General features: G+C 71.0%; 52 protein-coding genes (2 of these 52 cut by a window edge). 28 read left to right on the top strand and 24 right to left on the bottom strand.

The window, feature by feature from the left end; all coding sequences use genetic code 11:
• On the bottom strand, positions 1-244 hold the start of the coding sequence (locus tag ACFU8V_RS03085; protein ID WP_374754523.1) for an AAA family ATPase. 764 nt of this gene lie to the left of the window's left edge; 244 of the gene's 1,008 nt are visible here — the first part of the coding sequence; it begins with the start codon at positions 242-244; the stop codon falls past the left edge of the window.
• Positions 245-423: 179 nt separating this feature from the next.
• The gene (locus ACFU8V_RS03090; protein ID WP_378868889.1) at positions 424-1,356 is read right to left on the bottom strand and encodes a DMT family transporter; all 933 of its coding nucleotides are present in this window, start codon (positions 1,354-1,356) and stop codon (positions 424-426) included.
• Positions 1,357-1,570: 214 nt separating this feature from the next.
• On the opposite strand from ACFU8V_RS03090, the gene ACFU8V_RS03095 reads away from it, so the two are divergent.
• On the top strand, positions 1,571-2,932 hold the full coding sequence (locus tag ACFU8V_RS03095; RefSeq protein WP_378868891.1) for an NAD(P)-binding domain-containing protein: 1,362 nt from the start codon (positions 1,571-1,573) through the stop codon (positions 2,930-2,932).
• Between the two features lie 79 nt (positions 2,933-3,011).
• Here ACFU8V_RS03095 and ACFU8V_RS03100 read toward each other — a convergent pair whose 3' ends face one another.
• Positions 3,012-3,695, bottom strand: a complete 684-nt coding sequence (locus ACFU8V_RS03100) for a Pr6Pr family membrane protein (RefSeq protein WP_029989539.1) — start codon at positions 3,693-3,695, stop codon at positions 3,012-3,014.
• A gap of 240 nt (positions 3,696-3,935) precedes the next feature.
• Between ACFU8V_RS03100 and ACFU8V_RS03105 the strand changes: the two genes are divergently transcribed.
• From ACFU8V_RS03105 to ACFU8V_RS03150, 10 genes are all read left to right on the top strand, one after another.
• Positions 3,936-5,222 (top strand): adenylosuccinate synthase, encoded by a 1,287-nt coding sequence (locus ACFU8V_RS03105; protein WP_025104217.1) that lies wholly within the window; start codon positions 3,936-3,938, stop codon positions 5,220-5,222.
• A gap of 5 nt (positions 5,223-5,227) precedes the next feature.
• The gene (locus ACFU8V_RS03110) at positions 5,228-6,331 is read left to right on the top strand and encodes a lactonase family protein (protein WP_378868895.1); all 1,104 of its coding nucleotides are present in this window, start codon (positions 5,228-5,230) and stop codon (positions 6,329-6,331) included.
• A gap of 68 nt (positions 6,332-6,399) precedes the next feature.
• The gene (locus ACFU8V_RS03115) at positions 6,400-7,788 is read left to right on the top strand and encodes an MFS transporter (RefSeq protein WP_378868898.1); all 1,389 of its coding nucleotides are present in this window, start codon (positions 6,400-6,402) and stop codon (positions 7,786-7,788) included.
• Between the two features lie 75 nt (positions 7,789-7,863).
• The gene (locus ACFU8V_RS03120) at positions 7,864-8,445 is read left to right on the top strand and encodes a biotin transporter BioY (RefSeq protein ID WP_085604295.1); all 582 of its coding nucleotides are present in this window, start codon (positions 7,864-7,866) and stop codon (positions 8,443-8,445) included.
• A gap of 579 nt (positions 8,446-9,024) precedes the next feature.
• Positions 9,025-10,461: a dihydrolipoyl dehydrogenase family protein gene (locus ACFU8V_RS03125; RefSeq protein WP_378868902.1), complete on the top strand. Its 1,437-nt coding sequence runs from the start codon at positions 9,025-9,027 to the stop codon at positions 10,459-10,461.
• A gap of 135 nt (positions 10,462-10,596) precedes the next feature.
• Positions 10,597-10,899: a DUF427 domain-containing protein gene (locus ACFU8V_RS03130; protein WP_085604301.1), complete on the top strand. Its 303-nt coding sequence runs from the start codon at positions 10,597-10,599 to the stop codon at positions 10,897-10,899.
• 52 nt (positions 10,900-10,951) lie between these two features.
• Positions 10,952-11,812 (top strand): ABC transporter ATP-binding protein, encoded by an 861-nt coding sequence (locus ACFU8V_RS03135; RefSeq protein ID WP_303709593.1) that lies wholly within the window; start codon positions 10,952-10,954, stop codon positions 11,810-11,812.
• The gene (locus ACFU8V_RS03140; RefSeq protein WP_303709595.1) at positions 11,809-12,492 is read left to right on the top strand and encodes an ABC transporter permease; all 684 of its coding nucleotides are present in this window, start codon (positions 11,809-11,811) and stop codon (positions 12,490-12,492) included. Before ACFU8V_RS03135 ends, ACFU8V_RS03140 begins: the two co-directional genes overlap by 4 nt.
• Entirely contained in the window at positions 12,489-13,208 is a 720-nt protein-coding gene (locus ACFU8V_RS03145) for an ABC transporter permease (protein WP_025104209.1), read from the top strand. Before ACFU8V_RS03140 ends, ACFU8V_RS03145 begins: the two co-directional genes overlap by 4 nt.
• Before the next feature lie 34 nt (positions 13,209-13,242).
• A complete protein-coding gene (locus ACFU8V_RS03150; RefSeq protein WP_025104208.1) occupies positions 13,243-14,163 on the top strand; it encodes an ABC transporter substrate-binding protein in 921 nt (306 codons plus the stop codon).
• A gap of 156 nt (positions 14,164-14,319) precedes the next feature.
• Here ACFU8V_RS03150 and ACFU8V_RS03155 read toward each other — a convergent pair whose 3' ends face one another.
• Positions 14,320-15,546 (bottom strand): AI-2E family transporter, encoded by a 1,227-nt coding sequence (locus tag ACFU8V_RS03155; protein WP_025104207.1) that lies wholly within the window; start codon positions 15,544-15,546, stop codon positions 14,320-14,322.
• A 62-nt stretch (positions 15,547-15,608) separates the two neighbouring features.
• Between ACFU8V_RS03155 and ACFU8V_RS03160 the strand changes: the two genes are divergently transcribed.
• On the top strand, positions 15,609-15,908 hold the full coding sequence (locus ACFU8V_RS03160; protein WP_025104206.1) for a chorismate mutase: 300 nt from the start codon (positions 15,609-15,611) through the stop codon (positions 15,906-15,908).
• A 9-nt stretch (positions 15,909-15,917) separates the two neighbouring features.
• On the opposite strand, the gene ACFU8V_RS03165 is transcribed toward ACFU8V_RS03160, so the two are convergent.
• From ACFU8V_RS03165 to ACFU8V_RS03180, 4 genes are all read right to left on the bottom strand, one after another.
• Positions 15,918-17,624, bottom strand: coding sequence for a long-chain-fatty-acid--CoA ligase (locus tag ACFU8V_RS03165; RefSeq protein WP_378868910.1), 1,707 nt, complete (start codon positions 17,622-17,624; stop codon positions 15,918-15,920).
• Positions 17,625-17,691: 67 nt separating this feature from the next.
• Positions 17,692-18,234, bottom strand: a complete 543-nt coding sequence (locus tag ACFU8V_RS03170; protein WP_025104204.1) for a GNAT family N-acetyltransferase — start codon at positions 18,232-18,234, stop codon at positions 17,692-17,694.
• Positions 18,234-18,827, bottom strand: a complete 594-nt coding sequence (locus ACFU8V_RS03175) for a short chain dehydrogenase (protein ID WP_025104203.1) — start codon at positions 18,825-18,827, stop codon at positions 18,234-18,236. The genes ACFU8V_RS03170 and ACFU8V_RS03175 overlap by 1 nt, the downstream gene beginning before the upstream one ends.
• A 103-nt stretch (positions 18,828-18,930) precedes the next feature.
• On the bottom strand, positions 18,931-20,028 hold the full coding sequence (locus ACFU8V_RS03180; RefSeq protein WP_378868915.1) for an ROK family protein: 1,098 nt from the start codon (positions 20,026-20,028) through the stop codon (positions 18,931-18,933).
• Positions 20,029-20,150: 122 nt separating this feature from the next.
• Between ACFU8V_RS03180 and ACFU8V_RS03185 the strand changes: the two genes are divergently transcribed.
• Positions 20,151-21,314, top strand: a complete 1,164-nt coding sequence (locus ACFU8V_RS03185; protein WP_378868918.1) for an ROK family protein — start codon at positions 20,151-20,153, stop codon at positions 21,312-21,314.
• A gap of 179 nt (positions 21,315-21,493) precedes the next feature.
• Here the strand turns inward: ACFU8V_RS03185 and ACFU8V_RS03190 are convergent, their stop codons facing one another.
• From ACFU8V_RS03190 to ACFU8V_RS03200, 3 genes are read right to left on the bottom strand one after another with little or no spacing between them, the layout of a single operon-like run.
• Entirely contained in the window at positions 21,494-22,420 is a 927-nt protein-coding gene (locus ACFU8V_RS03190) for a carbohydrate ABC transporter permease (protein ID WP_205807853.1), read from the bottom strand.
• 2 nt (positions 22,421-22,422) lie between these two features.
• Positions 22,423-23,394: a carbohydrate ABC transporter permease gene (locus ACFU8V_RS03195; RefSeq protein ID WP_025104199.1), complete on the bottom strand. Its 972-nt coding sequence runs from the start codon at positions 23,392-23,394 to the stop codon at positions 22,423-22,425.
• A 31-nt stretch (positions 23,395-23,425) separates the two neighbouring features.
• A complete protein-coding gene (locus ACFU8V_RS03200) occupies positions 23,426-24,670 on the bottom strand; it encodes an extracellular solute-binding protein (RefSeq protein WP_025104198.1) in 1,245 nt (414 codons plus the stop codon).
• 282 nt (positions 24,671-24,952) lie between these two features.
• Between ACFU8V_RS03200 and ACFU8V_RS03205 the strand changes: the two genes are divergently transcribed.
• From ACFU8V_RS03205 to ACFU8V_RS03225, 5 genes are read left to right on the top strand one after another with little or no spacing between them, the layout of a single operon-like run.
• Positions 24,953-25,852, top strand: a complete 900-nt coding sequence (locus ACFU8V_RS03205) for an SIS domain-containing protein (RefSeq protein WP_085604321.1) — start codon at positions 24,953-24,955, stop codon at positions 25,850-25,852.
• Positions 25,853-25,877: 25 nt separating this feature from the next.
• Positions 25,878-26,870, top strand: a complete 993-nt coding sequence (locus ACFU8V_RS03210) for an ROK family protein (protein WP_303709599.1) — start codon at positions 25,878-25,880, stop codon at positions 26,868-26,870.
• Entirely contained in the window at positions 26,867-27,811 is a 945-nt protein-coding gene (locus ACFU8V_RS03215; protein WP_378868925.1) for a 1-phosphofructokinase family hexose kinase, read from the top strand. The genes ACFU8V_RS03210 and ACFU8V_RS03215 overlap by 4 nt, the downstream gene beginning before the upstream one ends.
• Positions 27,808-28,740 carry a class II fructose-bisphosphate aldolase gene (locus tag ACFU8V_RS03220; RefSeq protein ID WP_025104194.1) on the top strand — a complete coding sequence of 311 codons (933 nt, stop codon included), beginning with the start codon at positions 27,808-27,810 and terminating at the stop codon, positions 28,738-28,740. Before ACFU8V_RS03215 ends, ACFU8V_RS03220 begins: the two co-directional genes overlap by 4 nt.
• Positions 28,737-29,513: a DeoR/GlpR family DNA-binding transcription regulator gene (locus tag ACFU8V_RS03225; protein WP_378868928.1), complete on the top strand. Its 777-nt coding sequence runs from the start codon at positions 28,737-28,739 to the stop codon at positions 29,511-29,513. Before ACFU8V_RS03220 ends, ACFU8V_RS03225 begins: the two co-directional genes overlap by 4 nt.
• A 256-nt stretch (positions 29,514-29,769) precedes the next feature.
• On the opposite strand, the gene ACFU8V_RS03230 is transcribed toward ACFU8V_RS03225, so the two are convergent.
• The 4 genes from ACFU8V_RS03230 to ACFU8V_RS03245 are packed head-to-tail and all read right to left on the bottom strand — an operon-like array spanning position 29,770 to position 34,960.
• Positions 29,770-32,214, bottom strand: a complete 2,445-nt coding sequence (locus ACFU8V_RS03230; protein WP_378868931.1) for a CHAT domain-containing protein — start codon at positions 32,212-32,214, stop codon at positions 29,770-29,772.
• A 48-nt stretch (positions 32,215-32,262) separates the two neighbouring features.
• The gene (locus ACFU8V_RS03235; RefSeq protein WP_025104191.1) at positions 32,263-33,834 is read right to left on the bottom strand and encodes a S8/S53 family peptidase; all 1,572 of its coding nucleotides are present in this window, start codon (positions 33,832-33,834) and stop codon (positions 32,263-32,265) included.
• 50 nt (positions 33,835-33,884) lie between these two features.
• Complete coding sequence (locus ACFU8V_RS03240; protein ID WP_025104190.1) at positions 33,885-34,340, bottom strand: hypothetical protein; 456 nt, start codon at positions 34,338-34,340, stop codon at positions 33,885-33,887.
• Positions 34,337-34,960, bottom strand: coding sequence for an RNA polymerase sigma factor (locus ACFU8V_RS03245; RefSeq protein ID WP_238695663.1), 624 nt, complete (start codon positions 34,958-34,960; stop codon positions 34,337-34,339). Before ACFU8V_RS03245 ends, ACFU8V_RS03240 begins: the two co-directional genes overlap by 4 nt.
• A 119-nt stretch (positions 34,961-35,079) precedes the next feature.
• Here ACFU8V_RS03245 and ACFU8V_RS03250 point away from each other — a divergent pair, with 119 nt between their 5' ends.
• Both ACFU8V_RS03250 and ACFU8V_RS03255 read left to right on the top strand, forming a co-directional pair.
• Positions 35,080-35,298 (top strand): SCO4848 family membrane protein, encoded by a 219-nt coding sequence (locus tag ACFU8V_RS03250; protein ID WP_025104188.1) that lies wholly within the window; start codon positions 35,080-35,082, stop codon positions 35,296-35,298.
• Between the two features lie 201 nt (positions 35,299-35,499).
• Entirely contained in the window at positions 35,500-36,033 is a 534-nt protein-coding gene (locus tag ACFU8V_RS03255) for a hypothetical protein (RefSeq protein WP_025104187.1), read from the top strand.
• Positions 36,034-36,048: 15 nt separating this feature from the next.
• Here the strand turns inward: ACFU8V_RS03255 and ACFU8V_RS03260 are convergent, their stop codons facing one another.
• Complete coding sequence (locus tag ACFU8V_RS03260) at positions 36,049-37,347, bottom strand: MFS transporter (protein WP_025104186.1); 1,299 nt, start codon at positions 37,345-37,347, stop codon at positions 36,049-36,051.
• Between the two features lie 70 nt (positions 37,348-37,417).
• Here ACFU8V_RS03260 and ACFU8V_RS03265 point away from each other — a divergent pair, with 70 nt between their 5' ends.
• Positions 37,418-38,008, top strand: coding sequence for a helix-turn-helix domain-containing protein (locus ACFU8V_RS03265; RefSeq protein WP_025104185.1), 591 nt, complete (start codon positions 37,418-37,420; stop codon positions 38,006-38,008).
• A 1-nt stretch (position 38,009) separates the two neighbouring features.
• On the opposite strand, the gene ACFU8V_RS03270 is transcribed toward ACFU8V_RS03265, so the two are convergent.
• The 4 genes from ACFU8V_RS03270 to ACFU8V_RS03285 form a co-directional block, all read right to left on the bottom strand.
• Positions 38,010-39,128: an aromatic acid exporter family protein gene (locus ACFU8V_RS03270; protein WP_378868936.1), complete on the bottom strand. Its 1,119-nt coding sequence runs from the start codon at positions 39,126-39,128 to the stop codon at positions 38,010-38,012.
• A gap of 174 nt (positions 39,129-39,302) precedes the next feature.
• Positions 39,303-39,989: a hypothetical protein gene (locus tag ACFU8V_RS03275; RefSeq protein WP_025104183.1), complete on the bottom strand. Its 687-nt coding sequence runs from the start codon at positions 39,987-39,989 to the stop codon at positions 39,303-39,305.
• Complete coding sequence (locus tag ACFU8V_RS03280; protein ID WP_303709613.1) at positions 39,989-40,906, bottom strand: ABC transporter ATP-binding protein; 918 nt, start codon at positions 40,904-40,906, stop codon at positions 39,989-39,991. The genes ACFU8V_RS03275 and ACFU8V_RS03280 overlap by 1 nt, the downstream gene beginning before the upstream one ends.
• The gene (locus ACFU8V_RS03285) at positions 40,903-41,292 is read right to left on the bottom strand and encodes a GntR family transcriptional regulator (protein ID WP_025104181.1); all 390 of its coding nucleotides are present in this window, start codon (positions 41,290-41,292) and stop codon (positions 40,903-40,905) included. The genes ACFU8V_RS03280 and ACFU8V_RS03285 overlap by 4 nt, the downstream gene beginning before the upstream one ends.
• 204 nt (positions 41,293-41,496) lie before the next feature.
• On the opposite strand from ACFU8V_RS03285, the gene ACFU8V_RS03290 reads away from it, so the two are divergent.
• The 6 genes from ACFU8V_RS03290 to ACFU8V_RS03315 all read left to right on the top strand — a co-directional run bounded on the left by ACFU8V_RS03290 (position 41,497) and on the right by ACFU8V_RS03315 (position 49,018).
• A complete protein-coding gene (locus ACFU8V_RS03290) occupies positions 41,497-42,612 on the top strand; it encodes a class I SAM-dependent methyltransferase (protein ID WP_378868941.1) in 1,116 nt (371 codons plus the stop codon).
• Between the two features lie 331 nt (positions 42,613-42,943).
• A complete protein-coding gene (locus ACFU8V_RS03295; protein WP_253247372.1) occupies positions 42,944-44,305 on the top strand; it encodes a glycine betaine/L-proline ABC transporter ATP-binding protein in 1,362 nt (453 codons plus the stop codon).
• Complete coding sequence (locus tag ACFU8V_RS03300) at positions 44,305-45,264, top strand: proline/glycine betaine ABC transporter permease (RefSeq protein ID WP_303709615.1); 960 nt, start codon at positions 44,305-44,307, stop codon at positions 45,262-45,264. Before ACFU8V_RS03295 ends, ACFU8V_RS03300 begins: the two co-directional genes overlap by 1 nt.
• A 162-nt stretch (positions 45,265-45,426) precedes the next feature.
• A complete protein-coding gene (locus ACFU8V_RS03305; RefSeq protein ID WP_025104177.1) occupies positions 45,427-46,335 on the top strand; it encodes a glycine betaine ABC transporter substrate-binding protein in 909 nt (302 codons plus the stop codon).
• Positions 46,336-46,481: 146 nt separating this feature from the next.
• On the top strand, positions 46,482-47,459 hold the full coding sequence (gene bsh, locus ACFU8V_RS03310; RefSeq protein ID WP_303709616.1) for a choloylglycine hydrolase: 978 nt from the start codon (positions 46,482-46,484) through the stop codon (positions 47,457-47,459).
• A 56-nt stretch (positions 47,460-47,515) separates the two neighbouring features.
• Positions 47,516-49,018, top strand: coding sequence for a lipase maturation factor family protein (locus ACFU8V_RS03315; protein WP_303709617.1), 1,503 nt, complete (start codon positions 47,516-47,518; stop codon positions 49,016-49,018).
• A 135-nt stretch (positions 49,019-49,153) separates the two neighbouring features.
• Here the strand turns inward: ACFU8V_RS03315 and ACFU8V_RS03320 are convergent, their stop codons facing one another.
• The 4 genes from ACFU8V_RS03320 to ACFU8V_RS03335 are packed head-to-tail and all read right to left on the bottom strand — an operon-like array spanning position 49,154 to position 51,462.
• Complete coding sequence (locus ACFU8V_RS03320) at positions 49,154-49,921, bottom strand: ABC transporter permease (RefSeq protein ID WP_249520650.1); 768 nt, start codon at positions 49,919-49,921, stop codon at positions 49,154-49,156.
• Positions 49,918-50,742: an ABC transporter ATP-binding protein gene (locus ACFU8V_RS03325; protein WP_303709618.1), complete on the bottom strand. Its 825-nt coding sequence runs from the start codon at positions 50,740-50,742 to the stop codon at positions 49,918-49,920. The genes ACFU8V_RS03320 and ACFU8V_RS03325 overlap by 4 nt, the downstream gene beginning before the upstream one ends.
• On the bottom strand, positions 50,739-51,110 hold the full coding sequence (locus ACFU8V_RS03330) for a DUF1048 domain-containing protein (protein ID WP_025104172.1): 372 nt from the start codon (positions 51,108-51,110) through the stop codon (positions 50,739-50,741). The genes ACFU8V_RS03325 and ACFU8V_RS03330 overlap by 4 nt, the downstream gene beginning before the upstream one ends.
• Position 51,111: 1 nt before the next feature.
• On the bottom strand, positions 51,112-51,462 hold the full coding sequence (locus ACFU8V_RS03335; RefSeq protein WP_025104171.1) for a PadR family transcriptional regulator: 351 nt from the start codon (positions 51,460-51,462) through the stop codon (positions 51,112-51,114).
• A gap of 426 nt (positions 51,463-51,888) precedes the next feature.
• On the opposite strand from ACFU8V_RS03335, the gene ACFU8V_RS03340 reads away from it, so the two are divergent.
• On the top strand, positions 51,889-56,299 hold the 5' portion of the coding sequence (locus ACFU8V_RS03340; protein WP_378868949.1) for an isopeptide-forming domain-containing fimbrial protein. It continues 788 nt past the right edge of the window; the window shows 4,411 of its 5,199 coding nt (coding positions 1-4,411); its start codon is at positions 51,889-51,891; its stop codon lies beyond the right edge, outside the window.

A 56,299-nucleotide genomic window follows, 5' to 3' on the forward strand; every position in this document is an offset into this window, starting at 1 on the left:
GGATGCGCTTGAACTTCGCCTTCACAGTGTCGGCGAGCGTGCTGGCGGCGGTGGTCTTGGCGAGGCCGGGCACGCTCTCCAGGAGGATGTGGCCGCCGGCGATGAGCGCCACGAGCAGGCTGGTGCGCAGGCGCTCCTGGCCCACCATCTTCGCGGAGTACGCGTCCGAGATCGTCTGCAGCACGGCACCGGCGCGCGCCATCTCGGCGTCGGTCGGAGCGGCGGCGGGGGCCGCGGCGGCGATCGGCGCGGCGGACGCGGGGGGCGGCGGGGGCGCGGAGATCGTCGGCGGGGTCTGCGCGTCGGCGTCGGTCATCGGTCTTCGTCTCCCTCGGTCACACGCGGGCCCGCACGGCGCGCCCCTCCGCCGACCAGCGTAATCGCATCCGCCCGGACCGACCTCGACCCGCGCGGGCGGCGCGCTCAGCGCGAGCGCCGCCCCCGCATGCGCGTGATGAGCACGCCGAGCAGGCACAGCGCGCCGCCCACGAACATGAGCGGGGTGGGCACCTCCCCGAGGATCAGCCACGACAGCAGGATCGCGAGGGCCGGGACCACGTATGTCGTCGCGGAGGTCTTCCCCGCGGTGCTGCGCTGCAGCACGTACGCCCAGGTGGTGAAGGCGATGGCGGTGGGGAAGATGCCGAGGTAGACCACCCACAGCGTCGCGTCGAGGGGCGCCGTCTGCACGTCGGCGATCAACGCGCCGAGCCAGGGAAGCAGGGCGATCGTGCCGGCGGCCGCCCCGAGCCAGGTCAGCGTGGTGGCGTCGACCCCCGAGGTGAGCAGGTGTTTCTGCAGCAGGGTGCACCCCGCGTACATGACCGCGGCGAGAAGGGCCAGCAGGAGGCCCGTGAGGTCGGGGCCGGTGCTGCTGGTGGAGTTCATGCCGATGAGGACCACCCCGAGGAAGGCGATGGGGGCGCCGATCACCAGGGGGCGGGGGAATCCCTCCCGGAGGAAGAGACCGCTGAAGACGACGACCATGAGCGGCGCCAGGTTCACGACCATAGCGGCGGTCCCGGCGTCGAGGGTCCGTTCGGCACTGTTGAGGGCCAGGTTGTAGATGCAGAACCATCCGACACCCCACGCGGCGATCAGCAGCCAGTGGCGGCGCTCCGGGAGCTGGATGCCGTGCCGCAGCGCGATGATCGTCAGCACGAGGGTGCCCACGGCCATGCGCAGCAGCGCCAAGGCCCCGGGGTCGTAGTGCGGCCCAGCGCCACGGATCCCGATGAAGGCCGAGGCCCAGAGCACCACCGTCACCGCTGCCGCGAGCAGGACCAGGGCGCCGCGCGATCGCGCCGGCGAGCCCTGCGGGTCGAGCCGCTCCGATGCCCTGATGTCCTGTCGCACCGTCCGATCCTGGCACCGGCCGCCGACATCGGCGATGCGCGGAAGCGACAGCCGTCGTCGCATTCCCGCCAGCGTCGCCGCGGGGCACTGCTAACGTCGAAGAGCAGCCACTGTCCGGGCAGGTCGAGCGTTCCGCTCCCACCGGGGAAGAACTGTCCTCCTCTCCCGGATACGGCTGCGCCCGATACATGACGGAAGAGTTTGAGGACGATACGTGACGAACAGTGAACGAGTAGCGATCATCGGCGCCGGCCCCTCGGGGATGGCGCAGCTGCGGGCCTTCGAATCCGCAGCCCGTGCGGGGGCGGAGATCCCCGAACTGGTCTGCTTCGAGAAGCAGGCCGACTGGGGCGGCCAGTGGAACTACACCTGGCGCACCGGGCTGGACGAGTACGGCGAGCCCGTGCACTCCAGCATGTACCGCAACCTGTGGTCGAACGGCCCGAAGGAGGCCCTGGAGTTCGCCGACTACACCTTCGACGAGCACTTCGGACGGCCGATCTCGTCGTACCCGCCGCGTCCGGTGCTGTGGGACTACATCGCCGGGCGCCTCGCGAAGACGCAGGTGCGCGACCTCATCCGCTTCGAGACCGTGGTGCGCTGGGTGGAGTTCGACGAGGACCGTGAGGTGTTCCGTCTCACCAGCGAGCACCTGCCGACCGGGCGCACGACCACGGAGGAGTTCGACCGGGTCGTCGTGGCCAGCGGGCACTTCTCCTTCCCGAACGTGCCGCACTTCGACGGCATCGAGACCTTCCCCGGATCCGTCGCCCACGCGCACGACTTCCGGGGCGCGGAGGCCCTCGCCGGGCGGGACGTGCTCGTGATCGGGTCGAGCTACTCGGCGGAGGACATCGGCAGCCAGGCCTTCAAGATGGGCGCCCGCTCGGTCACCGCGAGCTACCGGACCGCGCCGATGGGCTACGACTGGCCGGAGGGCTTCGAGGAGCGCCCGTGCGTCGAGCGCTTCGAGGGCCGTACCGTGCACTTCGCCGACGGCACCTCGAAGGAGGTCGACGCGGTCATCCTCTGCACCGGCTACCTGCACAAGTACCCGTTCCTGCCCGCGGAACTCGCCCTGTCCTCGCCGAACAACGTCTACCCCGACGGGCTGTACCGGGGCGTGCTCTGGCAGGGCAACCCGCGCCTCGCCTACCTCGGCGCGCAGGACCAGTGGTTCACGTTCAACATGTTCGACGCGCAGGCGTGGTTCGTGCGCGACGTCATCCTGGGCCGGATCGCCCTGCCCGACGAGGGCGAGCGCGCCGCGTCCATCGCCGCGTGGCGGAAGCGGTTCGCGGAGATCGACTCGGCGGCGACGGAGATCCGCTTCCAGGCCGACTACATCCGCGACCTGCTGGAGTGCACGGACTATCCGGCGTTCGACCTCGATCGCGTCGTGGAGATCTTCCTCGCCTGGAAGCACGACAAGAAGGCCGACATCATGGGCTACCGCGATCGCGTGTACCCCTCGGTCATGACCGGGACGCTCGCCGCCGCACACCACACCCCGTGGCTGGACGAGCTCGACGACTCCCTCGAGCGCTATCTCGAGGCCGACGCGCTCCTCGTCTGATCGCCGACCCACCCCCTTCCGGTCGTCCCACCCCTTTTCGTACGTCCGCAAGGGGGTGGGGCGCACGGGAAGGGGTGGGTCACGGCCGGGCCCGACGCCGCCCGATCCCCACGACGAGCGCGGCCGTGGCGAGGATGATCGCGGCGATGAGGAGCACCCAGAGCGCGACGCCGCCGTAGCCGCCGTTCAGCGCGGGATCGAGGAAGGGGTACGGGTACCACCACGGGTTCCCGGTCGCGGGTGCGGTCACAAGGTTCGCGCGGAGCAGCGTGTAGACCACCCACACGATGGGGAAGATCGCGGCGATCCCCACGGTGCCCCAGCCGAGGGCACGACGACGCGGCGCGAACAGCACGTCGGCGAGCAGGACGAGCGGGATGACGACGTGCAGCACCTCGTTCGACCAGGCGACCGTGGCCCCCTGCGGCAGCGCGATCCCGCGGAGCAGCGTGTTGTAGACGACGCCCGTGACGATCATGTAGGTGCTCGCGCACACGAGCAGCGTCGCCAGCCACGTCGGCTCGACTCTCGCGTCGCGGTGCGTCAGCCCCCAGATCCCGCCGACGGCCAGCACCACAGCGGCCAGCACGTTGGAGAGGATCGTGAAGAAGCTGAAGAAGTTCGCGAACACGGTGGGCAGGTGCGCGCCCCACGCGGTGTCCGCGGCGAGGGCGATCTCCAGCGTGCGCACGAGCTGCGCGACGATCGCCGCCACCGCGAGCGCCGCCGCCGAGAGTCGGACATAGGGCCACCACCGCGTCATCGCCACCTCCGTCGCCACTGTAGCGGCCCCCCCGCGCCGTCCCCGTTACGCGCTCGACCCCGCGCCCCTCCCGGCACGATGCGGGACCGAAAAGGTGCCTCCGCGGCCCCGGGAAGGTGCGTGTTCCGTCCCGTATCGGCCTTCCCGGGGGCTGTCCGAGGCCTGCCGATAGGATGGGAGCGCCCGAAGAGGGCCAGCTCATCGGCCGGTGCAAACCCGGCGAAAGCCAAGGGGTTACCCATGCCAGGAATCGTTATCGTCGGCGTGCAGTGGGGCGACGAAGGAAAGGGCAAGGCCACCGATCTGCTCGGTGAGCGCACCGACTGGGTGGTGAAGTTCAACGGCGGCAACAACGCCGGGCACACCGTCGTCGTGGGCGATGAGAAATACGCCCTGCACCTGCTGCCCTCTGGCATCCTGTCGCCCGGCGTGAACCCGGTCATCGGCAACGGCGTGGTCATCGACCTCGAGGTGCTCTTCTCCGAGCTGGAGGCTCTGTCCGCCCGCGGCATCGACGTCTCGCGGCTTAAGGTCAGCGCCAACGCGCACATCATCACCCAGTACCACCGCACGCTCGACAAGGTCACCGAGCGCTTCCTCGGCAAGCGCAACATCGGCACCACCGGCCGCGGCATCGGTCCGGCCTACGCCGACAAGATCAACCGCGTCGGCATCCGCGTGCAGGACCTCTTCGACGAGAACATCCTGCGCCAGAAGGTCGAGGGCGCCCTCGACCAGAAGAACCACCTCCTGGTGAAGGTCTTCAACCGCCGCGCCGTCACCTGCGACGAGATCGTCGACGACCTGCTCTCCTACGCCGAGCGTCTGCGCCCGATGGTCGCCGACACGGGCTACCTCATCGACCAGGCCCTGAACCGCGGCGAGGTCGTCGTGTTCGAGGGCGGCCAGGCCACGATGCTCGACATCGACCACGGCACCTACCCGTTCGTCACCTCGTCCTCGGCTACGGCCGGCGGCGCCTCGACCGGCTCCGGGGTCGGCCCCGGCGCCCTCGACCGCATCGTGGGCATCGTCAAGGCCTACACGACCCGCGTCGGCTCCGGTCCGTTCCCGACCGAGCTGTTCGACGAGCAGGGCGAGTGGCTGCGCAAGCAGGGCTTCGAGTTCGGCACCACGACCGGGCGTCCGCGCCGCGTGGGCTGGTACGACGCCCCCATCACGCGGTACGCCACGCGCATCAACGGCATCACCGACCTCGTGCTAACGAAGCTCGACATCCTCACCGGGCTCGAGAAGATCCCGGTGTGCGTGGCCTACGACGTGGACGGGGAGCGGTTCGACGAGGTGCCGGTGAACCAGACCGACTTCCACCACGCGAAGCCGATCCTGGAGTACTTCCCCGGGTGGAGCGAGGACATCTCGACCGCGCGCACCTTCGAGGACCTTCCGCAGACGGCGCAGGACTACGTGCTCGCGCTGGAGGAGATGAGCAACACGCGCATCTCGGTGATCGGCGTCGGTCCGGAGCGCGATCAGGTGATCGTGCGCCACGACCTGCTCGACTGACCGGCATGACGCGGTTCTGGCTCGGGGGCTACGGCCCGGCGATGGAAGGCTCCGCCGAGGGGATCGGCGTGCTGGCAGGCGACGAGGGCCGGGAGGCCGCGACGCTCGCCTACCGCGGACCCGTGACGCAGACGCCGTCGCCGTCGTGGCTGGCGGCGCATCCGTCCCTCGACGTCGTGTATGCGGCGCTGGAAGGCGATGCCGCCGTGCAGGCGTTCGCGCGCACCGGGGAGCTGGCGCTGACGCCGCTCGGCGATCCGGTGGCGACGGGGGACGGCGTCTGTCATCTCGCGGTGTCGCCGAACGGCCAGACGCTCGTCGCTAGCTGCTACGGCGACGGGCGGGTCGTCCGTTTCGGACTCGCCGCGGATGGTCGTCTCGTGCCGGCGAAGGAGGATGCGGCGGCAGCCCTGCGTGCCGCCCTCTTCGGCGACGGCGACCCGGATGCGGCCCCCGCCACGCCCGCCGGGGACGGCATCGCGGCGGTCGACCCGTACGGCGCCACGGGCCGCGCATCTCACGCGCACGCCGCCGCCTTCCTGCCGGACGGCCGCGTGGCGACGACCGACCTCGGCTTCGATCTCGTCCGGTTCTGGCGCCTGCAGGGCCCCGGGCTCGTCCTCGACCAGGAGGTCGTGCTCTCGCGCGGCACCGGTCCGCGCCACATGGTCGTGCATCCGAGCGGTCACCTGCATGTCGTGACCGAGTACTCCTGCGAGGTCTTCACGCTCGCGGCCGCCGCCGACGGCACCTGGGGTGTCGTCTCCTCGGCTCCGGCCAGCCCCATCGCGCAGGTCGGCGTGGACTTCCCTGCCGAGCTCACCCGCTCCAAGGACGGTCAGTTCCTCTACACCGCCCTCCGTGGCAGCAACACCATCGCGGCGCTGCGGGTGCGCGGCAGCGGCGAGGCCCTGGAGCCGGTCGCGCTCGCCGACTCCGGAGTCGACTGGCCGCGACACCACCTCGTCTACCAGGGCAAGCTCCTCGTCGCCGGTCAGCGCTCCGACACCGTCACGCTGCTCGACCTCGACGAGCGGACGGGAGCACCGCTCGGAGTCCGGCACGAGGCGCAGGCTCCCGCGCCGACGAGCATCCTCCCGCTCCGCTGACTCCCTTCCGGACCTGCGTCCATCCGGGACTTGACCTCAACCATTCTTGAGGTTCTAGCGTCGTCCTCATGACGACCGAGACCGGGCGCACCGCGCCGTCCACGCCCGCCCCGTCCCGCATCCTCGGCGGCGAGTACGTCTGGATCACGATCGGCGCGTGCGCCCTCGTGTTCCTCGGCGCCTTCGAATCGCTGGCGGTCACCACGGTGATGCCGGCGGTCAGCGCCGACCTCGACGGCGAGCGGCTGTACGCGCTGGCCTTCGCCGGACCGCTCGCGACGAGCGTGATCGGCATGGTGGTCGCCGGCAACTGGTCCGATCGGCGGGGCCCCGTGGCGCCGCTATACGCGTCCGTCGCCCTGTTCACCGTGGGACTGCTCGTCGCGGGGCTCGCGCCGACCATGGAGGTCCTCGTCGCGGGACGCTTCGCGCAGGGGCTCGGCAACGGCGGACTCATGGTGGCTCTCTACGTCGTGGTCGCCCGGGTGTACCCGACGTCCCTGTATCCGGCGATCTTCGCGGGGTTCGCCGCCGCGTGGGTCATCCCCTCGCTGATCGGTCCGACGATCGCGGGTGCGGTCACGGAGGTATGGAGCTGGCACTGGGTCTTCCTCGGGGTCGTGGTGCTCGTCGTGCTCGCGCTGCTGATGGTCGTCCCGGCCCTCCGCGGCCTCGCGCGCAGCGGAGACGCCACCACGCCGTGGGCTCTCGGACGGCTGGGGTGGTCGGTGCTCGCCGCCTCCGCCGTGCTCGCCCTCGACCTCGTGGGCGAGGTCCCGGTCGCCGGGCCGTTCCTGTCGGCGGCCGCGGTGGTGATCGCGATCGCGGCGGTGCGCCCGCTCCTTCCGCGGGGCGCGCTCATCGCCCGCCGGGGCCTGCCGTCGGTGATCCTGGTGCGCGGTCTCGGGGCGGCGGCGTTCTTCGGGGCGCAGATCTACCTGCCGTACCTGCTCACCGATCGGTACCTGCTGTCGCCGACCCTCGCCGGGCTCGCGCTGACCGGGGGTGCGCTCGCCTGGTCGGCGGCGGCGACCGTCCAGGGGCGGATGGGCGAGCGCCTGTCGAGCGTGACCGCGGTGCGGGTGGGGACGGTCCTCGTGGTCATCGGGATCGCCTTGATCCTGGCGATCACGGTTACGCAGGCCACCCCGCTGCTCGCCGCCCTCGCCTGGGTCGTCGCGGGTGCGGGCATGGGGTTGATGAGCCCGCGATCCAGTGCGCTCGTCCTCGCGATGTCCTCCCCGGCGGAGCAGGGGTTCAACAGCGGGGCGATGACCGTGGCCGACTCCTTCGGAAGCGCGCTCGCCCTCGCCGTCACGGGCTCGCTCTTCGTCACGCTCGGGGCCATTGCCGGAGTGGATGCGTTCGCGGGAGTGTTCGCGCTCGCCGCGGTGATCGGTGCGGCGGCGGCCGTCCTCGCCCCGCGGACCAGGAGTGTGGAGCCCGCTGCGGAGTGATTTGCGCGGGATGTGCGGGCGCCCCTACCCTGGTGAACGGTGTTCAGGTGAACACCGTTCAGGAAGGGACACCCGATGGCATCCACCCCCCGCGACACCTCCGCGACCCTCGGCCGCGTCGCTGTCTTCGCCGCGCTCATCATCGTGCTCGGCACGGTCGTCGTCCCGCTGCCCGGTGGGGTGCCCATCACCGGACAGACGCTCGCCGTCATGCTGGCCGGTCTCGTCCTCGGCCCCCGGGTCGCACCGTGGTCGGTCGCCCTCGTCCTCGTGCTCGCGGCGGTCGGTCTTCCCGTCCTCGCGGGCGGACGCGGAGGTCTCGGGGTCTTCGTCGGCCCCACGGCCGGGTACCTGCTCGGCTGGATCGCGGGCGTCGTCGTCATCGGACTCCTGATGCGCACCGGCCGCCCGACCTGGTGGCGTACCGCGCTCGCGGCCTTCGTCGGCGGGGTGCTCGTCGTCTACGCCTTCGGCATCCCCGTCCAGGCCCTCGTCACCGGCGTTCCCCTCGACCTCACGGCCCTCTCGACCCTGGCCTTCCTCCCGGGCGACCTCATCAAGGTGACCGCGGCCACCCTCATCGTCGTGGCCCTCCGTCGCGCCTATCCCCGGGCCTTCGCCGACACGCGTCCCGCGCGCCCCACCGTCGTCGCCTGACCCCAGTACGGTCCCGGACGGTCCCGTCGGCACCGTCCGTCCCGCCGACTCCGTCTGTCCCGTCGACTCCGTCGGTCCTGTTGCGGATGCACGACCAGGACACGACTGCCGGCGGATCGCCCCGTCCCGATCGTGCATCCGTCCCCAGGTCGTGCATCCGGAACGTCGACCCGACCCTTCTGACCCGACCTCTCTGACCCGACCCTTCTGACCGGACCCTTCTGACCGGACCCTTCTGACCCGACCTCTCTGACGGGACCCCGAAGAACGACTCGGCTGGGATCGAACCACCCCCGGGCTGGTCCGGGCAGTCCCGGTCGTTCAGGTTTCGGATGCACGACCGGGGCACGGCCGCCGGCGGATCGTCCCATCCGAGTCGTGCGGCCGTCCTCAGGTCGTGCATCCGAAACGTCGGAGGAAGGAACGTCGTGCATCCAGGTCGTGCACCCGGAACATCGGAACCGGGAACCGAACGGGAAGGACGGGCATATCGGCGGACGGGAACAACTCACCCGTGACTCGACGTTCCTCATGAGCGAGACTGGGCCACGGACCGCCGCGGCCACGAGAGGGGCGAGCATGACTGCTGCCGACAAGACCGACGAATACGACCTCATCGTGCTGGGCGGTGGTCCGGTCGGGGAGAACGTGGCGGACCGTGCCGTGCAGGGCGGTCTCACCGCGATCATCGTGGAGAGCGAGCTCGTCGGCGGAGAGTGCTCGTACTGGGCCTGCATGCCGTCGAAGGCGCTGCTCCGCTCGGCCCAGGCGCTCCGTGCCGCGCAGCACGTCGCCGGCGCCGCGCAGGCCGTGACCGGCTCCCTCGACGTGCGCGCGGTGTTCGAGCGTCGCGACTCCTTCACGAGCAACTGGTCCGACGACGGGCAGGTGAAGTGGCTGGAGTCCGCCCACATCGACCTCGCCCGGGGGCACGGCCGGCTGACCGGCGAGCGCGAGGTGACGGTGACCGACCAGGACGGCGGCACCCGGGTGCTGCGCGCGCGCCACGCGGTCGCCATCAGCACCGGTTCGGATGCGATCATCCCGCCGATCGAGGGTCTGCGGGAGGCCTCGCCCTGGACGAGCCGCGAGGCGACCAGCGCCGAGGAGCTGCCCGACAGTCTCGCGGTCATCGGCGGCGGCGTGGTCGCGGTCGAGATGGCCACCGCGTACGCCGCGCTCGGCTCGTCGGTGACGCTGCTCGCGCGCAGCGGGCTGCTGGGCGGGATGGAGCCCTTCGCCGGAGAGCGGGTGGCCGACGGCCTGCGTGAGCTCGGCGTCGACGTCCGCACCGACACCGGTACGACGGCGGTGCACCGCGACGGTGACCGGGTCACGATCACTCTCGACAACGGCGAGACGGTGACCGCGGCGGAGGTGCTCGTCGCGACCGGACGCTCTCCCCGCAGCGCCGACATCGGGCTCGACGCGGTCGGACTCGAGCCGGGCCGCTGGATCGAGACGGACGACACCCTCCGCGTCCCCGGGCACGACTGGCTGTACGCCGTCGGCGACGTCAACGGCCGCGTGCTGCTGACCCACCAGGGCAAGTACCAGGCGCGCGCCGCGGGCGACGTCATCGTCGCGCGGGCGAAGGGCGACGCGGTGGACGACGCGCCCTGGGGCCGTCACGTCGCCACGGCCGACCACGCCGCGGTGCCCCAGGTCACCTTCTCGATCCCGGAGGTCGGGTCCGTCGGACTCACCGAGGCGGCAGCGAAGGACGCCGGCACCGCCGTCCGCGTCGTCGACTACGACCTCGGGTGGGTGGCGGGCGCGAGCCTGTACGAGGACGGCTTCGCCGGGCAGGCGCGCCTGGTCGTCGACTCCGACCGCGACGTCGTGATCGGTGCGACGTTCGTCGGCCCCGAGGTCGCCGAGCTCGTGCAGGCCGCGACCATCGCGATCGTCGGCGAGGTCCCGATCGCCCGACTCTGGCACGCCGTGCCCTCCTACCCCACGATCAGCGAGATCTGGCTGCGGCTGCTGGAGGGCTACGGCCGCGACTCGGCCTGATCCGGGCAATCCGATCCCGGTCGCGTGACGAACAGAACGCGCATTGTGTCCCAGATTGACGACCACGCGCGCAACCCCGTGCCGGATGTCGCACCCGTCTTATACGCTCGAACCCACATCCGAGGAGGCAGGACCATGAAGGCTGTACTCGCAGGAAACGTCATCGCCGAGGCCGACCAGGACGACCTCATCCGCATCGAGGGGAACTGGTACTTCCCGCCGGCAGCCGTCGCGCCGGACGTCCTCGTCGAGAGCCCCACGCCGTACACCTGTCCGTGGAAGGGCGAGTGCCAGTACTACTCCGTCCAGGTCGACGGAGAGCTGCACAAGGATCTCGCGTGGTCGTACCCGCACCCGTACCCGTCGGCGTTCGACCGGGTCGGCAAGGACTTCTCCGGCTACGTCGCCTTCGCCCCGGGCGTCGAGGTCTCGGCCTAGTCCCACACGACCCACGACCGCACGTCCGCACGACCGTCGGAGAGACACCCTCATGATCGAGTTCCGCAACGTCACGAAGCGCTTCCCCGACGGAACGCTCGCCGTCGACGACTTCAGCCTCGTGCTGCCCTCCCGCAAGACCACCGTGTTCGTCGGCTCGTCCGGCTGCGGCAAGACCACCCTGCTGCGGATGATCAACCGCATGGTGGAGCCGACGTCGGGAGAGGTCGAGATCGACGGGGAGAGCGTGCTCTCGGGCGACCCGGTCGCCCTGCGCCGGCGCATCGGCTATGTGATGCAGAACTCCGGGCTCATGCCGCACTTCACCGTCATCGACAACGTGGCCACCGTGCTGCGGCTGAACGGAGTGAAGCGCGCGCAGGCACACGAGCGTGCTCGCGAGCTGCTCACGACCGTCGGCCTCGACCAGGCGCTCGCCGACCGGTACCCGAGTCAGTTGTCGGGTGGTCAGCAGCAGCGTGTCGGGGTGGCCCGCGGGCTCGCCGCCGATCCGAATATCCTCCTCATGGACGAGCCGTTCGGTGCGGTCGACCCCATCGTCCGCGCCGACCTCCAGCAGGAGACCCTGCGGCTGCAGCACGAGCTCGACAAGACGGTCGTGTTCGTCACGCACGACATCGACGAGGCCTTCCTCCTCGGCGACCAGGTCGTCATCCTCGACAAGGGCGCCCGGATCGTGCAGGTCGGCAGCCCCAGCGAGATCATCGAGAACCCGGCCGACGACTTCGTCTCCTCCTTCATCGGGGCCGACCGCGGCCGCCGCGCGCTGCACCTCAAGCAGACCCCGCGGGGAACCTTGGTCGTCGACTCCGAGGGCCGCACGCAGGGGGCGATCGTCGATGCGCCGGAGGGCGTGGTCGACGGAGCCGACACGGTGAAGGCGGCCCCGTGAACTGGGTCGGCGACAACCTCGGGCTGATCCTCGAGCTCACCGCGGTGCACCTGCAGCAGAGCGCGATCGCGATCGTGCTCGGTTTCGTGCTGGCGCTCCCGCTGGGGTGGGTGGCCTGGCGCTATCAGCTTGTGAAGGGTCCGGTCATCGTCCTCACCGGGCTGCTCTACACGATCCCCTCCCTCGCCCTCCTCATCCTGCTGCCGTCGGTGGCGGGCTACCCGGCGCGCAGCCCGGTCAACCTCGTCATCGGCCTGACGATCTACGCGATCGCGATCCTCGTCCGCGCGGTGTCCGACGGCCTGGACTCGGTCGACCCCGCGATCCGGCAGTCGGCGGTCGCGATGGGCTACGGCGGGTTCCGCCGCTTCTGGACGGTCGACTTCCCGCTCGCCGGGCCGGTCATCCTCGCGGGCCTCCGAGTGGCGGCGGTGAGCACCATCTCGCTCGCGACGGTCGGCATCCTCGTCGGCGTCACGAACCTCGGCTACCTGTTCACGAACGGCCTCCAGCGCCGCATCCTCGCCGAGGTCTTCACCGGCATCGTCGCCGTCGTCGTCATCGCCCTGGTCATCGACCTCCTGCTGGTCCTCCTCGGGCGGGCCCTCATGCCGTGGACGCGGGCGGCGGCCACCCCTGCCGCTGCGCGGCGGACGATCACGTTGAGGACGGCCGCATGAACGTGTTCACCGAGGCCTTCGCCTGGCTGTTCTCTCCCGACCGCTGGGTCGGGACGTACTCGCTCCCCGTCCTGTTCGGCCAGCACGTCTTCTACACGGTGGTCTCCGTGCTGATCGCCGCGGTGATCGCCGTACCGCTCGGCTGGCTCATCGGGCACACCGGGAAGGGGCGGGAGATCGCGGTCGCCGTCTCCGGAGCGGCCCGCGCCATCCCGTCCTTCGGCCTCATGGTGCTGCTGGTGCTCCTGCTCGGGGTGCTGCGCACGCCCCTCGCGGCGATCATCACCTTCGTCGTCCTGGCGATCCCGTCCCTGCTGGCCGGCGCCTACACGGGCCTGGAGGCGGTCGATCGCCGCACCATCGACGCGGCGCGGGCGATGGGGATGACCGGCTGGCAGGTGTTCTGGAAGGTCGAGGTGCCGCTCGGCATGCCGCTGCTGGTCGGCGGCCTCCGCTCGGCGCTGCTGCAGGTCATCGCCACGGTGACGATCGCGGCCTACGTGAACCTCGGCGGCCTCGGCTGGCCGATCATTCAGGGCATTCCGCTCCGCCGCTTCGACCAGGTGCTCGGCGGCGCGATCCTCGTCGCGGTGCTCGCGCTCCTCGTCGACCTCCTGCTCGCGCTCGCCCAGCACGCCGCGGTGCCCCGCGGTGTGCGCACCCGTCCGCAACGCCGCCGCGCTCGGGCGACCGCCCCCGCGGCCGCACCCGCCTGAACCACAGCATCGTCCCCCAGAGAAGAGGAAGTCCATGTTCACTGCACGAAAGTCCCGCCTCGCCCTTGCCGGCGGCGTCGCGCTCGCCGCCGCCCTCGCCCTCTCCGGCTGCGCCAACAGCAACCCGCTGGACGCGCCCACCGACGACGCCGGCGACGGTGGGGGCAGCGACACCATCGTCATCGGCTCGCAGGCCTACTACTCGAACGAGATCATCGCCGAGATCTACGCGCAGGCGCTCGAGGCCGCCGACTTCGACGTCGACCGTCAGTTCAGCATCGGCCAGCGCGACGCCTACATGCCGGACGTCGAGTCCGGGGCGATCGACCTGTTCCCCGAGTACACGGGCAACCTGCTCGAGTACCTGGACAAGGATGCGACCGCCACCAGCCCGGACGACGTCTACGCGGCCCTGAAGGACGCGCTCCCGGACGGCCTCACCGCGCTCGACTACGCCGAAGCCTCCGACCAGGACACCTACACGGTGCTCAAGAGCTTCGCCGAGGAGAACGACCTCACCTCGATCGCCGACCTCGCGGACGTCACCACCCCGGTCACGATCGGCGCGGCTCCGGAGTTCGAGCAGCGTCCGTACGGTCCCGCCGCGGCCAAGGAGGTCTACGGCGTCGACCTGGCGTTCTCGGCCACCGGTCCCACGACGCTGGAGTCGCTGCTCGCCGGCGAGATCCAGGTCGCGGACATCTACTCGGCCGACCCGGCCTTCCAGACCGAGGACATCGTGGCGCTGGAAGACCCGGAGAACATCATCCTGGCCTCGAACGTCGTCCCCATCGCGTCCAGCGACGTGGCCGACGAGATCGCCGACGTCATCAACGGCATCAGCGCCAAGCTGACCGCCGAGGAGCTCGTCGCCCTCAACGTGCAGAGCACGGTCGACCAGAAGTCGGCGGAGGACATCGCGAAGCAGTGGCTGACGGACAACGACCTCATCTGAGTCGTCTCCCCGCGAAGCGCCCGGCCCTCAGGGGTCGGGCGCTTCGTCGTTCTCGACCGCCGCGTGCACAGCTTCGGAGATCTCGCCGGACACGCCGCGGAGGACCCCCGGCTCACGGCGTGTCGCCCGGATCTCCGAAGTTGTGCAGGGGTGGGATCAGGTGCGGGAGTCCTGCTTCGGCACGACCACCTGCTTGACGATGATGAGGATCGAGGCGGTGACGGGCACGGCCACGAGGGCGCCGAGCAGACCGAGGAGCGTGCCGCCGGCGAGGGCGCCGATGACGACGAGCGAGCCCGGCACGGCCACCGCCTTGTTCATGACCCGGGGGGTGAGCACGTACGCCTCGATCTGCATGTAGACGAGGTAGATCGCGGCGAAGACCAGCGCGGCGATCGGGTTCGTGAACAGCGCGAGGATGGTGCCGATCATCCAGAACAGCACCGAGCCGACGAGCGGGATGAGCGTGACGCAGAAGGCGATCGCGGCCATGAGCGGCGGGAACGGCAGGCCGAGCACGGTGTAGAGGATGAGGGCGAGGGTCGCGTTGCAGAAGGCGAGGACGACCATCCCCATCACGTAGCCGCCGACCGAATCGGTGATCTGCTGGGAGATGTCGCCGGCCCGGTCGCGGTCGCGGGCCGGGACGAGACGCAGCATTCCCTGGCGCATGGCCGGGAGGGTCGCGAGGAAGTACAGCGTCAGCACGAGCACCACGATCGCGCCCGAGATCCCGCTCGCGATGGACGCGCCCACCTGGAGCGCCCCGCCGCCGATCGTCGCGAGGTTGCCGAAGTCGGAGAGGAACTTCTGCACCTCCGACACGAGGTCCTGGAACTGGTCACCGAACTGGTTGTTGAGGGTGGCGTAGAGGTCGGACTTCGTGAAGTCCTGGATCATGCCGGGGACCGACTTCACGAACCCCGCGATCTGATCGACGACGATGGGCACGATCATCCAGAGGACGAGGGCCACGACGACGATGAGAGCGAGGATCGTCACCACGACGGAGAGCGCGCGGGAGATACCGCGGCGTTCGAGGAAGCGGACGGCCGGGTCGAGGCCGAGCGCGGCGAACAGGGCGAGCGCGATGTAGATGAGGACGGTGGAGAGGTTGTAGAGCGCGCTGCCGATCACGATCGCCCCGAGGCCTCCGAGGGTCACGAGGAACCCGAAGACGAACGGCCGATCGATCCGCGTCCAGAACGAGCGGCTGGGCGTGGTCGGCTCGATCACCACGGGGACGGACGGCTTCGCGGCGGCATCGGGCGCCTCCACCGCGGCTCCGACCAGCGCGGCGTCGACGGGGGCGGGGACGGAGTCCGGGGCGGGACCGCCCTGGCCGTCGTGCGGAGCGGAGGCCGGCGACTGGTCGTTGCTCATGAGCACACGATAGCGGTGCCCCTCGTCGGAGGCCGGGTGATCCGCGGCTCTAGAGTAGGGGCATGACTGCCGCTGAGGATCCGAAGGCCGAACTGCTCCGGCTGCGTGCGAGCATCGACAACATCGACGCGGCCCTGATCTTCCTGCTCGCGGAGCGGTTCCGCGCCACACAGCAGGTGGGCCACCTCAAGGCCGAGCACGCGATGCCGCCGTCCGACCCGAACCGTGAGGAGCAGCAGGTCGCCCGGCTCCGCGCGCTCGCGGAGGACGCCCACCTCGACCCGGAGTTCGCGGAGAAGTGGTTCAACTTCGTCGTGGCCGAGGTCATCCGCCACCATACCGAGGCCGCCGAGGGGCGCTGAGCCCGAGCGTCAGGCCCCGCGCTCGGCGAGCAGCCGGTCGCGCACCTCGCGCCGCAGCACCTTGCCGATGAGCGACCGGGGGAGGTCGTCGACGGCGGTGATCCGGCGCGGCACCTTGTAGGCGGTCAGGTGGGTGCGGCAGAAGTCGCGGAGCCCGTCCATGTCCGCCGCCGCGCCCTCGCGGAGCACCACTGCCGCGGCGACCTCCTCGCCGCCGCTCGCCCGAGGGAGCCCCACGACGGCGGCGGCGACGACGTCCGGGTGGGCTTCCAGCGCGCTCTCCACCTCGCTGGGCGCGACGTTGAAGCCGCCGGTGATGATGAGCTCCTTCCGGCGGTCGACGATGGTGACGAACCCGTCGGGAGAGACCTCGGCGATGTCGCCGGTGCGGAGCCAGCCGTCCGGCAGCAGGGTCTCGGCCGTCTCGCCGGGGCGCCCCCAGTACCCCTGGAAGACCTGCGGTCCGCGCAGCAGCAGCTCACCGGGCTCGCCCGTGGGCACGTCGACATTGGGGTCGTCGGGGTCGACGACACGGATCTCCGTGCTCGGGAACGGGACGCCGACGGTGCCGGAACGCCGTGTCGGACCCATCGGGTTGCCGAGCGCGACCGGGGAGGCCTCGGTCATCCCGTACCCCTCGACGAGCAGTCCCCCGGTGGCCTCCTCCCAGCGTCGCACCGTCGCCACGGGGAGGCTCATGGCCCCGGAGATCGCGAACCGCACCGTCGAGAGGTCGACTGTGCCGCGGCCGGCCGCGCGGGCCAGCTGGTCGTAGATGGGCGGGACGGCGGGGAGGAAGGTCGGCGGGCTCGTGCGGGCGGCGTCCGTGACCAGGCTCACATCGAAGGCCGGGAACAGCACCACCTTCGCCCCGATGCTCAACGCGAACGTGAGGCACAGGGTGAGTCCGTAGGCGTGGAAGAGCGGAAGCACGGCGTAGAAGGTCTCCTCGCCGTCGCGGAGTCCTGGCACCCAGGCCCGCCCCTGCATCGCGTTGGCCCGCAGATTCGCGTGGGTGAGGATGGCGCCCTTGGGGATCCCGGTCGTCCCGCTCGTGTACTGCAGGACGGCGGTGTCGCCCAGCGACGGCCCGGGGGTGCGGCGGGGGAGCCGCCGGTGCGACACGAGCTTCTTCCACGGCGTCAGGTGCCGCGCGCGGGGCGTGCCGGTCAGCTTCGCCCGCGATGCCCGGGCCTTCGGGACGGGGAGTCGCAGCAGGAGGCGCTTCGACAGGGGCATCGCCGCCGTGAGGTCGACGCTCACGATGTGGCCGACCCGGAGGTCGTCGGGGAACCCCGCGACGGTGTCGGCGACCTTGTCCCACACGATCGCGACGCGGGCCCCGTGGTCCTCGAACTGGTGGCGCAGCTCCCGCGCGGTGTAGAGCGGGTTGTGCTCGACGACGATCGCGCCGAGGCGCAGGACCGCGTAGAACGCGACGACGTGCTGCGGGCAGTTCGGCAGCACCAGCGCCACCCGGTCGCCCTTCGTGACCCCGAGGTGGCGGAGTCCCTCCGCGGCGCGGTCGATCTGCTCGCCGAGCTCCCGGTAGGTGGTCACGGCACCGAAGAACTCGAGGGCGGGGCGACGCGCATACCGCCGGATGCCGGCGGCCAGCATCTGCGGCAGGGTCTGCGTCGGCTCGTCGATGTCGGCCGGCACGCCCTCGGCATAGGAGCGGAGCCAGGGACGGGAAGACAGCGGCGCGTCGGTCATGCCCTCATCTTCCGACACGGACCTGTGCTCCGCCTCCCCCTTGCGCTCACCACCGTTCGGCGTGCAGTCACCCGTCCGCGAGGACGCTCATGACGATGGCGTCGACCCACTCGCCGTCCCAGCGCAGCGCCTCCCGACGCCGGCCCTCGACGACGAACCCGGCCTTCTCGTAGGCGCGCTGCGCCCGCGGGTTGAACGCGTACACCTCGAGCTCCACGCGATGCAGTCCCACGGTGTCGAAGGCGTGCCGGATGACCGCGCGCGTCGCCTCGGTCCCGTATCCGGCGCCGAACCACCGCGGGCCGGCGAGGGCGATGCGGAAACCGGCCGAGCCGTTGTCCTCGTCCAGGTCGCTGAGGACCACCTCGCCGATGTGCGCGCCGTCGTCGCGACGGAGGATCGCCCAATCCGCCCGGTCGTCCCGGTCGGCGAGCGACCGGAGCCAGGTCTCGACGCCCTCGCGGGTGAAGCGCGCGTGGGTGCCGGTCAGCCGCAGCACCTCGGGCTCCTGCAGGGCCGCCCAGGTGCCGTCGAGATGCTCCGGTCCGAGCGGCACGAGGTCCAGCCGCTCGGTGGTCAGGGTGGGGACGGGAGTGAGGGAGAGCGCCATCAGACGGGGAGCACCCGCCCCGAGACGATGCCCTCGACCGCGCGCACGTACGCTTGGCCGACCTCGTCGTCGGTGACAGGGCGGTGGCCGGGGAAGGTCGAGAAGTACCCGGGGGAGTTCGCCAGCACGTCGGGGGAGACCGCATTGATGCGGATCCCCCGCGGGGCCTCGGCCGCCGCCGTGATCACGAACGACTCCAGGGCGCCGTTGGCCATCGCCGCCGCCGCTCCCGTCGCGATCGGCTCCCGCGCGAGCACGCCGCTGGTGAGGGTGATGGAGCCGCCGTCGGTCACGTGGTCGAGGGCGACCCGTACGACGTCGAGCTGCGCGAGGGTCTTCCCGGTGAAGGCGGCGAGATAGTCGTCGCGGTCGAGATCGGTGAGCGGCTTGAAGGGCACGGAGCCCACGGCGACCACGACGGCGTCGACCGGGCCGACCCGCTCGAAGAGGCTGCGGATGGAGGCGGGGTCGGTCACGTCCACGTTCTGCTCGCCGGAGCGGGACGCCCGCACGACCTCGTGTCCCCGCACGTCGAGGGTGGCGGCGACCACCCCGCCGATGCTGCCGGTCGCGCCGATCACGAGTACCTTCATGCGGATTCCCTCCCAGGACGGATCGAGACGACGGACGGCCGCCTCGCGGGATCGAGTCTCCCATCCCTTCCGGGCGGGAGGGGACGGATGACGGGCGCGTCCGTCAGCGCGGGCTGAACTCGGCGGCCACCACGCGGGTCGCCGCGCCCAGCAGGACGGCGTCGTCGAGCGCGCTCGGCACCACGGTCGGTCCGAGGGAGGGGTGCGAGGCGGCACGGACCGCGGCGGCCGTCGCGTCCACGAACTCCGGGGAGACGATCCCGTCCGGACCGCTCAGGACGATCGTGGGCAGGTCGACGGCGGCGGCGATGACCGAGAGCGACGTGCCGAGCCGGGCGCCGGCGGCGGTGAGCACCGTCGCGTGGTCTGCGCCCGGCGTCTCCAGGCGCCGGGCGATCGCGGGAGCCGCGGCCCACGCGTGGACGCAGCCGTCGCGGCCGCACAGGCACAGCTCGCCGGGGTCGCCACCCGCACCGACGTGCGCGAGCTCGCGGGCGCCGCTGGAGCGTTCCACCGGGGCGCCGTCGTCGCCGACGACGCGGATCGCGGTGCCGATGCGGGTGCCGATGCGGACGAGCAGGAAGTCGGTGCCGACGGAGCCGAACCGCTGCGCGGCGTCGGCCACGAGATCGGCGTCGTCGAACAGGTGGACGGGCGCGTCGAGGACGTCCGCGAGTCGAGGGCCGAGACCGAGCAGCGCGGAGGAGCCGGTGGGCACGCCGATGCCGATGCCGAGCGCGGGACCGTCGGCGAGGGCCCGCAGCTCGGCGACGAGACCGGCGATGGCGGCGGCGGCGTCCGGGGTGCGCGGCCGGCGGAGGCGGTGCGCGATGCGGCCGTCCGGCGAAGCCAGTGCGCCGACGATGTCGTCGGGTGCGGAGAGGTCGAGTGCGATGACCTGGACGGCACGCTGGTCGAACTCGAGCATCACGGCGGGCTTCCCCGGCCGGGACTCCTGGCTGGGTCCGCTCTCCCGGATCACACCGTCGGCGAGCAGGTCGCGCACGACCTCGGAGACGGTGGGGCGGGCGAGGCCGGTGAGCCGGGACAGATCGGCGCGACTCAGGGCGGACTGCTCCATGAGGGTGCGGAGGACGAGGGCGCGGTTCCGCTCCCGGATACCGCGGGCGTGACCGTTGCCCGGTGGCTGCGCGGCTCGTGCCCGATCCGCGGGGCGCTCTAGGATCTGGGGGTAGCGCACGATGCTCCTCCCGATCGACGCTCGGGCTGACTAAGTTCAATGAATAAACTAACGGACCGAGCGTACGGAGCGGTACGCGCGCTGTCAATCGACGGACCTCGGCCCCGAGAAGGAACCCGCAGATGTTCACCCACGACGACGCGCTGGACACCCAGGCGGCGGTTCGGCGAGCGAACCTGCGACGGGCGCTCCAGCTCGTCTTCCAGGCCTCCGGTTCGCAGACCCGCGCCGGCATCGCGCGGGCGACCGGCCTCACGGCGGCGACCGCGTCGTCCCTCGTCGCCGAGCTCATCGAGAACCGCTTGATCGCGGAGGGTGAGCAGGCGGTGAGCACGGGGGGCAAGCGCGCGACCACGCTCAGCATCTACGCGGAGCATCACCTGATCCTCGTGCTCGTCGTGCAGCCGACCAGCGCGTACCTGGCGCTCGTCGCCCTCGACGGCTCCGAGGTCGAACGACGCAGCATCGCGTACACCGTGCAGACGCGCGACCGGGTCCTGGACGAGACCGTCGCGAAGGTCGTGGCGACCTCCGGGGAACGGCTGCTCGCGGTCGGTGTGCAGGTCCCGGGGACGACCGACGGGCGCACCGTGCTGGAGAGCGTGCAACTGGAGTGGCACGAGGTGCCGCTGGCGGAGCGCTTCGAGAGCATCGCGGGCGTCCCGGTCCTCCTCGTCAACGACGTCGACGCCGAGGCCATCGCGGAGGCCGGGCTGGACGCCGCCCCCTCGGGCTACCGCCTGTTCATCCACAGCGGCGGGGGCATCGGCGCCGCGGTCACCCTCGACGGGGAGCTCGCGCCGGGACCCCGCGACCGCGCGGGGGAGATCGGGCACGTGCAGGTGGTGTTCGGCGACGCCGCCCGTCCGTGCCGCTGCGGCCGTCGCGGCTGCCTGGAGTCGGCGGCCGCGATGGGACCGATGCTCGGCGAGGAGTTCTCGGACGCCCTGGACGCATCGGCGGTCCGTGCCCTCGTCGCCCGGGCGGATCAGACGCTGATCGACGACGGGGCGCGGGCGCTGGCCCGGGCCATCAAGCTCATCGGGGCGCTGCTCGATCCGATCGAGGTCGTCATCGGCGGCCCCGCGACGGAGCTCGGCCCCCGGTTCCTGGAGCGGGTGCGGGCCGAGAGCGGCTACCCCGCCCGCGGCACCGCCGACATCCCGATCCGGTACGCCGATCCGCGCGTCGCCCCCTCCGCCGGCCCCGCGCAGGCCGCTCTCACCGCCGTCCTCGGCGTGCGATGGAGCCCCGAGCAGCTCCGCGCCGGCGGCCCCCGCCCCTGATCCCGCCCCCGACCCGCCCCTGACCACTCCCGTCGGATGTTCCGGCTGCACGATCCGGGTACGGGCGCACGACCGGATCCGCCCGGAACCCCTGCACGCGCGCCGCGGTCGTGCAGGGGCGCCGGATGGGAACCCGGGGGGTGGACGGGAACCCGGGGGTGGGCGGGAACCGGGACGGGCTACTTCACGCTGCCGGCGGTGAGGCCGCCGACGAGACGCTTCTCGATGAGCATGAAGAGGATGATGACGGGCAGGATCGCGACGATCGAGACGCCGAACACGTACTGCCAGCTCGTCTCGTACTGACCGACGAACTTCGTGAGCGCGACCGACAGCGGCTGGTTCTTGTCCGTCGACAGGATCACCAGTGAGGCGGCGAACTCGTTCCAGCAGGCCACGAACGTGAACACGATCGCGGTGACGATGCCCGGCCAGACGAGCGGGAGGTTGATCCGGAACAGGACCGTCAGGCGTCCGGCACCGTCGATCTGCGCCGCCTCGTCCACCTCCTTGGGGATGCCGGCGAAGAACGAGTGCATGATCCACACGGCGAACGACAGGTTGAAGGCCGCGTTGATGAAGATCATCGCGGTCCAGGTGTCGCCGAGGCCGAGGACGGTGAACTGCCGGAACAGGCCCGACGTGAGCACCGCCGGCTGCAGCATCTGCGTCACGATCACGAGGAACAGGAACACCATGCGGCCGGGGAACCGGAACCGGGCCGTGTAGTACGCCGCCGGGAGCGACACGAGCAGCACCAGGAGCGTCGCGAACACGGAGATGACGATGGTCGAGACGAGGTTGTACGGCAGCGGCGTCTCGGGCGTCGACCACATCGTGAGGTAGTTCTCCCAGTGCCACTCCACCGGGAGGTAGGTCGGGTCGACCGAGCGGATCTGCGCCTTCGTCTTCACCGATCCGAAGAACATGATGAGGTACGGCAGCACGAAGACCGCGAGCACGAGGAACCCGGCGGCGGTGCGCAGGATCACCCGGGGCAGCGTCACCTGATCCGCGGTGTAGCGGCGCCGGCGGCCGGGGATCGGCGGGGTGCGTCGTCCGCGGGAGTCGGCGGTGGTCACGAGGGCGGTCTCGGTCACGGTCATGATCAGACCTCCTTCATGGGCTTGACGATCTTGACGTAGGCCGCGACGATCGCGATCACGATGAGGAAGGCCACGACCGACAGGGCGCTCGCGACGTCGACCTTCTTCTGCAGCTCGATGTACTTGAAGATGAGCGTCATGATCGTGTCGGCGCCGTAGCCCGGGATCGACCCGGTCATCACCTTGAGGATCGGCAGCGAGTTGAAGACGTTGATGATGTTGATGAGGATCGCCACGGCGAGGGCGCTCCGCAGCTGCGGCAGGACGATCGACCAGTAGGTGCGGGCGGCTCCGGCGCCGTCCATCTTGGCGGCCTCGATCGCGTCGGCGGGGACGGACTGCAGCCCCGCGAGGATCGTGTAGGTCGTGAAGGGCAGCGACACGAACACCGCGATGACGATCGACCAGGCGAACGCCGTCGTCGGGTTCTTCGTCCAGCCGTAGCCCACCGCGTCGTCGGAGAGCCCGATGTCGTAGAGGAACTTGTTGAAGACCCCGAAGTACGGCTCGAGGCTGTAGTAGAAGACCATCGTGGTCATCACCACGGACGCGGCCCACGGCACGATGACCGCCATCCGCACGAGCTGGCGACCCGGGAACGCCTTGTTGAGGATCTGCGCGAGTCCGAGCGAGATGACGACCGTGAACAGCACGACCGACACGACCCACACGATCGTGCGAACGAAGATCGGCCAGAACTCCGGGAACGTGAAGACGGTCACGAAGTTGTCGAAGCCGACCGAGCCCTTGTCCAGGCCCGACAGCGAGATGTCGCGGGTGGAGTTGAAGAACATGACGCCGGCGGGGAACAGCACCACGCCGATGATGAGCACCAGCGCGGGGGCGATCCACGGCAGCGCCTGCAGGAGGTCCCGCCCGCCGGGGCGACCGCGCACGGCCGTCCCGGCGTCCGGGGTGCGGGGGCGGCCGGTGGCCGCCCCCGCGAGGTTCGAGGATTCTGTCGTCTGGCTCATGGGGGATTCCCGAACCTCTCCGTTCCGCGGGTCAGCCCGCGTCCACCTGGTCCTGGATCTGCTTCAGCACATCGGCGGCCGGCTGATCCTGGATCTGTCCGAACAGCGACTTGAAGGCGCCGTCCGCGGCCGACCACTTCGGGTTGGTCGACGGGTAGAACTGCGCGTCGGGCAGCACGTCGAGGAACGGCTTGAGGGCCTCCTCGCCGGACAGCTCCTCGGCGCCGGACTTCGTGACGGGGAGGAAGCCCTCCGCCTGCACCCACGGCACGTAGACCTCGGGCGAGTAGAAGTAGTCGAGGAACTTCGTGATCGCCTCCTGCTTGTCGCCGTCGTTCTCGAACGCCATGAGCTGGTCCATGACGCCGAGGGTGAACGGCGAGCCGTCCTCGGTCGGGATCGGGACGATCGAGTAGTCGAGGTCCGGGTTGTTGTCGGCGATCTGGCCGACCGTCGGCGGCAGGCCGACCTGCATGCCGATCTTGCCCTGGATGAAGATGTCCATCAGCGGGGAGCGCTGCGTGGAGCCGGGGTCGGCCTGGGTCGCCCCGGCGTCGATCATCTTCTTGATCTGCTCGGCGCCGACGAGGTTCTCCGGGGTGTCGATGGTGATCTCCGACGCGTCGCCGAAGGATCCACCGCCGCCCCAGAGCCAGACGGCGGCCTCGGCCTGCGCCTCCTCCGAGCCGAGCGGCATGCCGTAGCCCGCGACACCGCCGCCGAGCCCGGACACCTTGGTCGCCGCGTCGAGCAGGGAGTCCCAGTCGGTCGGCGCCTCGACGCCCGCCTGGGACAGGAGGTCGTTGTTGACGAACAGGGCACGCGCGGAGGCGATCATCGGCAGGGCGTAGGCGGTGCCGTCGACCTCGGCGTTGGCGAGGAAGGAGTCCTGGAAGTCGGAGTAGACGTCGTCCGACACGACCTCCTCGACCGGGTAGAGCAGCTCGTCCTCGACGAAGCCCGCGAAGGGGCCGCCGTTGTAGATGTCGGGCGCCTCGCCGGCCTGGACCTTCGTGGAGATGACCTTCTCGAGGTTGTCCCACGACTGCACCTCGAGGTTGACGGTGATGTCGGGGTTGTCCTTCGTGAAACCGTCGATGACGTCTTCCCAGAGACCCTTCGTGGCGTCGGAGTAGCTGGGGACGAGCAGGTCGAGCGTGCTGGCGTCGTCGCCGCCGCCGCTGTCTCCTCCCGATCCACCGAAACCGCAGGATGCGAGCGACAGCGTGGCGACGGCCGCGACCGCTGCGGCCCCGTATCGCCGTGACTTGTTCATGGGCATTGCATTCCTCACTGTGGGTGCTGCTCCAGCGGGCGGGATCCGCTCTCCGGAGAGGGGGGTGGTGCACAGTCGCAGAACACTCCACGCGACGGTGCGTGTTGATCACGCCGCCGAGGTGGTCGCGATCGTCCGAGCGGGGGCTCGGGGGAACTCGTCCCGATTATTTGTCAGGCAAACAAACAAATCAAGATGTTGCTCTCTTGGGACGAAATACTATGATCGGATCACCCCCGAAACAATCACAAGTACACAACAACTCGTCCGAAAGGCCTCCTCATGACCGATTCGCTGCCCGGCGCGCACATGCGCGAAGAGCTCCGCTCCCAGCCGCAGATGTGGGCCACCGCCGCCGAGCTCACCGCCGAGCAGGCCCTCCTGCCGACCCGCGGGGCACGCGTCGCGGTCGTCGGCTGCGGCACCTCGTGGTTCATGGCCCAGTCGTACGCGGCGCTGCGCGAATCGTCCGGCCATGGCGAGACCGATGCCTTCGCGGCGTCCGAGGCCTTCATCGACCGCGGCTACGACGCGGTCGTCGCCCTCACCCGCTCCGGCACCACGACCGAGGTGCTGGAACTCGTCGACCGCATCAAGGCGCGCACCCGCACGATCGGCGTGATCGGCGACCCCGACTCCCCGCTCGTCTCGCTCGTCGACGACGCGGTGCTGCTGCCGTTCGCCGACGAGCAGTCGGTCGTGCAGACGCGCTTCGCCACGACCGCGCTTGCCCTCTTCCGCGCGTCGCTGGGCGAAGACCTCTCCGGAGCCATCGCCGACGCCACCGCCGTGCTCGCCGAGGAGGGCGACGACACCGAGCTGCGCGACGCCGAGCAGTACACGTTCCTCGGGCGGGGCTGGACGATCGGCCTGGCCCACGAGGCCGCCCTGAAGCTGCGCGAGTCCTCGCAGTCGTGGACCGAGGCGTACCCGTCGATGGACTACCGTCACGGTCCGATCGCCATCGCCGCGCCGGGCCGGGTGACGTGGCAGTTCGGAGAGGCACCGGAAGGCCTGGCCGCGGAGGTGCGCGCCACGGGCGCCCGTTTCGAGCACCGGGCTATCGACCCGCTCGCCGACCTCGTGCGCCTGCACCGGACGGCCCTCGACCGTGCCGTGGCCCGCGGGCTCGACCCCGACCAGCCGCGCAACCTCACGCGATCCGTCATCCTGGATGCATGACGCCAGCGATCCCCGGAGCCGAGCGATGACCCCGAACGACGCCGCGGACGCGATCCCCGACGTCGCGAGGGACGAGGCCGGCGAGAAGCTCGCCGCGGTGCGCACGCTCGGCGCCGGGTCGCCCGTCCTGGCCTTCGACGTCGGCGGGACGGACATCAAGTCGGCGCTGTTCGATGCGGACGGGCGGGCGCTCGGCCTCCGTCGCACGCCCACCCCCACGGCCGCCGGCGACCGCACCCCCGCGCTGCTCGACCGACTGCAGGTGCTCGCCGCGCAGCTCCGCGACGAGCATCCCGACGTGACGCCGCGCGCCGCCGGGCTCGTGGTGCCGGGGATCGTCGACGCGGCCGCCGGGGTCGGCGTGTTCGCGAGCAACATGGGCTGGCGGGACGCGCCGCTGCGCGCGCTCGCCGCGGAACGTCTCGGCCTTCCCGTCGCGTTCGACCACGACGTGCGCGCCGCGAGCTGGGCCGAGCACGAGCTGGGCGGCGCGCGGGCCTACGACGACGCGGTGATCCTCGTGATCGGCACCGGCATCGCCGGCGCCCTGCTCGTCGGCGGCCGCCCCTACACGGCCGGGGGCTACGCCGGCGAGATCGGGCACTCCCCGATCGCCGACGGACCGGTGTGCCCGTGCGGTGCCCGTGGCTGTCTGGAGGCCGTCGCCTCGGCGGGCGCCATCGCGCGCCGCTACCGGGAGGCCACGGGGACGACCCCGGACGGCGCCAAGGACGTCATCGCCCGAGCGGCCGCCGGGGATCGGGTCGCCGCCGACATCTGGGACTCGGCTCTGGACGCGCTCACCCTGTCGCTCGCGCAGCTGACCGCCGTGGTCGCCCCCGAGGCCGTGGTGATCGGCGGCGGACTGTCGCGGGCGGGCGGCGCGCTCTTCGACGAGCTGCGCACCCGCCTCGCCGCCCGCCTCAGCTTCCACCGCCTCCCCGCGCTCGTCCCCGCCGAGCTGTCCGGCAACGCGGGCCTGATCGGCGCCGCCCTCCGTGCCAGGGAGCTCGCATGATCCTCACCGTCACCCCGAACCCCGCGCTCGACCTCACCTGGCAGGTCGATCGGCTCGTGGCCGGCGGGACCCACCGCGCCGAGACCGGGGCGTCCCGCGCCGGCGGCAAGGGCCTCAACGTCGCCAGGGTCGCACACGCCGAGGGGGCCTCCGTCCTCGCGCTGACCACGGCCGGCGGTCCGGTCGGCGCGGAGTTCGCCGCGGAGCTCACGGCCAGCGGGGTGCCCCATGTGCTCGTGCCCGTCGCGGCCGACACGCGTCGCAGCATCGCCCTCGTCGACGAGGCCGCGGGCGACACCACGATCGTCAACGAGCGAGGGGTGAACCCGACCGATGCCGAGTGGGGCGGGCTTCTTGCGGAGGTCGTCGACCGGCTTCCCGGCGCCGCGGTCCTCGTCGTCTCAGGGAGCCTTCCGCCCGGGGCGCCGGAGTCGCTCGTGCCGATGCTCGTCGCGGTGGGTGCGGACGCCCGCGTCCCGGTGATCGTCGACACCTCCGGCCCGGCCCTCCTGCGCGCCGCCGACGCCGGGGCGACCGTGCTCAAGCCCAACGCCGCGGAGCTCGCCGAGGCCACCGGGATCGCCGACCCCGTCGAGGGCGCGCGCTCGCTGCTGGCCCGCGGTGCCGAGCTCGTGCTCCTGTCGCTCGGTGCCGACGGCATGCTCGCGGTCACCGCGACCGATCTCCTGCACGCCCGACTCGACGAGCCGCTCTCCGGCAACCCGACCGGGGCCGGAGACGCCGCGGTCGCGGCCTGCGCCGTGCTCACCGCGGAGGGCAAGCGCGACCCCGAGGTCATCCTCCGTCGCGCGACCGCGTGGTCGGCAGCCGCCGTCCTCATGCCGCTCGCCGGCGACATCTCCCCCCGCTGGCGCGCGCTCGAGGAGCAGCTTCGCGTCTCCCGCCCCGACCCCGCCTCCTTCCGGAAGGACCCTTCGTGACCCTCGTCTCCGCTCGGGAACTCGTCTCCGCGGCTGCCACCGCCGGCACCGGCATCGGCGCGTTCAACGTCATCCACCTGGAGACCGCGGAGGGCCTCGTGCGGGCCTCCGCGCTCGCCCAGCTCCCCGTGATCCTGCAGATCTCGCAGAACTGCGCCGACTACCACGGCGGTCTGGAGCCGGTCGCCCTCGCGACGCTCGCCGCGGCACGACGCGCGGAGACCCCGGTGGCGGTGCACCTCGATCACGCGGAGCGGCCGGAGCTCGTGGACGAGGCCGTGGCCCTCGGCTTCGGCTCGGTCATGTTCGACGGCGGCGCGCTGCCCTACGACGAGAACGTGGCGGTCACCGCCGAGGTCGCCGCCCGGGCCCGCGCGGCGGGGGTGTACGTGGAGGGCGAGCTCGGCGAGGTGGGCGGGAAGGACGGCGCCCACGCCCCCGGTGTGCGCACCGATCCGGACGAGGCGCGGGCGTTCGTGGCCGCCACCGGCGTGGACGCCCTCGCCGTGGCCGTGGGGTCGTCGCACGCCATGACCGACCGCACCGCCTCCCTCGACCTCGACCTCATCGGCCGCCTGCGTGCGGCTCTGCGTGGCGCCGCCGCGGACGGGACCGACGTGCCCCTCGTGCTGCACGGCTCGTCCGGAGTGGCCGACGCCGTGATCGCCGATGCCGTGCGCGCCGGGATGACGAAGGTCAACGTCTCCACCCACCTCAACGGCTTCTTCACCCGGGCGGTCCGCGAGGTGCTCGCCGCCGACGACCGTCTCGTCGACTCCCGCAAGTACCTCGCTCCCGCCCGCGCCGCCCTCGCGGACGAAGCGGCCCGGATGCTGCGACTGTTCGCCCTGCTGCCGTCGCAGAATCCCGCTCCGGTCGCAGAGGTTCCCGGCACGGCTGCGACCTCGACGCGAAACGACGACCGGTGAAGCGCGCGGCCCGACTGCACGCGATCCTCGACCTCCTCGCGGCGGACGGAGAGGTCAAGGTGGAGGAGCTGGTGGAGCGGTTCGGTGCCTCCCCGGCCACCACCCGCCGCGACCTCGACTCCCTCGCCGAGCAGCGGCTGCTCACCCGCACGCACGGCGGTGCCGTGGCCCAGACCGTCGCCTATGAACTGCCGCTCCGCTACAAGAGCCATCTCCGCACGCACGAGAAGGAGAGCATCGCGCAGACCGCGGCGGGGCTCGTCACCCCCGGCATGGTAGTCGGCCTCTCCGGAGGCACGACGACCACCGCCATCGCGGCCGCGCTCGCCGCCCGCGAGGACCTGGCGGCGGAGGGCGGGATCACGGTGGTCACCAATGCCGTGAACATCGCCGCCCAGCTCGCGACCCGGCCGGAGATGAAGGTGGTCGTCACGGGCGGGGTCATCCACTCGCGCACCTACGAGCTCGTCGGCCCGTTCGTCGAGCAGCTCCTCCGCGGGGTGCGGCTGGACCTCGCGTTCATCGGCGTGAACGGGATGGACGCGGCAGCCGGGGCGACCACGCAGGACGAGCGCGAGGCGGCGGTGAACCGGATGATGGCGGAGCGGGCGCGGCGGGCGGTCGTCGTGACCGACGGCAGCAAGCTCGGGGCCGAGGCCTTCTCCACCGTCGGCGGGGCGGAGCTCTTCGCCACGGTCATCACGGATCGAGGGGCCGACGGGGCCGCCGTCGACGCGCTGCGCGCTGCGGGCTACACGGTCCTGCTCGCCTGAGGCCTCAGGCCGCACGCGGACGCCCCGAGGGCCTCGGCGTCCCCAGATCGCCGAGGCCCTGCGGGAGCATCGCGGCTGCATACCGCGACGCTCCCGGAGCAGATGGTGTCCGTCTCGTCTTCCCGCTCCCCAGCGGCGTTTCCCCAGAACCGACGGCGCCTCCCTCGTGCCTCTCCCTTCGAGGCCTTTCGCTCGACACCTTCCGAAGAACAGGAGAAGGCGGGTGCGATTCTGATACCCCGATCCGGGAAAAAAGTCAGAATCCGTTGCCGTGACACTGGAACGGGGCGGAAACCCCCGTCCTGAGCGCGGCGCTCGCCAGGGCGTCGGCGGGGGACGCGCCGCCGGCGAGGCCCTCGTGGACCGCCGTCAGGAGCTCGCACGCGTCGTCGTCCGGCACCGTGACGGGAGCCGCGATCACCGCCTCCGCGCCCGCGTGCAACCACACGCGCGTCATGCCCAGGGCCTCCTCGCCCCAGCGCACGGAGGACCGACCCAGCTCGCACGCCGAGAGGATCACGGTCCGCGGCACCCGGTCGATGAGGTCGACGTCGTAGCCGAAGAGCACGCCGTCGGCGAGTTCGAACCCGGAGAACAGCGGATTGTCGACCGCGTGACGCCCGTGCGCGGCGATATGGAGCACGTCGACGGAGGCCGCCAGCGCGGTGACGGCGCTCACGGTCGCGGTGGTGTCCTGCAGCGTCCGGGTCGTTCCCCGTCCCGCCCACGACTCCGCCGCGCGCTGGACCTCTTCCGCCGCCCGCGGCACGCGCGGTCCCGCCGCGAACCCGACGCTCGGGGCTGAGGGAGCAGAGGCCTCCCCGTCGAACCAGCGCGAGACCGAGGTCGCGAGGGTGAACGGCACGCCGTGCATGCCAGGGAGCATGGCCCACGGCACCCCGCCGAGGATCCCGGGAACGGTGATCACGAACCGCGCGGCGCCCGCGGCGGCCCGGCGCATCGGCCCGAGTAGCTCGTCGTCGAGGACAGCGAGACGCGCCGTCAGAGCGCGCGCGGTCACCGGCCCCATCGCGCCGTCCCGGGTGAGGGCGGCCATGTCGAGGTCGGCGCGCAGGCCGTCGAGAGCGGCCCGCACCCGCGGCCAGGACAGGTCGACGAGGGTCGCGCCGTCCGGCTGCACCACGACCCCGTGCAGTCCGGTGATGGTGTAGACGTAGGCGAGCACCGCGGTATCGGCGGAGAGGAGCGCGGTGGTCTCCGCCAGTGTTCGGCGCTCCCTCGTCGCCCCGGAGCCGGTGGCCGACCACTGCCGCTCGCGCACCCGGTCGCGGAGCGCGCGCACGGTGGGGTCGGTCGTCCAGTCCGCCCCCGCGAGGTCGGCGCGCAGCATCCGGAGCTCGGCGAGGTCGGCGGCGAGGGCGTCATCGTGCGGGGGACGGACCGGGGCGACCTGCTGACTGAGGTGCCGGGCGCGCTCGGACCACTCGAAGAGCGTCGCCGGGTCGCGGCGGCGGACGGCAGCGGCGAGTCCCGTGAACACGAGGTCGCTGGCATGCATGGCGACGGAGGCCTGCAGGTCGAGGGCGCCGAACGAGCGCTGCCATGCCGACAGCAGGTCGAGCCCCGTGGCCGCGGCGCGCAGCGCCTCCCCGTCGCGACCGCGTCCGGCGGCGCGGGCCGCGCGCACCTCCTGCGCGCGGAGTCGGAGCGGCGTCGGGGCCGAAGCGGGGATGCGGGGGAGGCGGCCGGTGCCGTCGCGGCGGGCGCTCAACCGCAGGGCCGTGGCCTCGGTGCGGAAGCCGCTCCGGTCGAGCTCCTGCGCCACCTGCTCCCACGCGGCGGCGTCGAGCGGGCGATCGGGCCGGATCCGCTGTCGGGCTTCCAGCTCCACCGCCGCGGCGCGGGCCGCCCAGCCGCTGCTGCCGAGGGCGGTGAAGCGGCGGGCGGCCGTCCTCGCCGCCCGCGCCGCGGCTCGCGGATCGTGGCGGACGAGTGAGCGGGCGAGGTGGAACTCCGCCTCCCCACGGGCCTGGCGCATCCGCTGGGCACCGAACTGCACGGCCACGCGGGCGAGCAGCGCCTCCGCCTCGGTCGTCAGCCCGGCGTCGCGGAGCACCTCGGCGCGGTCGAGGTCGCTGATGGCGGTGGCGAGGGCGCTGGTGGCGGCGAACGTCGGCCGGGATTCGGCCATCAGGCGCAGCGCCGACACGAGGTCGCCGCCGAGGAGTGCGGCATAGCCGAGGTTGTGCGTGGCCTCGGCGAGCGAGTCCCGTTCGTCGTGCGCCTCGTAGATCGAGATCGCACGGCGGAGATCGGCCATGCAGGTGTCCAGCTGATGGCGCTGCATCCGCACCACCGCCCGGTTCATCAGGCAGTTGGCGAGGGCGGGGGTCTCGGTCCCGGTCGCGGCCAGGGCGTCGATCGCGGTGGTCAGGCTCGCCTCGGCCTCCTCCATCCTGCCCCCGTGCATGAGGAGGGCGCCGAGCTGCCCGCCGAGGAGGGCGACCGTCTCGGCCTGCAGCCCGTCCCTGGCCAGCGCCTCCCGGCACAGCGCCTCCGCGGCCGCGGGCTCACCGGTCTGCGCGAGCACGTAGGCGGCCGTCCCGTCGATGCGGGCGCGGAGGTCGGCGTCGTCGGTGCGGGCGGCGGCCTTCTCCAGTTCCCGCCTGGCACGGGTGAACTGCCGGGCGTTGGCCGCCTCGACGCCGCGTCGGTGCAGCGCGCTCGCGGACAGGGGCATCCGTCCAGGATGCCGTGCCGGAGCGGTCGTGCGGAAGGGTGCGAGGGGTCAGAGCCGCTCGTGCGGCGTCGGCAGGGACTTCAGCACGGCGGCGACGGCCTTCCCGGCGACGGCGGGCTTCACCCCCGCGGCCGGGACGGCGCCGAGCTGGGCCGCGACCCGACCGGCGATGTACGGAGCGGCGAAGGAGGTGCCGCTCCACACCGCGAAGCCGCCGCGGTAGTCGTCCGGGTCGAGCGTCTCGCGCGGCAGCCCGTCGATGTCCGCGCGGGTCGCGGCCTGCGCGCCGCCGACGAAGGCGGGCGAGGTGCTGACCACGGCGGCGCCCGGGGCGTACACCTGCACCCAGGGGCCGACGTTCGAGAACAGGGCGACGGAGTGCGCCGACGGGTTCAGGGCGCCGACCGACACGTGCGGAGCGCCGTCGTCGGACGGCAGCCCGTTGTCGGCGCCGGGCCACGGCCACAGCGAGGCGGGGAACGAGGGCCGATCGATCGCGTCGTTGCCGGCCGAGCAGACGACCACGCAGCCGAGCTCCCTGGCCTTCGCGAGCAGCTCGTACAGAGTCCTGCTGAAGAGCCCGTCGGTCGGGGTCTCGTGGTAGTAGCTGAGGGAGAGGTTGAGCACGTCGATCGGGAAGCCGGTCGTCGGATCCTCGCGGTGCCGCCGCAGCAGTTCCACGACCTGCGCCACGGTCTCCAGGAGCGTGCTCTCGTCGACCACCCCGAGCGCGCCGGCGACGCGGATGGAGAGGATGTCGGCGTCCGGGGCGGCCTGACGCACGAGGCCCGCGATGAAGGTGCCGTGACCGGCCACCGCGTCGATCTCGCCGTCGAGCTGCCCGTACAGGTCGGGGTAGCGTTCGGGGTCGGCGTCGTCCGTGAAGCCCACGGGGACGCCGTCGAGTTCGACGTGCCGGGTGACGATGTCCGACGGCAGCCAGGCGTGCTCGCCGCAGCCGGTGTCGAGGATCGCCACGACCGGTCGTCGTCCGCGCTTCGGAGCGGCGGCTCGAGCCGGAGCGGGGCCGAGCCAGGTGACCGGCTGCCGGGCCCCGCGTCCGGGCTCCAGGTAGTCGTCGCTGCCGCCTCCGCCGGGAGCGGCACCGCGGACGGGATTCGTCCGGGTGAACGGGTTGGTCCGGGTGAACGGGTTCGTCCGGGTGAACGGGTTGAGTCCGACCGGATCGATCGACAGCACGTGCTCCAGGCTGGTCCGCGGCATGGTCGAGCGCGACAGTCGGCGCGCGCGCTGCAGCACCCGCCAGGCGTCGGGCGCCACGGGGGACTCGCCCCTGGTCGGCTCATCCGGCGTGGTCAAGCGCGCCCGCAGGAACCCCGCGACACCCGGGACGAGCTCGCCGTTCCCGATCTCTCGCTCCGGCGACTCCAGCTCCAGCCGCCAGCCGAAGGAGTCCGCGGCATCCCTCAGGGCGCGCAGCTCGCGGTCGTACGCCTCCTCCTCGCCGAGGGCACGCGTGATGAGCAGCCGCTCGGGCAGGTACGCGGTGGGGAACGCGCGGATCCCATCCACCGGTTCCGTGCTGGGGTCGAGGGCGGTGCCGCGGCGGATCGATCCCTCCGCGCGGTCCTGCCAGGTCCATCCCTGGGGCTGCTCCATCGGTCATCCTCTCCGTGGGCATCGCCGGCGACGGCGCCGGCGATGCGGGGTCACAACTCGAACTGCGGGGTCTCCAGGGTGCGGGTCTCGTCGCCGACCGTCGCGGTCAGGCGCACGCGGCTGAGCCCGGACGGCACCTCGTCGAACACGAATCGGCCGGTCTCCGCCGGGGTCGTGCGGCGCTCGCGCTCGCCCTGCAGCAACAGGATCTCCGCGGCGGCGGTGTCCACCCAGCCGTCGATCCGCCGTCGCCCGGACGCGGTCGTCGTGACGTGGAGGAGGATGCTCGTGCTGCCGTCGCTGAACTGCAGGGTGAGGGCGTCGGTCTCGCCGCGGACCGCGCCGAGCTGGCCTTCCACGAGCGTGAGCAGCGCGTACTCGCGGTTGAGCCCGTCCGCGGCGACCGCGGCGACCATCCGGTCGATGAGGCCGGCCGGGACGGGGTCGACCTCTCTCCAGAGGCTGCGCAGGCGGGCGAACAGCCGGGCGTCGTCCTCATCGCTCATGATCGTCCCTCCGTCCGGGTGGCCGGGGCGTCGAGGAGGTCGCGGAGCTTCGCGAGGCAGCGGCTGCGGGTCGGGCCGATGCTGCCGACCGGCATGGAGAGGTCGCGGGCGAGGCGCGCGTAGTCCGGGCGGTCCTCGAAGGCGATCACTCGGAGGAGGCGCTGACAGCGCTCGGCGAGGCGGCGGACGGCGGCCCAGAGTCGGCGGTTCTCGTCGTCGAGCGCGGCGTGCTCCTCGGCGGACGCCTGCTCCGGAAGGAGGGCGTCCAGGTCGTCGGATTCCGCGGTGTCGACGCGACCGACGGCCTTCCCGACCTTCCAGGCCTCGCGGCGGGCGGTGGTCGTGAGCCAGGCCGAGACGGCACGCGAGTCGGCGATGGTGCCGTGGCCGCGCACGAGCTGGAGCCAGGTCGTCTGCACGACGTCTTCCGCGAGGGTGCGTTCGAGGCCGTAGGCGCGCACGACGTGCCAGAGCACGGGCGTCATCAGCCGCACCAGGTCGTCCATCGAGCGGCCGTCGCCATCGCGCCACGCATCGAACAGGTCCGCGGCGCGTTCCCAGCGTGCGCGCCCGTCGTCGGATGCCGGATCGAAGGCGGCGCCGGGGGCACCGTCGATCATGAAGCCCATTGTGATCACACCTACCAGGAGCACGGCAAGGGCTCGGTGATACATGTCGCCGTCCAAGAATTCCGACGGCCGGATCCGTGGTGCGACGCCGCCCTCGCTAGCGTGGAGGGGTGATCGCTCTCGTCGTCGTGCTGTTCCTCAACGCCGGTTTCAACGTGCTCGTCTGGCCGCGGTTCTACAGCCGCGTCGCGAAGGACCCGCGTGCCAGGGACGAGAACGGCAAGGCCACCCCGTTCCTCCGCGTGCACGTCATCCTCATCGCGATCGCGCTGGTGCTGGCCGTGGCCTCCGCGGCGGCGGGGATCACCGTGCTCGCGCTCGCGCCATGAATCGGTGGTCTCCTATCGGCTCTGATGTGACGGCGACCGACATCGATCGCGACCACTGTCCCGGGTGAGCCGCCGGCGAGATGTGTTCAGCTCTACGCGTTAGACGTCTTTGAACAAGACGAGAATCGGGAGAATCGGCACGGCGGTTGTCGCAGGATTGGTTGCTGAAGGGTGATTCGTGCGGATCGGTAGCCTGGGAGCATGCCGGAACTCTTCCGAAGTGCCGCCGGAAGCTTGCAGGAAGCCGGGTGGACGTTTGAGCCGCCGACGTCGATGGAGAACGGCGTTCCCTCCCCGCTGCGCGCGGCACCCGAAACGGTGATCCGCTGGGTGTCCTCGTTCTCACTCCTGTCGAGCTCAGACGAGACGGTGTGGTTCTTGTCCCGCGACGACTACTCGACCGGCGCGGAGGGGGCGTTCGCGTGGAACGAGTGTGAACTGCTGAGCATCCAGGCTGCGACGACGGATGATGAGGCGGTCGCGGTCTCCCGTTTCTGGAGGCGCCACGCACCCATCCTGCTTTCCGTTCGCAACGGATACGAGTACCTGGCGGTGCGAGACGACGGAGCAGTCGTCCACGGTTCCGAGCCAGAGTTCGAAGAAGCGGTCGTCGTGTTCTCTCACTTCGAAGATCTGCTGAGGTACACCACCGCGCGGCCGGCCCGGCGCGACCAGGTCGTCGACAGCTTGCTGTTCGGTGCCGCCGACGTCACTGGCCCGACGCCAGGCGACTAGCGCAGTGTCTCCACCTCAGTCCCCCTCGTACCGGGCGGCGTGCGCGGCCCAGCGAGACTCGACCGGGAGGCTGCGGAGGGCGCGGTTCCCGATCGCGAGGGCGGCGGCCACCACGCAGAGGGCCGCACAGATGAGGATGGTGCCCTGTCGTCCGAGCCCGGCCAGGCCGAAGCCCGCGATGAGCGGGGCGAGCGGCATCGCGCCCATCGCGAGGACCCCCATGGCGCTGTTCGCGCGTCCCAGCAGACGTGACGGCGTGGCCACCATGAAGTAGCCCATCATCCCGGCGTTCAGGGCGGGGACGAGGAGCACCGTAGCACCGAGGACGGCGGCGACGGTCCACGGTGCCGACGCGAACGACAGCACGACGGCGCCGAGGGCGACCACTGCGAGCCCGCCGATCGTGAGCACGCCCGCCGGGATCCGGGGCACGAGGAGCGGGGCGACGATCGCGCCGACAAGCATCACGGCGCCGATGGCCGCGCTGACGGTTCCGATGAGGAGTTCGGAATGGCCCGCCTGCTGCAGCGCATAGACGGCCGTGGTGATCGCGGCGTTGAAGCCGAGGTTCACGATGGTCATGATGAGCATGACGCCGCCGAGGTCGGGGCGGGACAGCAGCCAGCCGAAGCCCTCGCGGAACTCCCGCCAGGCGTTCGGGCGTGCGGGGGGCGCGCCGCCGTCGTCCTCGTCCAGAGCGCCGACGTCGGCGATGCCCGCGCGCCGGACCTGTCGCCCGAGGAGCCCGGCGGTCACGGCGGCGACGAGGTGGCACAGGGTCATGACCGCGCCGACGAGCCAGCCGCCCACCCCGAGGAGCAGGCCGCCCAGCGGGCCGCCGGCGAGCTGGAGGGCCGCATCGCGCCCCTGGTTCGCGGCCTGCGCGCGCCCCATCGCGTCGTCCGGGACGATCTCCTTCAGCGCGCTCTCGCCGGCGACGTCGAAGAGGCCGCTCCGCGCGGCCAGCAGCACGTCGATCACGAGGAGGGTCGCGAAGGTGAGGGCGCCGCCGAGGGCGAGGAGGGTGAAGGCCCCGGCCAGCACGATCCCCAGAATCGAGCCGACGAGCATGAGCACGATGCGCCGGTGCCGGTCCGCGATGATCCCGCCCACGAGGGTGAGCAGCACCCGCGCCACCATGCCCGCCCCCGCGATGATGCCGGCCTGTGCGGGGTCGTTCGTGATGACGAGCGCGAGGAGCGGGACGGCGAACCCGAAGAGCGCCGAGGCGAGCCCCTTGCTCGTGTCGCTGACGAGCCAGGTGAGGTAGCGCGTGTTCTGCCACAGGCGGTGCGGCGTGGTCGTCGTGCTCATGGCTCGACGATAGTTCCGCAAGAATAATTGCGCAACTGTTCGTGCGCATTTGCGTGACTAGGATCGGGGAATGGCTGACGACGCGGAGAAGACCTCTCGGGAGGACGCCGCCTTCATGACCTCGGCCATGCTCAAGGCCTACTCGCACCCGCTGCGCCGCCAGATCCTCCGCCTCATCGCACGCCGCGGTTTCCTGCGCGCCGCGGACATCGCCGGTGCGCTCGACGTGCCGGCCAACAGCGCCAGCTTCCACCTGCGGGTGCTCGCCGAGGCGGGGCTCATCGAGGAGGCTCCGGAGCAGGCCAGAGACCGCCGCGACCGCGTGTGGACGGGACGCAAGGGGGCCCTCACCGTCGGCGGTCCGGAGAATCCGGTCGCGGACGAGGCGCTCGGCGATGCGGTGGTGGCCGCGCTCGCAGAGGACCACGTCGACCTGCTGCGCCGGGTGGTGGCCTGGACGCCCGAGTACGTGTCCGGTCGCACCGCCGAGGTGCATGCGTCGTTCGTGCAGCGCACCATCCGACTGACCGAGGCCGAGTTCGACGACGTGATGCACAAGATCGATGACGTGCTCTCCGCCGCCGACGACGCGCACGACGACACCGACCCCGCGGGCCGTCACTGGCAGCTGGACATCGTCGTCGCCGACGACACCATCTGACTCACTCGTCTTCGTCGTCGAGGCGCTCGCCGCTGAGGATGAGGATGCGGCGGAGGTGCATCGCCGTCAGCACGCCCGGTCCCATCGAGCTGCGCACGTCGAACGTGCGGTCGTCGACCTTCTCCAGCAGGAGCCGGATCGCCCGCGCCGCCTCCGCGCGGCGGCGGTGCGCCGCGCTCGAGGCGGGGTCGTCCTCCGCGATGACGTCGGCGACGGCGTGGCAGGCCGCCGACAACGGCTCGGGCAGCGCCGGATCCAGGGGCATGGCCGCCGGACGCTTCCAGATCGTGTCGGCCGTCGCGTCGGCGATGTCCCGGATGAGGTGCGCGATGCGGTCGAGCGTGGAGAGCTGCTCGTGGATGTGGGCGGTGCCCGCATGCCGGCGTCGCGCGCGCGGGTTGTAGCGGACGCTCTCGTCGGCCTCGGCCAGGGCGGCACGGAGGTCGGCGGTGGTCTCGGCGAGCGCTGCGGCATCGTCGGCCCACTGTGCGGTCTCCGGCGGCCAGGACTCCGAGACCGCGGAGCCGATGTCGTGGAGGTGCCCGGCGAGCTGTCGTCGGAACTCCTCCACCCGCGCCTCGGCCGATCCGATGAGCGGGGCGGGGGCGAAGAGGAGGTTCACCACCAGACCGATGACGATCCCGACCCCCATCTGGGCCAGGTAGCCGAGGGAGTAGTCGTCCGCGTTCTGACCGCCGATGATGAGCACGAACAGCGCCGCCATCGGGACGTACTCCTTGCCGACGCCGAACCAGCCGGTGCCGGAGACGAGGACGCCGAGGCCGACCACGAGGGGGATCGTCCACCACGTCGGCCCGACCGTGAGCACGATCAGCGCGGCCAGACCGATGCCGGTGGCCAGACCGAACAGGGTCTGCAGGCTCGACCGCATGGATCCCATGACCGTCGGGTACATGCTCACGAGCGCGCCCAGGGGTGCGTAATACGGGTACTCGTCGGTGACCCCCGGCATGTGCGGCGCGATCGTCCACGCGAGCCCGACGGCGAGCGCCGTCTTGGCCACGAGGAGCAGACGAGCGGGGCGGACGGCCTCGCGGACGGTGCGGGCGAGGTACGAGCGGCGTTCGCGGACGCGCAGGCGCGAGAGATCGGGCGTCACGGCATCCTCTCCTCGCGGCGGTCGGGTGGTCTTCCGTGGTGAGGATAGGGCGGCAGGCGGCGCGCGGCCACCGGGTTGCCCCGCCTCCGGTCGCCGAGTAGAGGGCGGCCGGACGCGGATGCCGCGGCCGCGCGGGGTGCGCAGCCGCGGCATCCGCGGATTCCGGACCGTCCCTCAGGGCGTGGCTCGACGGAACGCGAGGAACGAGATGACGCTGAGGACGGCGACGACCACGAGTCCCCAGAGGGCGAGGCCCACGGCTCCGAGGTCGAGGATGCCGAGCCACACGTCGCCCCACAGCTCGAGCCGCGTCACGAGGAACACGACCCCCACGAGGAGGAGCGCCAGGGCGACGCCGACGATGGTGAGCACCATCGGACCCCAGCTCTTGTAGATCGTCGCGCCGGTGAACCCGACCACGAAGAAGAACAGCGCGAGCGTGAAGTAGACGACGAAGGCGCCGAGCGGGCCGGCCTCCCACAGCCACGGCAGGTGGAACACCCAGCCGTTCACGCCGTACCCGTTCGTGGCCAGCTCGATCGCGCCGCCCAGGAGGAAGAGGATCCCGAGCAGCGCGCTGCCGAGGATTGCGGTCAGCAGCGTTCCGATGAAGAACTCGCGCCGGGTGACGCTCATGGCCTGCGAGAACGGGAAGGTCAGCGTCATGGCCGACAGCCCGATCGCGAAGAAGTACCACAGCGGTGCCTGGCCGCCTCCGCCGTACTTGGGGGCGTCGCCGGGGATCATCGCGTAGATGAGGACCGAGATCACCACGGCCGAGGCGAGGATGATCAACGGCACCCAGACGAAGGTCTGCCGGTTGATGAGCTGCAGGCGGATGACGTTGAGTGTGCGTCGCATCAGCGGACTCCTTCCGTGGTGGCGTCGGCTCTGGTGCCGGAGCGGGTCTCGGCCTTCTGGGTGAGGCGGACGATGAGCTGCTGCAGGGAGACGGGGGCGAGGTCGAGGCCGGCGGCCCGCACCTCCGCGCGATCGTCGGCGGTGAGGGCGCCGAGCACGGTGACGGAGGCGACGCGACCGAGCTCGTCGCGGTGCAGCACCTCGCGATCGCCGACCCAGGCGTCGACCTTCGCGGCATCCCCGACGACGGTCACGGCGCGGTCGCGGACGGCATCCGTGTCCTCGTTGAGGAGGATCTGGCCGTTGTCGATCACGATGACCTTCTCGATGAGGTTCGCGACCTCGTCGATCAGGTGCGAGGAGAGGATGATCGTGCGCGGGTGCTCCGCGTAGTCCTCCACGAGACGGTCGTAGAAGATCTGCCGGGCGACCGCGTCGAGCCCGAGGTACGGCTCGTCGAAGAACGTGATCTCGGCGCGGGAGGCCAGCCCGATGATGACGCCGACCGCGGAGAGCTGCCCGCGGGAGAGCTTCTTGATGGTCTGCTTCATCGGCAGCTGGAACTCCGCGATGAGCTCGTCCGCGAGGGCCTGGTCCCAGTGCGGGAAGAACAGGCGGGCGGCGGCGAACGCGTGCCGCGGGGTCGCATCGTCCGGGTACTTCTGGCTCTCCCGCACGAAGCAGATCCGGCCGAGCACATGGGCGTTCTCGTACGGGTGCTCGCCGAACACCCTCACGGTGCCGGAGGATTCGAAGTTCTGGGCCGTGAGGATCGACATGAGTGTCGTCTTCCCGGCGCCGTTGCGGCCGAGGAGCCCGTAGATCGAGCCTCCCTCGAGAGCGAGCGACACGTTGTCGAGCGCCCGCTTCTCCTTGTAGCGCTTGGTGAGGTTCTGCACCTCGATGACGGCGGTCATGCGGGGTTCTTCCCTTCTGGGGTGGGGGCGGATGCGGCGCGCTGCCGGAGCAGGTCCGCGAGGTCTTCCGCGCCGAGGCCGAGCGTGCGGGCCTCCGCGAGGAGCGGGTCGATGTAGCGGTCGGCGAAGGCCGCGCGGCGCTCGCCGAGGAGCAGCTCCCTGGCGCCTTCCGAGACGAACATGCCGATGCCTCGGCGCTTGTGGAGCACTCCCTTGTCGGTGAGCATGGCGACTCCCTTCGCAGCGGTGGCGGGGTTGATGCGGTAGAACGCGGCGAGCTCGTTCGTCGAAGGGGCCTGCGCCTCCTCGGCCAGCGAGCCGTCGAGGATGGAGTCCTCGATCTGCTCGGCGATCTGGAGGAAGAGCGGCTTGCCTTCTTCGATCACGAGTCCTCCGTGGTTGCTGGGTTACTTACTTGACTAAGTAACCACGGAACCGGCCACGGTGTCAACCCCTCTGGATGTGGGCGGGCACAGCTTCGGAGATCTCCGCCGACATGCCGCCTGACGGTCGGTTCCGGCGGCGTGTCGGCCGTCAGCTCCGAAGTCGTGCACGAGGAGGGGGTGGGGCGGGCCGCGTACAGTGGGCTGGTGCCGGAGTTCCCCTACAGCCGCCTGCGTCGCTGGCCCGACGTCGAGGCGGACAACCTCCAGGCCCAGGATGCGACCGACCTCCTGCTCGTGGAGCGCGCACTCGCGCTCGACGTGCCGGGGTCCGAGACGGTCGTGATCGGAGATGAGTACGGCGCGATCACGCTGGCGCTCACGGCGGCCGGGCGCTCCGGTGTCCGGGTGCATCAGGACCTCGCGACCGGACGCCGCGCCCTCGCTCGCAACGCGGAGGAGCTCGGAATCGGCGGGTTCGCGCCGCACGAGCTCGATGCCGATCTGCTCGCCGAAGCGAGACTGGTGCTGCTGCAGCTGCCGAAGGCCCTCGCTGAACTCGAGGAGATCGCCGACGCCGTGGCCCGCTGGGCCGCCCCGGAGGTGGTGCTCGTCGCGGGAGGCCGCGTGAAGCACATGTCCCTCGGTCAGAACGATGTCCTGGGGCGGAGCTTCGCGCACGTCCAGGCCCAGCGTGCGGAGCGGAAGTCGCGGCTGCTCATCGCCACCGAGCCGCTTCCCGTGCCGGAGTTCCCGCCGTTCCCGGTCTCGGCGCGGCACGGCGACCTCGTCCTCGTCGCCCACGGCGGCGCCTTTGCCGGACCCCGTCTCGACATCGGCACCCGCACGCTGCTCGATGTGCTCGACCTCGACGGGAACGATGCCGGCCGCCGCGTGCTCGACCTCGGCTGCGGGACGGGAGCGCTCGCCGTGTCCTGGGCGCGTGCTCGCCCGCAGGACCGGGTCGTCGCCACGGACCGCTCGGCCGCCGCCGTCGCCTCCGCCCGCGCCACCGCGTCGGCGAACGGGGTGGCCGATCGGGTCGAGGTCACCCACGACGACGCGGGGTCGGCGCTCGCCGCGGGGAGCTTCGACACGGTGCTCCTGAATCCGCCGTTCCACCTCGGCGCCAGCGTGCACACCGGCGCCGCGACCCGCCTGTTCGAGGCCGCCGCGCGCCTGCTCCGACCGGACGGGGAGCTGTTCACGGTGTACAACTCGAGCCTCGGCTACCGGGCCGAGCTGACGCGGCTCATCGGCCCCACCGCGCAGCTCCGGCGCACCCCGAAGTTCACGGTGACGCGCTCCGTTCGTCGCCCGTGAGCACGGTGCGCCGAGATTGCTAGACGCTCGTACTATCCCCCGGTCAGCGCCGGAAACCCGGGCACGTCCGCAGTGCAGGATTTGCCGCTGACCGGCCATTTCGTTACGTTGGTCTGCGGGCCTGACGGCCCATAGACCAGTCCGCGGTCACGTCCTTCCTTCGATGAGCTGTGCGGCGAAGAGGCGTGGGCGTACGGTCGATCCCCTCTGCGGCGGATCCGAAATCCGCCGCCTGTGCCGCCACAGCGAAGACGTCGAACGGCCTCGTGAGGATCACCCGGGCGTGACCGAAGCAGGCTCAGCCACCCGAAGGCCGAGCCGCAGGGGAAACGTGTCCGAAACAGCACTCGAAGCGCGCCATCTGTACAAGGTGTTCGGGAGGAATCCGAGCGCCGCCGTCCGCCGGCTGAAGGCAGGGGAGAGCCGTGCCGCCGTCGCCGACGCGGGGACCGCCGCCGTCATCGACGCCAGCTTCACCGTCAACCGCGGTGAGATCTTCGTCATCATGGGCCTGTCCGGATCGGGCAAGTCCACCATCATCCGCATGCTCAACGGGCTGCACGACATCACCGCGGGCACCGTCACCGTGGGCGGCGACCCGATCACGGGCATTCCGGCCGCCCGCCTGCGGGAGATCCGCCGCGACCGCATCTCGATGGTGTTCCAGCACTTCGCGCTGCTGCCGCATCGCACGGTCGCCGCGAACGTCGCCTACCCGCTCGAGCTCAAGGGCGTCGGCAAGGCCGAGCGCCAGGCCAAGGCCGAGGAGATCCTCGCCCTCGTCGGGCTCGAGGGTCAGGGCGACAAGCTGCCGTCCGAGCTGTCCGGCGGCATGCAGCAGCGCGTGGGCATCGCCCGCGCCCTCGCGGCCGACAGCGACATCCTGCTCATGGACGAGGCCTTCAGCGCGCTCGACCCGCTGATCCGCCGCGAGATGCAGGAGCAGCTTCTGGAGCTGCAGCAGAAGCTCCAGAAGACCATCGTCTTCATCACGCACGACCTCAACGAGGCCATGTTCCTCGGTGACCGCATCGCCGTCATGCGCGACGGCCGCATCGTGCAGATCGGCACGCCGGAGGACATCCTCATGGACCCGGCGAACGACTACGTCGAGCAGTTCGTGCAGGACGTCGATCGTGCCCGCGTGCTCACCGCCGCCAACGTGATGGAGCGTCCGCGCCCCGTCGTCGCCGAGTCGGCCGGTCCTCGCACCGCGCTCCGCCAGATGCGCGACGCCTACATGTCGGCGACCTACGTGGTCGGCAAGGACCGCCAGCTCGTCGGCGTGGTCACCGACCGCGACGCCGTGAAGCTCGTGCGGCAGGGCGCCACGCGCCTCGACTCGATCATCAAGCCGGTGCTGCAGAGCGTGCGCGAGGACGACGTCCTCATGAACCTGTTCGTCCCCGCCGTCGAGTCGCCGCTGCCCCTCGCGGTGACGGATGCCGACGGCCGCCTCGCGGGAGTGATCCCGCGCGTCACCCTGCTCGCGGCGCTCGGTCCCGGGCCCGGAGCGACCGAGGAGATCCTGCTGCCGATGACCCCCATGCCCCAGGCCGAGATCGACGCCGTGCTCGACGACGGATGGACGGCCGAGCCCGGCCCTTCGACGAGCTCAGGGACCCAGGATGGGTTCGGGTCAGAGGCACAGGGTGGCTTCGGCTCAGAGGCACAGGCGGAGGAGGTGCGCTGATGGACGGTTTCCGCATCCCCGTGGGCGACTGGGTCGCCGCCGGCGTCGACTGGATCACCGCCAACCTCGACGGCCTGCTCGACGCGGTCTCGTTCGTGGTGAGCTTCCTCGTCGACGGTCTCACCCGTCTGCTCCTCACGCCGCACTTCGCCGTGATCATCGTGATCGCGGCGCTGATCGCCTGGCTCGTGCGCTCGTGGCAGCTCGCCATCGGCACGATCCTGTCGTTCGGGCTCATCGTCGCCATGGACCTCTGGGTGCCGGCGATGCAGACGCTCGCCCTGGTGCTCGTCGCCGCCGTCGTGGCCGTGCTGATCGCGGTGCCGCTCGGCATCTGGTCGGCGCGCAATGCGACCGTGCGCGCGACGCTGAAGCCGGTGCTCGACTTCATGCAGACCATGCCGGCATTCGTGTACCTGATCCCGGCGATCGTGTTCTTCGGCATCGGTGTGGTGCCCGGACTCGTCGCCACCGTGATCTTCGCGCTGCCTCCCGGCGTGCGCCTGACCGAGCTGGGCATCCGCGGCGTCGACGCGGAGACCGTCGAGGCCGGACACGCCTTCGGAGCGACGCCGGGGCAGATCCTCCGCGGCATCCAGCTCCCGCTCGCGATGCCGACCATCATGGCCGGCGTCAACCAGGTCATCATGCTCGCCCTGTCGATGGCGGTCATCGCCGGAATGGCCGGTGCCGACGGGCTCGGGAAGATGGTCGTCGAGGCGATCTCGACGATCAACATCCCCAAGGGCGTCGAGGCCGGACTGGGCGTCGTGCTCATCGCCGTGTTCCTCGACCGGGTGACCGCCGCTCTGGGCGCGCCCGGCGAGAACCGCTCCTCGCTCCTCGGCATGCTGAAGCGTCGCGGTTCGTCCCGGCCCTCCGCTCCCGTGGCGTCGGAGTCCGCAGCCTCCGTGCCCGCCGAGGAGGCCCCGACCGAATCCGAGCTCGCCCGCGCCTGAGCCCCCGCGTCCCCGTTTCCGTCCCACCCCGCTACGTCCGGTGCGGGACGGAAATGGGGCGCTGGGGCGCGGATCCCGGCACGGTTTCGATCCCGGCACAGCTGTCCCGCGGCCTCGTCCGCACCTCCTGAACCACATACGGAACGCAAGAGAGAGAGTCACATGAAGAAGAAGATCCTGACCATCACCGCCCTCGGGGCTGCCGCAGCGCTCACCCTCGCCGGATGCAGCGGCGACGGCGCCGGTGGCACGAGCGGCGGCGGCGACGGTGCCGAGGACAAGGGCACCATCACCCTCGGGTTCCTGCCCTCCTGGACCGACGGCCTCAGCACCGCCTACCTCCTCCAGGACCAGCTCGAGAAGATCGGCTACACGGTCGAGATGAAGACGCTCACCGAGGCCGGCCCGCTCTACACCGGGCTCGCACAGGGCGATGTCGACATGTACCCGTCGGCGTGGCCGGAACTCACCCACGCCTCCTACATGGACAAGTACGGCGACGACATCGAAGACCTCGGCACGTACTACGAGAACGCCAAGCTGACCCTCGCGGTGCCGGAGTACTCCGAGCTCACCTCGATCGAGGACCTCGCGGGCAAGGGCGCCGACTTCGACGGCAAGATCTACGGCATCGAGCCGGGTGCGGGCCTGACCGCCCAGACCCAGAAGATGATGCCCGAGTACGGCCTCGACGGCGAGTACGAGCTCGTCACCTCGTCGACCGCGGCGATGCTCACCGAGCTCAAGACCGCGACCGACAAGAAGGAGGACATCGTCGTCACGCTGTGGCGTCCGTTCTGGGCCAACGACGCCTTCCCCGTGAAGGACCTCGAAGACCCGAAGGGCGCCATGGGCAAGGCCGAGGGCCTGCACTTCCTCGGCACCGCGGGCTTCGCGGACGAGTTCCCGGAGGCGGCGGAGCTGATCGAGAAGATCAAGCTCGACGACGAGCAGTACGGCGCGCTCGAAGACCTCGTGGTCAACGAGTACGGCGAGGGCAAGGAAGCCGACGCGGTCGACGCCTGGCTCGAGGAGTACGGCGACCAGTTCGACTGGACCGTCACGAGCTGACACCCGTCGCACGTCTCGAAGGAGGGTCTCCCGCAGCGGGAGGCCCTCCTTCGTCATGGGTGACCCCACTTACATTCGGGGGCGGAAGGTGGAAGCATGGCGCGAAACCGGCGGGTCGACCGGCCCGCGGATGGGGGGACACGACCATGTGCACAGGACTGAGCTTCACGACCGCCGACCACTACTTCGGGAGGAATCTCGATCTGGAGTTCTCGTACAACGAGACCGTGACCGTCACACCGCGGAACTTCCCGTTCCCGTTCCACCGGCTGCCGTCGATGCCGACGCACCACGCGATCATCGGGATCGCGACGATCGCCGACGGCTACCCGCTCTACTACGACGCGGTCAACGAGAAGGGGCTCGGCATGGCGGGGCTCAACTTCCCGGACAACGCGCACTACCCGGCGCCGGGGTCGGGGGACACCGAGGTCACCCCGTTCGAGTTCATCCCCTGGGTCCTCGGACAGTTCGAGACGGTGGCCGAGGTGAAGGAGGCCCTGCGGTCGGTGAGCCTCGTCGACATCAACTTCAGCCCGGAGTTCCCGCTGTCGCCGCTGCACTGGATCATCGCCGACAAGAGCGCATCGATCACGGTCGAGAGCGTGCGCGGCGGCCTCAAGGTCTACGACAACCCGTGCGGCGTGCTCACGAACAACCCCACGTTCGACATCCAGAGCTTCCGGCTCAACGACTATCAGCACCTCTCGAAGCGGCAGCCGGAGAACACGTTCGCCTCGGACGTGCCGATGGACCTCTACAGTCGCGGCATGGGCGGGATCGGGCTGCCGGGAGACCTGTCGTCGTCGTCCCGGTTCGTGAAGGCGGTGTTCACGCGCATGAACTCGGTGTGCGGGACGTCGGAGTCGGAGTCGATCAGCCAGTTCTTCCAGATCCTCGGCTCTGTCGCCCAGCAGCGCGGGTGCGTGCAGGTCGGCGACGAGGAGAAGTACGAGATCACCATCTACTCGTCGTGCGCCAACACGGCGACGGGCGTGTACTACTACACGACCTACGAGAACAGCCAGATCACCGGTGTGGACATGCACAAGGAGGATCTCGACGGCTCCGAGCTCGCGGCGTACCCGCTCGTGAAGGGGCAGCAGATCGCGATGCAGAACTGATCTCCGCTCCGCGCAACCCCCTCATCGGGAGGGCGGCCGCGGCGTAGCCTGTGGCCGTGGACGGGTTCGCGGCGGTCGACTTCGGGTTCGCCCGCGAGGTCCTGCAGCGGGGCATCGCGGCGCTGTACCTCGTGGCGTTCGTCTCGACGCTCAACCAGTTCCGTCCGCTCCTCGGTGAGCACGGACTCCTGCCCGCGCCCGTGCTGCTGGACTGGGTGGCGCAGAAGCGCGAGCGCCGGAAGCTGCTGCACCCCACGCTCTTCACCCGCGTTCGCTACACCGACCGGCGTCTGGTCGCGCTGTCCTGGGCGGGGATCGTCATCGCCGCCCTGCTCATCGCCGGGGTGCCCCAGCTCGGGCCGCCGTGGGTGCCGATGCTCGCCTTCCTCGCCCTGTGGTTCGGCTACATGTCGGTGGTGAGCATCGGGCAGACCTTCTACTCGTTCGGGTGGGAGATGCTGCTGCTGGAGGCGGGGTTCCTCGCGGCCTTCCTCGGCTCGAACGACCAGCCGCCGCCGACCGTGGTGATCGTGCTGTTCTGGTGGCTGCTGTTCCGGCTGGAGTTCGGCGCCGGGATGATCAAGATCCGCGGCGGACGCGAGTGGCGCGACCTCACCGCGATGACCTTCCACCACGAGACCCAGCCGATGCCCGGGCCGCTGAGCCGCCAGGCGCATCTGCTGCCGCGGTGGTTCCACAAGCTCGAGGTCGTCGGGAACCACGTCGCGCAGCTCGTCGTGCCGTTCTTCCTCTTCGCCCCGCTGCTGTCGCTGTGGCTCCCCGACAGCGGTGGCTGGGTCCCTGAGCTTGTCGAAGGGGTCGCGTGGGTCGGTGCCGTCGCGGGCGGGATCGTGATCGCGACGCAGCTGTGGCTCGTGCTCACCGGGAACTTCGCGTGGCTGAACTGGGCGACGATCGTGCTCGGGTTCTCCGCGATCGGCCTCCCCGGCATCGGGACTCCGGAGCGGACGCCGGAGACCTCGCTGCCGTGGACGGTGTCCGGCATGCCGCTGTGGTGGGTCGTGGTGACCTCGGTGGTCGGGGCGCTGTTCGTCGTGCTGAGCGTGCCCGCCGTGCGCAACCTCTTCGCGCGACGACAGCTCATGAACGCGAGCTTCCACCGCTGGCAGCTCGCCAACGCCTACGGAGCCTTCGGCACGGTCACGCGGGAGCGGATCGAGATCGTCGTGGAGGGGTCGGACGACGAGGAGGGTCGGCACTGGCGCGAGTATGAGTTCCGTGGGAAGCCCGGGGACGTGCGGCGGATCCCGCGGCAGTTCGCCCCGTATCACCTGCGGCTGGACTGGCTGATGTGGTTCCTGCCGCTCGGGCACTCGCTGGACGACTGGTTCTCCGTGTTCCTCGTGCGGCTGCTGGAGGCGGATGCCCCGACGCTGCGGATGCTGCGTGTGGACCCCTTCCGCGGCGAGCGGCCGCGGTGGGTGCGCGCCGTGTCGTACCGCTACCGCTTCACCACCCGCGCCGAGCATCGTGTCGACGGCGCCGTCTGGGTGCGGACCGGTCGCCGCGTGGTGCTCGGTCCGGTCGGCCTCCGCTGACTTCGAGTCGCGCACTGTGCGGCAAATCCGGGCCGGATGGAGCCATTCAGGCGATTCGAACGGCCGCCGAGCGCGGCGAAACGCCCCGGCCGGGGAGAGTCCCCGGTCGGAGCGTTCCGTCTCGCTGAGCGTCGATCAGCTGACCTTCTTCCGGTACGAGATGATCGCGAACACGTAGGCGACCACGAGGATCCCGACGCACCAGGCGAGAGCGACCCAGATCTCGGACCCGACCGGCTCCCCCGCGAACAACGCCTGGATGGAGTTGACGATCGAGGTCACCGGCTGGTTCTCGGCGAACCACTGCACCGGTGCCGGCATGGTGTCGGTCGGCACGAACGCCGAGCTGATGAAGGGGAGGAAGATCAGCGGATACGAGAAGGCGCTCGCGCCGTCGACCGTCTTGGCGTTCAGGCCCGCGATGATCGCCAGCCACGTGAGTGCCAGTGTGAACAGCATCAGGATGCCGATCACTCCGAGCCAGGCCCAGACGCTCGCGCCGGTGCGGAAGCCCATGAGGAACCCGACCCCGAAGATGATCGCGAGGGTGATGGCGTTCGCCGTGAGAGATGTCAGCACGTGGGCCCACAGCACGCTCGACCGGGCGATCGGCATGGAGTGGAACCGCTCGAAGATGCCGCTCTGCATATCGGTGAACAGCCGGAACGCCGTGTAGGCGATGCCCGACGCGATCGCGATGAGCAGGATGCCCGGCAGCAGGTAGTTCACGTAGTTCTCGGCGCCGGTGCTCTGCTGGAGCGCGCCGCCGAAGACGTACACGAACAGGAGCATCAGAGCGATCGGGGTGACCGCGGTGGTGATGATCGTGTCGGGGCTGCGGAAGATGTGCCGCATAGAGCGGCCGGTGAGCGTCGCCGTATCGGCGGCGAAGTGCGTGGTCATGCTGCATCTCCTCTCTGGATCGGGGTCCCCGCCTGGGCCCCGGTCTGGGTCCCTGAGCCCGTCGAAGGGGTCGAAGGGCCGATGAGGGTGAGGAAGATCTCCTCGAGGGTGGGCTGCTTCTCGACGTACTCGACCTTCGCGGCCGGAAGCAGCCGCTTGAGTCCGGCGAGCGTGTCATTCGCGATGATGCGGCCCTCGTGCAGGATCGCGATGCGGTCGGCCAGCTGCTCCGCCTCGTCGAGATACTGCGTGGTGAGCAGCACGGTCGTGCCACCGCCCGCGAGCTCCTTCACGACGTCCCACACCTCGATGCGCGACTCGGGGTCGAGGCCCGTGGTCGGCTCGTCGAGGTAGATGACCTCGGGGTCGCCGACCAGGCTCATCGCGATGTCGAGCCGTCGCCGCATCCCGCCGGAGTACGTGCCGACCTTGCGGCCCCCGGCCTCCGTGAGCCGGAAGCGCGCGAGAAGCCGATCGGCCACCGCACCGGCGTCGGGGAGATGCCGCAGCTTCGCGACCAGCACCAGGTTCTCGCGTCCGGTGAGGATCTCGTCGACCGCGGCGAACTGCCCGGTGAGGCTGATGCGCTCGCGCACTCCGACCGGGTTCGCCGCGACGTCGATGCCCTGCACCGTCGCGGTGCCCGCGTCGGCCCTCAGCAGCGTGGAGAGGATGCGCACCATGGTGGTCTTGCCCGCGCCGTTCGACCCGAGGAGGGCGAAGATCGATCCCCGCTCCACCTCGAAGTCGACGCCGCGCAGCACGTGCAGATCCTTGTACGACTTCTCGATGCCGTGCACCGAGAGGGCTGGCGTCGTCATGACTCGTCCTCCTTCTTCCTCGCCTCCGCGACCGCCTTGTTCAGCCGCGCGCGCTCCTTGTCGACCCACTGCGTGCCGCCGTAGGCCTCGGCGTAGTTCTCGGCGAACTCCACGGGGTCGTCGCCGATGATGTCGTCGATCGGGGTGCCGTCGATCGCGGCGCGCTCCCACAGGTCGGCGAGGTCGAGGAAGATCTGCACGAGCGTGTCCCCGTCGGTGATGCCCCCGTAGTACATCGTGTAGCGGTGCTGGGCGTTGGCGACCGTGCGGTACGGCTCCGGCAGAGCCTCGATCCGCGCCTTCGCCTGCTTGTACTGCTTCTTCTGCTCGAGCGATCCGGTGAGCGCTTCGATCCACTTGGCGGCCATGTCAGTTCTCCTTGTTCGTGGTGTTCGTGGTGTTCGTGTTGAGTCGTTCGATGTGCGTCCGGAGGAAGTCCCAGGTCGTCCAGAACTCCTCCAGCTCCTGGCGGCCCTGCGCGTTGAGGGTGTACACCTTGCGGGGCGGTCCCTTCTCGCTCGGCACCTTCTCGACGTCGACGAGCTTCTTCTGCTCGATCCTGACCAGCAGGGCGTAGACGGTGCCCTCGGCGGTGTCGGTGAAGCCGTGCTCGCGCAGCCGGGTGGTGATCTCGTATCCGTAGGCCGGCTGCTCGGCGAGGAGGGCCAGCACGATGCCCTCCAGGGTGCCCTTGAGCATCTCGGTCATCTGCTTGCCCATCGTCCCCTCCTCTCATTCCTGTGTCTTTCATTCGGTACTCAGTGTTGCTGGGTACCGGTACAAAGTAACACTGAGTACCGGTACTTAGCAACACCGAATACTGAACTTTCTCATCCCTCTTTTCCGCCGAGACCCCGGGTACGCGGCGAGACCCCGGGCGACAGACGCAGAGACCCCGGGGTGTCGACGACAACCCGGGGTCTCGGCGGAAAGAAGAGGAGGGGAGAGAGGGGAGAGAGGGGAGGGGTGAAAAGGAGGGGTGAATTCCCCCGGTTCGGCCGGAGGGCTCCGCGGCGGACCGGCAGGCTGGCGGAGGCCCGGACCGAGTCCACTCTGCCCGAAAGGGTGCTCGGCGGTCGCCTGAGGGGGCGGGGGCTTCCGTGTGCGCGGATGCGTGCCGGAACGCGATGAATGGGGAGAGCAGTCATGGGATTCCGTGTTGCCCGCAAGGACCGCACGTCCGATGGCCTTCCGCCGGAGCGGCACAGCCGCTGGCGGGGCCGGACGAAGAGGCTGATCGGCGGTGCCGTGAGCACGGCGCTCGTCGCGTCGTCGATGATCGTCGTCGGCGGGACGCTGACCGCCGCACCGGCCGCCGCGGCGGAGCCGTTCCTGTGCACGCCGGGAGCGGTGTACGTGCAGAGCGCCACCGAGGTGCGTGAGTTCGCCGTGAACGAGCAGGGCGGTGCCCCCGGCGACGGCGGCACGCTCAGCTCCATCAACCTCGGCACGAACCACTCGAACAACGCCCTCGGCCTCTCCTCGACCGGGCGGTACGCCTACACGGTCACCAACGCCGCCGGTACCAAGACGCTGGCCAAGCACGACCGCGTCACCGACACGACCGCGCAGACGACGTTCACGCTGAACTCCTCGGTGCTGCGCGGCGCCGTGCACCCCGTGACGGGCGTCTACTACTTCGCCAGCGGCACGGTGAACGGCGCCATCAACCTCTACGCGTGGAACGAGAACGTCACGCCGCAGACCTACACGCAGGTCGGAACCCTCCGTCCGACCACGGGCAGCAGCGCGTTCGGCGCCAACGGCGACATGGCCTTCAGCGCCTCCGGTCAGCTCGTGCTCGTCGCCGACAACTTCATCTACTCCTCCGACCTCCCGGCCACGCTCGAACCCAGCACCGCGACGATCGACGCCAAGCAGGTGCACGACATGGGCGCCGGCGTGCAGGGCAACGGCATCGCCTTCGGAAACCTCGGCCACATCTTCGTCTCGGTCTCCGGTGGCGGCAACCGCATCATCGAGGTCGACCTGCCGCGCGGGGAGACGGTCAACACGACCCAGCTGGGCACCTTCTCGCCGACCGACATGGCGAGCTGCACGTTCCCGAACACGCTGACGCTGAAGAAGGACCTCCCCGAGGGCCGTCACGCGGCGACCGATCAGTTCGGCCTCCGGGTGCAGTCGCCGGCCGGCTACCAGGTCGCGCAGACCGACGCCGTCACCCGCGGCGACCGCTCCGGTCTGCAGCCGGACTACGCCGGTCCCGTCTTCACGAACCAGGGCGACACCTTCCGGCTCTCCGAATCGGCGGCGGGCTCGACCGACCTCACGAAGTACGACGCCTCCCTCGTCTGCCGGCAGGTGAACGCCGACGGCTCGACCACCCCGGTGGCCGTCACCGCGGACGGGCAGGTCACCCAGCCGGCCGGGCCGCTCGGCACCGACGTCACCTGCACCTACACGAACGTCCGCCTCGCGCCGGACCTCGCTCTCCGCAAGACCTCCGACCCCGCCGACGGCACTGCGGTGCAGGCCGGCCAGCGACTGACCTACACGGTGCAGGCCGAGAACACCGGCAACACCCGCCTCGACCCGGTCACCGTGACCGACGACCTGTCGGGTGTGCTCGCCAACGCCGAGTACCAGGGCGACGTGGCGACGGCGATCGACGGTGACCCGGTGTCGTCCGGCGCCGCCACCGTCACGGGCGACGACCTGTCCTGGACCGGCGCCCTCGAGCCCGGGCAGGTGCTCACGATCACCTACTCCGTCGTCGTCGACGAGGGCGTGGAGGGCGAGCGCATCGCCAACCGCGTCACCGCATCCGGCACCCCGCCCGGGGGCCTGCCCCCGACGACCCCACCGGCCGTCACCACCGAGCACCCGGTCGCCGGCTTCGAGGTCGCGAAGACCTCCGATCCCGCCGCAGGCACCGTGGTGGAGCCGGGACAGACCATCGAGTACACCGTCACCGGCACGAACACCGGCGCGACCGTCCTCGACCCGGTGACCGTCACCGACGACCTCTCCGGCGTGCTCGCGAACGCCGCCTTCAACGAGGACATCAGGACCGCGGTCGGCGGCACGACCGTGACCACGGGCGGTGCGACCCTGACCGGGAACGACCTCGCCTGGACCGGAACGCTCCAGCCCGGACAGACCGTGACGATCACGTACTCGGTGACCGTGGGCGATGACACCTCCGGCGAGATCCTGCGCAACAGCGTGACCGGATCGGGCACCCCGACCACCCCGAACCCGGGCGACCCGACCGGGCCGCAGGTTCCCGGTGAGCCGATCGTCCCGCCGACGGTCACCACCGAGCACCCCGTGATCGGCTCCGGCTTCACGATCTCGAAGTCGGCCGACCCCGCCTCCGGCTCGGCCGTGTCGGCGGGCGACACGATCACCTACACGATCACCGGCACCAACACGGGCGACACCGACCTCGATCCCGCGGAGATCGTCGACGACCTGTCGGGCGTGCTCGGCTCCGCCGGCTACAACGACGACGTCACGGCCGACCGCGGCTCCGTGCGGGTCGCCGACGCCACCCTCACCTGGACCGGGGCCATCCCGCGCGGGGAATCGGTCACGATCCGCTACACGGTGACGGTGGATGCGGGTGTCGAGAAGGCCCTGCTGCACAACGTCGTCACCGGATCGGCCACGCCGCAGATCCCGACCGACCCCGCCGACCCCTCCGGGGCGAAGACCCCGGGGACCCCGATCGTCCCGCCCGCGGCGGAGACGGAGCACCCCGTCGTCGACACCGGCTTCGAGGTCTCGAAGTCGGCCGACCCGGCCTCCGGCACCGCCGTCCGCGCGGGCGACACCCTCACGTACACGGTCTCGGGCGTCAACACCGGCAACACGGTCCTCGACCCCGCGACCATCGTCGACGACCTCTCGGCCGTCGTCGCGAACGCGGAGTACGGCGGCGACGCGAAGGCCTCGTCCGGATCCGTCGCGCTCTCCGGCACCACGCTCACCTGGACCGGGACGCTCGCTCCCGGCGACCGCGTCGACATCACCTACACGGTGACGGTGGACGAGGATGCGACCGGCGTGCTGCTCCGCAACACGGTGTCCGGTGAGGGCACCCCGCTGATCCCGACCGACCCGACCGACCCGGAGAGCCCGACCACGCCGGGCACCCCGGTCGAGACCCCGCCGGCGACGACGGAGCACCCCGTCGCGACGCCCGGGTTCACCGTCACCAAGACGGCCGACCCGGAGTCGGGCACGCGGGTCGACCCCGGCAGCGTGATCACGTACACCGTGACCGGCCGCAACACGGGCGACACCGTCCTCGACCCCGTCGAGATCGGCGACGACCTGCGCGCGGCGCTGGCCCACGCGTCCTACAACGACGACGTGTCCGCCACCCGCGGCGACGTCCGCGTGGCCGACGGCGCCCTCTCGTGGAACGGCGTGCTGCGCCCCGGCCAGGACGTCGTGATCACCTACTCGGTGACCGTCGACGCCACCGCCGGCGGCGAGACCATCGCGAACACGGCCACCGGAGAGGCGACCCCGCTGATCCCCGCCGACCCGAGCGACCCCGAGAGTCCCACGACTCCCGGCACGCCGATCACGCCGCCGCCGTCGAGCACGGAGCACCCCGTGAACGAGCCCGGCTTCACGTTCGCCAAGACCGTCGACCCCGCCGCCGGTACCGCTGTCGACCCGGGTGACGTGCTCACCTACACGCTGACCGCGGCCAACACGGGCCAGACGGTGCTCGACCCGGTGACGATCACCGACGACCTGTCCGGTGTGCTGCCGTACGCGACGTTCAACGCGGACGCCGTGGCGAGCATCGCAGGTGCTTCTGCGGCTCCCGCGACCCTGGACGGCACCGAGCTGTCGTGGACGGGAGCGCTCGCAGTCGGCCAGACCGTGACCGTCACCTACTCCGTGACCGTGAGCGCCGACGGCGTCGGCACCGTGATCGAGAACGCGGCGTCCGCGACGGCGACCCCGCCGGGAGGATCGACGATCACGCCGCCGCCCGGTGTCACGACCAACCCGGTCAACGAGCCCGGATTCTCCGTCTCGAAGAGCGTCGACCCGGCTGCGGGCACGGCGGTCGACCCGGGCACCGTCCTCACCTACACGGTGACCGGTGTGAACACGGGCGAGACGGCTCTCGACCCCGTCACCATCGCCGACGACCTCTCCGGTGTCCTGGCGCACGCGGAGTACAACGACGACGCGACCGCGACGATCGGCGGCACGGCGACGACCGCGCCGACGGTGGCCGCGGACCGGCTGTCCTGGACGGGTGCGCTGCAGGTCGGCGAGAGCGTCACGATCACGTACTCGGTGACCGTGCGCGCCGAGGCCGGCGGCGCCGTCCTCGAGAACTCGGCCTCCGGCTCGGCGACCCCGCCGGGTGGGGTGCCGCCGATCGAGACGCCGCCGGCGACGACCGAGAATCCCGTGAACGAGCCCGGCTTCGAGCTGCGCAAGTCCGCCGATCCCGCGTCCGGCACCCGGGTCGACCCGGGCAGCGTCGTCACCTACACGGTGACCGGCGTGAACACGGGGGAGACGGCGCTGACTCCGGTCCGCATCCTCGACGACCTGTCGG

Source organism: Microbacterium sp. NPDC057658 (assembly GCF_042799975.1).
Classification (GTDB): Bacteria; Actinomycetota; Actinomycetes; order Actinomycetales; family Microbacteriaceae; genus Microbacterium.

Excerpts from the sequence above, each read along its gene's own strand:
- ACFU8V_RS03235 (WP_025104191.1), bottom strand. The coding sequence starts at position 33,834 with ATGGAGCAGCCCCAGGGATGGACCTGGCAGGACCGCGCGGAGGGATCG.
- ACFU8V_RS03160 (WP_025104206.1), top strand. The coding sequence starts at position 15,609 with ATGACTGCCGCTGAGGATCCGAAGGCCGAACTGCTCCGGCTGCGTGCG.
- ACFU8V_RS03110 (WP_378868895.1), top strand. The coding sequence starts at position 5,228 with ATGACGCGGTTCTGGCTCGGGGGCTACGGCCCGGCGATGGAAGGCTCC.
- ACFU8V_RS03265 (WP_025104185.1), top strand. The coding sequence starts at position 37,418 with ATGGCTGACGACGCGGAGAAGACCTCTCGGGAGGACGCCGCCTTCATG.
- ACFU8V_RS03115 (WP_378868898.1), top strand. The coding sequence starts at position 6,400 with ATGACGACCGAGACCGGGCGCACCGCGCCGTCCACGCCCGCCCCGTCC.
- ACFU8V_RS03335 (WP_025104171.1), bottom strand. The coding sequence starts at position 51,462 with ATGGGCAAGCAGATGACCGAGATGCTCAAGGGCACCCTGGAGGGCATC.
- ACFU8V_RS03205 (WP_085604321.1), top strand. The coding sequence starts at position 24,953 with ATGACCGATTCGCTGCCCGGCGCGCACATGCGCGAAGAGCTCCGCTCC.
- ACFU8V_RS03175 (WP_025104203.1), bottom strand. The coding sequence starts at position 18,827 with ATGAAGGTACTCGTGATCGGCGCGACCGGCAGCATCGGCGGGGTGGTC.
- ACFU8V_RS03305 (WP_025104177.1), top strand. The coding sequence starts at position 45,427 with ATGAAGAAGAAGATCCTGACCATCACCGCCCTCGGGGCTGCCGCAGCG.
- ACFU8V_RS03170 (WP_025104204.1), bottom strand. The coding sequence starts at position 18,234 with ATGGCGCTCTCCCTCACTCCCGTCCCCACCCTGACCACCGAGCGGCTG.
- ACFU8V_RS03240 (WP_025104190.1), bottom strand. The coding sequence starts at position 34,340 with ATGAGCGATGAGGACGACGCCCGGCTGTTCGCCCGCCTGCGCAGCCTC.
- ACFU8V_RS03195 (WP_025104199.1), bottom strand. The coding sequence starts at position 23,394 with ATGAGCCAGACGACAGAATCCTCGAACCTCGCGGGGGCGGCCACCGGC.
- ACFU8V_RS03135 (WP_303709593.1), top strand. The coding sequence starts at position 10,952 with ATGATCGAGTTCCGCAACGTCACGAAGCGCTTCCCCGACGGAACGCTC.
- ACFU8V_RS03325 (WP_303709618.1), bottom strand. The coding sequence starts at position 50,742 with ATGACGACGCCAGCCCTCTCGGTGCACGGCATCGAGAAGTCGTACAAG.
- ACFU8V_RS03320 (WP_249520650.1), bottom strand. The coding sequence starts at position 49,921 with ATGACCACGCACTTCGCCGCCGATACGGCGACGCTCACCGGCCGCTCT.
- bsh (WP_303709616.1), top strand. The coding sequence starts at position 46,482 with ATGTGCACAGGACTGAGCTTCACGACCGCCGACCACTACTTCGGGAGG.
- ACFU8V_RS03210 (WP_303709599.1), top strand. The coding sequence starts at position 25,878 with ATGACCCCGAACGACGCCGCGGACGCGATCCCCGACGTCGCGAGGGAC.
- ACFU8V_RS03200 (WP_025104198.1), bottom strand. The coding sequence starts at position 24,670 with ATGAACAAGTCACGGCGATACGGGGCCGCAGCGGTCGCGGCCGTCGCC.
- ACFU8V_RS03120 (WP_085604295.1), top strand. The coding sequence starts at position 7,864 with ATGGCATCCACCCCCCGCGACACCTCCGCGACCCTCGGCCGCGTCGCT.
- ACFU8V_RS03125 (WP_378868902.1), top strand. The coding sequence starts at position 9,025 with ATGACTGCTGCCGACAAGACCGACGAATACGACCTCATCGTGCTGGGC.
- ACFU8V_RS03245 (WP_238695663.1), bottom strand. The coding sequence starts at position 34,960 with ATGATCGACGGTGCCCCCGGCGCCGCCTTCGATCCGGCATCCGACGAC.
- ACFU8V_RS03255 (WP_025104187.1), top strand. The coding sequence starts at position 35,500 with ATGCCGGAACTCTTCCGAAGTGCCGCCGGAAGCTTGCAGGAAGCCGGG.
- ACFU8V_RS03155 (WP_025104207.1), bottom strand. The coding sequence starts at position 15,546 with ATGAGCAACGACCAGTCGCCGGCCTCCGCTCCGCACGACGGCCAGGGC.
- ACFU8V_RS03215 (WP_378868925.1), top strand. The coding sequence starts at position 26,867 with ATGATCCTCACCGTCACCCCGAACCCCGCGCTCGACCTCACCTGGCAG.
- ACFU8V_RS03105 (WP_025104217.1), top strand. The coding sequence starts at position 3,936 with ATGCCAGGAATCGTTATCGTCGGCGTGCAGTGGGGCGACGAAGGAAAG.
- ACFU8V_RS03165 (WP_378868910.1), bottom strand. The coding sequence starts at position 17,624 with ATGACCGACGCGCCGCTGTCTTCCCGTCCCTGGCTCCGCTCCTATGCC.
- ACFU8V_RS03150 (WP_025104208.1), top strand. The coding sequence starts at position 13,243 with ATGTTCACTGCACGAAAGTCCCGCCTCGCCCTTGCCGGCGGCGTCGCG.
- ACFU8V_RS03185 (WP_378868918.1), top strand. The coding sequence starts at position 20,151 with ATGTTCACCCACGACGACGCGCTGGACACCCAGGCGGCGGTTCGGCGA.
- ACFU8V_RS03190 (WP_205807853.1), bottom strand. The coding sequence starts at position 22,420 with ATGACCGTGACCGAGACCGCCCTCGTGACCACCGCCGACTCCCGCGGA.
- ACFU8V_RS03275 (WP_025104183.1), bottom strand. The coding sequence starts at position 39,989 with ATGCGACGCACACTCAACGTCATCCGCCTGCAGCTCATCAACCGGCAG.
- ACFU8V_RS03300 (WP_303709615.1), top strand. The coding sequence starts at position 44,305 with ATGGACGGTTTCCGCATCCCCGTGGGCGACTGGGTCGCCGCCGGCGTC.
- ACFU8V_RS03280 (WP_303709613.1), bottom strand. The coding sequence starts at position 40,906 with ATGACCGCCGTCATCGAGGTGCAGAACCTCACCAAGCGCTACAAGGAG.
- ACFU8V_RS03230 (WP_378868931.1), bottom strand. The coding sequence starts at position 32,214 with ATGCCCCTGTCCGCGAGCGCGCTGCACCGACGCGGCGTCGAGGCGGCC.
- ACFU8V_RS03260 (WP_025104186.1), bottom strand. The coding sequence starts at position 37,347 with ATGAGCACGACGACCACGCCGCACCGCCTGTGGCAGAACACGCGCTAC.
- ACFU8V_RS03100 (WP_029989539.1), bottom strand. The coding sequence starts at position 3,695 with ATGACGCGGTGGTGGCCCTATGTCCGACTCTCGGCGGCGGCGCTCGCG.
- ACFU8V_RS03130 (WP_085604301.1), top strand. The coding sequence starts at position 10,597 with ATGAAGGCTGTACTCGCAGGAAACGTCATCGCCGAGGCCGACCAGGAC.
- ACFU8V_RS03330 (WP_025104172.1), bottom strand. The coding sequence starts at position 51,110 with ATGGCCGCCAAGTGGATCGAAGCGCTCACCGGATCGCTCGAGCAGAAG.
- ACFU8V_RS03145 (WP_025104209.1), top strand. The coding sequence starts at position 12,489 with ATGAACGTGTTCACCGAGGCCTTCGCCTGGCTGTTCTCTCCCGACCGC.